37 protein-coding genes, 1 tRNA gene, 1 pseudogene and 1 other annotated feature (1 of these 40 only partly in view) are annotated in these 43,436 nt (G+C 65.4%); of the genes and pseudogenes, 18 read left to right on the top strand and 21 right to left on the bottom strand.

The genetic code is table 11. The features are described from left to right. Positions 1 to 940: pseudogene (locus AC13CR_RS09350) on the bottom strand (IS3 family transposase); the annotation flags it as partial. After that, positions 543 to 659, bottom strand: a sequence feature (AL1L pseudoknot). (Overlaps the previous pseudogene by 117 nt.) A 17-nt stretch (positions 941 to 957) precedes the next feature. Between AC13CR_RS09350 and AC13CR_RS09345 the strand changes: the two are divergent. Genes AC13CR_RS09345 through AC13CR_RS09335 form a run of 3 tightly spaced genes read left to right on the top strand, consistent with a single transcriptional unit; the run spans position 958 to position 1,811 of the window. Next, positions 958 to 1,263 carry a phage major capsid protein gene (locus AC13CR_RS09345; protein WP_446232057.1) on the top strand — a complete coding sequence of 102 codons (306 nt, stop codon included), beginning with the start codon at positions 958 to 960 and terminating at the stop codon, positions 1,261 to 1,263. Further along, positions 1,263 to 1,478 carry a phage head-tail joining protein gene (locus tag AC13CR_RS09340; protein ID WP_446232056.1) on the top strand — a complete coding sequence of 72 codons (216 nt, stop codon included), beginning with the start codon at positions 1,263 to 1,265 and terminating at the stop codon, positions 1,476 to 1,478. Before AC13CR_RS09345 ends, AC13CR_RS09340 begins: the two co-directional genes overlap by 1 nt. Before the next feature lie 3 nt (positions 1,479 to 1,481). Beyond that, positions 1,482 to 1,811, top strand: a complete 330-nt coding sequence (locus AC13CR_RS09335; protein WP_446232055.1) for a DUF2190 family protein — start codon at positions 1,482 to 1,484, stop codon at positions 1,809 to 1,811. Between the two features lie 337 nt (positions 1,812 to 2,148). Here AC13CR_RS09335 and AC13CR_RS09330 read toward each other — a convergent pair whose 3' ends face one another. After that, positions 2,149 to 2,796: a TetR/AcrR family transcriptional regulator gene (locus tag AC13CR_RS09330; protein ID WP_335661905.1), complete on the bottom strand. Its 648-nt coding sequence runs from the start codon at positions 2,794 to 2,796 to the stop codon at positions 2,149 to 2,151. A 148-nt stretch (positions 2,797 to 2,944) separates the two neighbouring features. Between AC13CR_RS09330 and hpbA the strand changes: the two genes are divergently transcribed. Continuing rightward, on the top strand, positions 2,945 to 4,981 hold the full coding sequence (gene hpbA, locus AC13CR_RS09325) for an N-methyl-L-proline N-demethylase HpbA (protein ID WP_292958671.1): 2,037 nt from the start codon (positions 2,945 to 2,947) through the stop codon (positions 4,979 to 4,981). Between the two features lie 40 nt (positions 4,982 to 5,021). Here hpbA and AC13CR_RS09320 read toward each other — a convergent pair whose 3' ends face one another. Genes AC13CR_RS09320 through AC13CR_RS09305 form a run of 4 tightly spaced genes read right to left on the bottom strand, consistent with a single transcriptional unit; the run spans position 5,022 to position 10,212 of the window. Continuing rightward, entirely contained in the window at positions 5,022 to 6,095 is a 1,074-nt protein-coding gene (locus AC13CR_RS09320; protein ID WP_292958673.1) for a tartrate dehydrogenase, read from the bottom strand. 19 nt (positions 6,096 to 6,114) lie between these two features. Next, positions 6,115 to 7,185 (bottom strand): tartrate dehydrogenase, encoded by a 1,071-nt coding sequence (locus AC13CR_RS09315; RefSeq protein ID WP_292978297.1) that lies wholly within the window; start codon positions 7,183 to 7,185, stop codon positions 6,115 to 6,117. Between the two features lie 30 nt (positions 7,186 to 7,215). Next, positions 7,216 to 9,237, bottom strand: a complete 2,022-nt coding sequence (locus AC13CR_RS09310; protein ID WP_446232053.1) for a tripartite tricarboxylate transporter permease — start codon at positions 9,235 to 9,237, stop codon at positions 7,216 to 7,218. Positions 9,238 to 9,249: 12 nt separating this feature from the next. Continuing rightward, positions 9,250 to 10,212 (bottom strand): tripartite tricarboxylate transporter substrate binding protein, encoded by a 963-nt coding sequence (locus tag AC13CR_RS09305; protein WP_292958679.1) that lies wholly within the window; start codon positions 10,210 to 10,212, stop codon positions 9,250 to 9,252. Between the two features lie 205 nt (positions 10,213 to 10,417). Here AC13CR_RS09305 and AC13CR_RS09300 point away from each other — a divergent pair, with 205 nt between their 5' ends. Further along, positions 10,418 to 11,323 carry a LysR family transcriptional regulator gene (locus tag AC13CR_RS09300; RefSeq protein WP_292958681.1) on the top strand — a complete coding sequence of 302 codons (906 nt, stop codon included), beginning with the start codon at positions 10,418 to 10,420 and terminating at the stop codon, positions 11,321 to 11,323. A gap of 132 nt (positions 11,324 to 11,455) precedes the next feature. Beyond that, positions 11,456 to 12,619 carry a mandelate racemase/muconate lactonizing enzyme family protein gene (locus AC13CR_RS09295; protein ID WP_293013758.1) on the top strand — a complete coding sequence of 388 codons (1,164 nt, stop codon included), beginning with the start codon at positions 11,456 to 11,458 and terminating at the stop codon, positions 12,617 to 12,619. Between the two features lie 131 nt (positions 12,620 to 12,750). Here the strand turns inward: AC13CR_RS09295 and AC13CR_RS09290 are convergent, their stop codons facing one another. The 5 genes from AC13CR_RS09290 to AC13CR_RS09270 all read right to left on the bottom strand — a co-directional run bounded on the left by AC13CR_RS09290 (position 12,751) and on the right by AC13CR_RS09270 (position 18,706). Next, a complete protein-coding gene (locus AC13CR_RS09290) occupies positions 12,751 to 14,991 on the bottom strand; it encodes a xanthine dehydrogenase family protein molybdopterin-binding subunit (RefSeq protein ID WP_482900789.1) in 2,241 nt (746 codons plus the stop codon). Next, entirely contained in the window at positions 14,984 to 16,033 is a 1,050-nt protein-coding gene (locus AC13CR_RS09285) for an FAD binding domain-containing protein (RefSeq protein WP_335661911.1), read from the bottom strand. The genes AC13CR_RS09290 and AC13CR_RS09285 overlap by 8 nt, the downstream gene beginning before the upstream one ends. Continuing rightward, complete coding sequence (locus tag AC13CR_RS09280; RefSeq protein WP_292958689.1) at positions 16,030 to 16,527, bottom strand: (2Fe-2S)-binding protein; 498 nt, start codon at positions 16,525 to 16,527, stop codon at positions 16,030 to 16,032. The genes AC13CR_RS09285 and AC13CR_RS09280 overlap by 4 nt, the downstream gene beginning before the upstream one ends. A gap of 347 nt (positions 16,528 to 16,874) precedes the next feature. Continuing rightward, positions 16,875 to 17,456 (bottom strand): c-type cytochrome, encoded by a 582-nt coding sequence (locus AC13CR_RS09275; RefSeq protein WP_292958691.1) that lies wholly within the window; start codon positions 17,454 to 17,456, stop codon positions 16,875 to 16,877. Further along, a complete protein-coding gene (locus AC13CR_RS09270) occupies positions 17,453 to 18,706 on the bottom strand; it encodes a PQQ-dependent sugar dehydrogenase (RefSeq protein WP_414692191.1) in 1,254 nt (417 codons plus the stop codon). Before AC13CR_RS09270 ends, AC13CR_RS09275 begins: the two co-directional genes overlap by 4 nt. A gap of 229 nt (positions 18,707 to 18,935) precedes the next feature. On the opposite strand from AC13CR_RS09270, the gene AC13CR_RS09265 reads away from it, so the two are divergent. From AC13CR_RS09265 to AC13CR_RS09245, 5 genes are read left to right on the top strand one after another with little or no spacing between them, the layout of a single operon-like run. Further along, entirely contained in the window at positions 18,936 to 20,078 is a 1,143-nt protein-coding gene (locus AC13CR_RS09265) for a TRAP transporter substrate-binding protein (protein WP_292958693.1), read from the top strand. A gap of 59 nt (positions 20,079 to 20,137) precedes the next feature. Continuing rightward, positions 20,138 to 20,722: a TRAP transporter small permease subunit gene (locus tag AC13CR_RS09260; RefSeq protein ID WP_292958695.1), complete on the top strand. Its 585-nt coding sequence runs from the start codon at positions 20,138 to 20,140 to the stop codon at positions 20,720 to 20,722. A 39-nt stretch (positions 20,723 to 20,761) separates the two neighbouring features. Continuing rightward, a complete protein-coding gene (locus AC13CR_RS09255) occupies positions 20,762 to 22,180 on the top strand; it encodes a TRAP transporter large permease (protein WP_292958697.1) in 1,419 nt (472 codons plus the stop codon). Continuing rightward, positions 22,170 to 23,525, top strand: coding sequence for an amidase (locus AC13CR_RS09250; protein WP_335661913.1), 1,356 nt, complete (start codon positions 22,170 to 22,172; stop codon positions 23,523 to 23,525). The genes AC13CR_RS09255 and AC13CR_RS09250 overlap by 11 nt, the downstream gene beginning before the upstream one ends. Next, a complete protein-coding gene (locus AC13CR_RS09245; RefSeq protein ID WP_292958701.1) occupies positions 23,522 to 23,731 on the top strand; it encodes a hypothetical protein in 210 nt (69 codons plus the stop codon). The genes AC13CR_RS09250 and AC13CR_RS09245 overlap by 4 nt, the downstream gene beginning before the upstream one ends. A 72-nt stretch (positions 23,732 to 23,803) precedes the next feature. Here AC13CR_RS09245 and AC13CR_RS09240 read toward each other — a convergent pair. The 4 genes from AC13CR_RS09240 to AC13CR_RS09225 all read right to left on the bottom strand — a co-directional run bounded on the left by AC13CR_RS09240 (position 23,804) and on the right by AC13CR_RS09225 (position 28,448). Continuing rightward, positions 23,804 to 23,878 (bottom strand) — tRNA-Val (locus tag AC13CR_RS09240). A 66-nt stretch (positions 23,879 to 23,944) separates the two neighbouring features. Beyond that, entirely contained in the window at positions 23,945 to 24,220 is a 276-nt protein-coding gene (locus AC13CR_RS09235; RefSeq protein WP_292958703.1) for an HU family DNA-binding protein, read from the bottom strand. 163 nt (positions 24,221 to 24,383) lie between these two features. Continuing rightward, the gene (lon, locus tag AC13CR_RS09230) at positions 24,384 to 26,801 is read right to left on the bottom strand and encodes an endopeptidase La (RefSeq protein WP_446233375.1); all 2,418 of its coding nucleotides are present in this window, start codon (positions 26,799 to 26,801) and stop codon (positions 24,384 to 24,386) included. A 294-nt stretch (positions 26,802 to 27,095) separates the two neighbouring features. Then, a complete protein-coding gene (locus tag AC13CR_RS09225) occupies positions 27,096 to 28,448 on the bottom strand; it encodes an ATP-binding protein (RefSeq protein WP_292958707.1) in 1,353 nt (450 codons plus the stop codon). A gap of 37 nt (positions 28,449 to 28,485) precedes the next feature. On the opposite strand from AC13CR_RS09225, the gene AC13CR_RS09220 reads away from it, so the two are divergent. Beyond that, on the top strand, positions 28,486 to 29,352 hold the full coding sequence (locus tag AC13CR_RS09220; protein WP_446236638.1) for an MBL fold metallo-hydrolase: 867 nt from the start codon (positions 28,486 to 28,488) through the stop codon (positions 29,350 to 29,352). Between the two features lie 172 nt (positions 29,353 to 29,524). Here AC13CR_RS09220 and AC13CR_RS09215 read toward each other — a convergent pair whose 3' ends face one another. From AC13CR_RS09215 to mprF, 4 genes are all read right to left on the bottom strand, one after another. Continuing rightward, complete coding sequence (locus AC13CR_RS09215) at positions 29,525 to 30,316, bottom strand: COG4705 family protein (RefSeq protein WP_292958711.1); 792 nt, start codon at positions 30,314 to 30,316, stop codon at positions 29,525 to 29,527. A 5-nt stretch (positions 30,317 to 30,321) separates the two neighbouring features. After that, positions 30,322 to 30,969, bottom strand: coding sequence for a hypothetical protein (locus tag AC13CR_RS09210; RefSeq protein WP_292958713.1), 648 nt, complete (start codon positions 30,967 to 30,969; stop codon positions 30,322 to 30,324). A gap of 133 nt (positions 30,970 to 31,102) precedes the next feature. Continuing rightward, entirely contained in the window at positions 31,103 to 33,175 is a 2,073-nt protein-coding gene (locus AC13CR_RS09205; protein ID WP_292958715.1) for a bifunctional DedA family/phosphatase PAP2 family protein, read from the bottom strand. 4 nt (positions 33,176 to 33,179) lie between these two features. Then, entirely contained in the window at positions 33,180 to 35,765 is a 2,586-nt protein-coding gene (gene mprF, locus AC13CR_RS09200) for a bifunctional lysylphosphatidylglycerol flippase/synthetase MprF (RefSeq protein ID WP_292958717.1), read from the bottom strand. Between the two features lie 394 nt (positions 35,766 to 36,159). On the opposite strand from mprF, the gene AC13CR_RS09195 reads away from it, so the two are divergent. From AC13CR_RS09195 to AC13CR_RS09185, 3 genes are all read left to right on the top strand, one after another. Further along, complete coding sequence (locus tag AC13CR_RS09195; RefSeq protein WP_292958719.1) at positions 36,160 to 36,831, top strand: response regulator transcription factor; 672 nt, start codon at positions 36,160 to 36,162, stop codon at positions 36,829 to 36,831. After that, positions 36,828 to 38,204 carry a sensor histidine kinase gene (locus AC13CR_RS09190; protein ID WP_446238270.1) on the top strand — a complete coding sequence of 459 codons (1,377 nt, stop codon included), beginning with the start codon at positions 36,828 to 36,830 and terminating at the stop codon, positions 38,202 to 38,204. The genes AC13CR_RS09195 and AC13CR_RS09190 overlap by 4 nt, the downstream gene beginning before the upstream one ends. Positions 38,205 to 38,284: 80 nt before the next feature. After that, positions 38,285 to 38,851, top strand: a complete 567-nt coding sequence (locus AC13CR_RS09185; RefSeq protein WP_482900788.1) for a fused DSP-PTPase phosphatase/NAD kinase-like protein — start codon at positions 38,285 to 38,287, stop codon at positions 38,849 to 38,851. A 68-nt stretch (positions 38,852 to 38,919) separates the two neighbouring features. On the opposite strand, the gene AC13CR_RS09180 is transcribed toward AC13CR_RS09185, so the two are convergent. After that, positions 38,920 to 39,240: an NINE protein gene (locus AC13CR_RS09180; RefSeq protein ID WP_446233068.1), complete on the bottom strand. Its 321-nt coding sequence runs from the start codon at positions 39,238 to 39,240 to the stop codon at positions 38,920 to 38,922. 88 nt (positions 39,241 to 39,328) lie between these two features. Continuing rightward, the gene (locus tag AC13CR_RS09175) at positions 39,329 to 40,456 is read right to left on the bottom strand and encodes an aminotransferase class V-fold PLP-dependent enzyme (protein WP_482900787.1); all 1,128 of its coding nucleotides are present in this window, start codon (positions 40,454 to 40,456) and stop codon (positions 39,329 to 39,331) included. A 147-nt stretch (positions 40,457 to 40,603) separates the two neighbouring features. On the opposite strand from AC13CR_RS09175, the gene AC13CR_RS09170 reads away from it, so the two are divergent. The 3 genes in view from AC13CR_RS09170 to AC13CR_RS09160 are tightly spaced (each overlapping or abutting the next) and all read left to right on the top strand, a layout consistent with a single transcriptional unit that may run on beyond the window. Next, positions 40,604 to 41,314: a type 1 glutamine amidotransferase gene (locus AC13CR_RS09170; protein ID WP_292958729.1), complete on the top strand. Its 711-nt coding sequence runs from the start codon at positions 40,604 to 40,606 to the stop codon at positions 41,312 to 41,314. Then, positions 41,311 to 42,666: a glutamine synthetase family protein gene (locus AC13CR_RS09165; RefSeq protein ID WP_292958731.1), complete on the top strand. Its 1,356-nt coding sequence runs from the start codon at positions 41,311 to 41,313 to the stop codon at positions 42,664 to 42,666. Before AC13CR_RS09170 ends, AC13CR_RS09165 begins: the two co-directional genes overlap by 4 nt. Beyond that, on the top strand, positions 42,663 to 43,436 hold the 5' portion of the coding sequence (locus tag AC13CR_RS09160) for an NAD(P)/FAD-dependent oxidoreductase (protein ID WP_446232224.1). It continues 537 nt past the right edge of the window; only the first 774 of its 1,311 coding nucleotides appear in the window; the start codon lies at positions 42,663 to 42,665; its stop codon lies beyond the right edge, outside the window. Before AC13CR_RS09165 ends, AC13CR_RS09160 begins: the two co-directional genes overlap by 4 nt.

Here is a 43,436-nt window from a genome sequence, read left to right as displayed (position 1 = left end):
ATCGACAGATATTGCGATCCGCGGTCCGAGTGGTGCACCAGTTGGTCCTGCGCTGGCCTGCGTTGGTGGATGGCTTGTTCCAAAGCATCCAGAACAAAGCCGGCGTTGGCAGTGCGGCTCACTCGCCAACCGACGATGCGCCTTGCAAAGACATCAATGACGAAGGCTACATACACAAACCCCTGCCAAGTCGCGACATAGGTAAAATCGCTCACCCACAGCACATTTGGTGCGGGCGCGTGGAACTGCCGGTTGACCTTGTCCAGTGGACACGGCAGCGCCTTGTTGGGGATCGTTGTTCTGGGCTTCTTGCCGCGAATGACACCTTCGATGCCAATGTCCTTCATCAATCTGGCAACGGTGCAGCGCGCAATGTCAAAGCCTTCCCTGCGCATCTGATGCCAGACTTTGCGCACGCCATAGACCTTCAGGTTCTCCTCAAAGACTCGTTCAATCCCGGGCTTCAGTTCTTCGTCACGCTTGGCGCGATCCGACAGGCGCGACGGATCGGCCAGCTTGGCCTTGTTGTCGTAGAACGTCGCTGGGGCAATCGGCAGGACGCGGCAGATTGGCTCGACCCCATGATCAGCGCGGTGATCGTCAATGAAGCAGATCATTTCTTGAATGGGCGGTCGAGCTCCGCCTGGGCAAAATATGCGGACGCTTTGCGAAGGATCTCGTTGGCCTGTTTCAGCTCGCGCACCTCGCGTTCCAGCGCCTTCATCTTCTCGGCTTGCTCGGTTGTGATCCCGCCGCGCTGGCCAGTGTCGACCTCGACCTTCTTCACCCATTCGTTCAGCGTTTGCGGCGCACAGCCGATCTTCGCAGAAATCGACACAATCGCCGCCCAGCGGCTTTCATGCTGCCTTGCGCCATCCAAAACCATCCGCACAGCGCGTTCGCGCACTTCCGGTGAATACTTGTTTGTTGTCTTTGTCATGATGCTCCATCCTGCTCATGAGTTGGAGCCTCCGGAAAACCCGGCGCGGTTCAATCTACGCCGCGACAACTGGCGATGTGAATCCCTTCGCGGGCAAGCTGTCGCTTCTGGTCGAGCCGCGCATCACGGGCGATCAATGGTGGATCTTCGGCGATCCCTCGGCGGCGCCCGTGCTGGAGTATGCATATCTCAGCAGCGCGCAGGGCCCGCAAATTTCCAGCCGCGACGGCTGGGAAGTGCTGGGCCGCGAATTCCGCGTCGTGCTGGACTTCGGGGCGGGCGCGGTCGATCACCGCGGCGCCTATCATTCGGCGGGCGGCTGATGGCCAGCCCGGCGCAACTGACCGAGTGGCGGGACCGGCTACAGTCGGCCCGCTTCAGCGGCACCCGCGCGGTGCAGGACGCCAACGGCGATCGGATCGAATACAAGAGCGACTCCGAGATGGCCCGCGCCCTGGCTGCGATCGATGCCGAAATCACCCGACTTCAACAGCGCCGCTTGTCGATCGTGCGCGCGCAGACATCAAAAGGACTCTGATCCATGGCGACGAATTACATTCAACCCGGCCGCATCCTGACCATTCCCGCACCTGAGGCGGTGGCTTCCGGCGGTGTCGTCATCGCTGGCGAGATTGTCGGCATCGCCCAAGGCGACGCGCTGGCGGCCGCGCCGGTCGACGTAGAGGTTGAGGGCGTGTGGGAACTGCCCAAGGTCGCAGCCGATGCGTTCGAGCTGGGCGCGGCGGTCTATTGGGATGAGGCCGAGGAACTGGCCACGGCCACTGCGACGGACAACACGCGGCTGGGCGTCGCGGTCGAAGCCGCAGCGGTCGACGGTGCCACGGTCAAGGTGCGGCTCAGCGGCTTCTGATCCTCTTCCGAGGTCATGAGGGGCGGTGGCGGTTAGGCGCTGCCGCCCTTCTGTGTTTCGGACGCGCTTACATTGAACTGCTGTAAAAGTGTTGTAAGGACCTACCTTCGATGTTGATTGCACTTGCAAAAAATATCCCTCACCGCCCACCAGATTTTACCCGCTGCTTGCCGGAGAGTTCCCGCGATTCCGGGCTTGCCGGCAAGAACGCGATCCCGAAAACGGGCAGCGCCGCTTGTTGACCGATCCCGGGATCGGTTGGTGCGACCATGGCGCCGGAATGAACGACCAAGGTGCCGTCTTCCGAAAATGGCGAAAAAGACCGATTCCGGATGGCCTAGCCTGGTGCCGGATTGCCATCGGCCGATGCCAGCACGCGGGCGTTGAAGCGCGCGATCTCGCGCGGTGTCGGCGTCTGGCCGGTAAAGATCCGGACATAGGTCGGAATGCGCGCCAGCCGCGTATCCAGGTCCTCGCGCGCCTGCATCGAGATATAGCCGATCTGTGTCAGATAGATCGTTCGCGCCCGGACATCGGCACCCTGTTCGGCATGACCCCACCGGATCAGCATGTCGCGCAGCGCGGCAAGGCGGTCCGTATCGGCCGCCTGCGTGCGCGCGCCGATATCCGCCTCCTGCAACGCCCAGCTTCTCACGGCGAATTCCAGTGGTGCGTCGAACATGCCGGTCAGGAAGCAGGCCAGCACGTTCAGCATCGCCTCGGATTGCGTTTCGGCATATTCGGTGCTGGCCCCGACCAGCGGCGCGGTGGTCCGCGCCTCCCACTCGGCGATCAGCGCGGACATCAATGCCTCGCGGTCACCGAAGAACCAGTAAAAGCTGGTTCGCGACAGGCCCAGCCGTCTGGCGAGGGGCTGGATCTTGACGGCATCGATGCCGCCCTCGATCAGCGCCTCATAGGCCGCATCCAGCCAGCCCTGGCGAGAGCCGCGCCATCCTTTGTCGGGGGGGGCAGCCTGTTTCATGGCATCAAGCTGTAAGCGTTATCGCGGCGGGCATCAAGAAATTGTTCTTTCATGTTGTCGCAATGTCCATAAGTGAATTCAAAATTGACACTCATGAACAATTTTGCGAACCTGCACCCGAATTTTCCATCCGGAGGAAGGCAGGACGATGTCGAACGATCCCCTCTTGCGGCCCTATCAGCTGAAGCACCTGACGCTTCGCAACCGGATCATGATCACCAGCCACGAACCGGCCTATCCCGAGGACGGAATGCCCAAGGCCCGCTACCGCGCCTATCATGTCGAGCGCGCGAAGGCGGGGGTGGCGCTGACGATGACGGCGGGTTCTGCCTCGGTCTCGCGCGACAGCCCGCCGGCCTTCAACAATATCCTCGTCTGGAAGGACGAGGTCGTCGGCTGGATGAAGCAGTTGGTCGATGAATGTCACGATCACGGTGCGGCGGTGATGATCCAGCTGACCCATCTGGGCCGTCGCACCCGCTGGGACACGGGCGACTGGTTGCCCGTCCTGGCACCCAGCCATGAACGTGAAGCCGCCCATCGCGCCTTTCCGAAGCGGTTGGAAGACTGGGACATGGCCCGTGTGATCGGCGATTTTGCGGATGCGGCCGAACGCATGAAGGCGGCGGGCGTCGATGGCGTCGAACTGGAGGCCTATGGCCACCTGCTGGAACAATTCTGGTCGCCGCTGACCAACGATCTGGAAGCGCCTTTTGGCGGCAATCTGGACAACCGGCTGCGCTTTGCCTTCGATGTGATCCGGGCGGTCCGCGATCGCTGCGGGACGGATTTCATCGTCGGGCTGCGCTATACCGGCGACCAGGATTTGCCGGGCGGCATGGGCAAGGCCGAGGGGCTGGAGGTTTCGCGCAAGCTGAAGGACAGCGGTCTGGTCGATTTCCTGAACGTCATCCGCGGCCATATCGACACCGATCCCGGCCTGACCGACGTGATCCCGATCCAGGGGATGCGCAGCGCGCCGCATCTGGATTTCGCCGGCGAGATCCGGGCCGCGACGCAGTTTCCCACCTTCCACGCCGCCAGGATCCCCGATGTGGCGACGGCGCGCCATGCGATCGCGTCGGGCAAGCTGGACATGGTCGGCATGACCCGGGCGCACATGGCCGACCCGCATCTGGTCCGCAAGGTGATCGAGGGGCGCGAGGACGACATCCGTCCCTGTGTCGGCGCCAATTACTGTCTTGACCGGATCTATCAGGGCGGCATGGCCTTCTGCATTCACAACCCGGCCACCGGCCGTGAACTGACCATGCCGCATGTGGTCCCCCGGGCGAAAGACAAGCGCCGGATCACCATCGTCGGCGCCGGACCCGCCGGCATGGAGGCTGCCCGCGTCGCCGCCGCGCGCGGCCACGCGGTCGCGGTCTTCGAGGCGGCCGACCGGCCGGGCGGGCAGATCCGGCTGACCGCCCGGCAAGAGCGGCGGCGCGAGATGATCTCGATCATCGACTGGCGGATGGCGCAATGCGAGAAGGCCGGCGTGCGGTTCCACTTCAACACCCTGGCCGATGACCAGGCGGTCATGGCAACCGACCCGGAGGCCGTGATCATCGCCACCGGCGGCCTGCCCCATAGCGAGGTTCTGTCCGCCGGCAATGATCTGGTCTGTTCTGCCTGGGACATCCTGTCGGGCGATGTGAAACCCGGCAGCAATGTGCTGGTCTATGACGATGCGGGCGATCATCCCGGCTTGCAGGCGGCCGATCTGATCGCGGCGACCGGTGCATCTGTCGAGATCGTCACCCCCGACCGCAGCTTCGCACCCGAGGTGATGGCGATGAACCTGGTTCCCTATATGCGCAGCCTCCAGCGGCGCGATGCGACCTTTACGGTCACCTGGCGGCTGACCTCGGTTGTGCGCGTGGGGAACATGCTGCGCGCCATCCTGGGCAGCGATTACGGCGACATGACGCGCGACCGGATGGTCGATCAGGTCGTCGTCAATCACGGAACCCGCCCGCTGGACGATCTCTATTTCGCGCTGAAGCCGCTGTCCTGCAATCTCGGAGAGGTGGATTACGAGGCGCTGAGCACCGGCGCGCCGCAAGACCTGGCCCCGAACCCCGCAGGCCGGTTCCGGCTGTTCCGCATCGGCGATGCGGTGGCCTCGCGCAACACTCACGCCGCGATCTACGACGCCTTGCGGCTGGTCAAGGATCTTTAGCCGTGCGGTCACGGCGGCAGGCCGTCGCCGCCGTTTCCGGCTAGATGTTGTCGCCGCGGATGGCGTCGCAGAGGGCGTCGGTCACCTGCTGCGTCGTTGCGCTGCCGCCGACATCGGGGGTCATCACCCCGTCAGCGCAAACCTTTTCCACCGCGCGCATCAGCCGCGCGGCGGCCCCGGCCTCGCCCAGATGTTCCAGCATTTGCGCGGCCGTCCAGAAGGTCGCGACCGGATTGGCGATGCCCTTGCCGGCGATGTCGAAGGCCGAGCCGTGGATGGGTTCGAACATCGAGGGAAAGCGCCGCTCGGGGTTGATATTGGCAGTCGGTGCCACGCCCAGACTGCCGGCAAGCGCCCCGGCCAGATCGGACAGGATGTCGGCGTGAAGATTGGTCGCCACGATCGTGTCCAGGCTGCGCGGGTTCCTGACCATGCGCACGGTCATCGCATCGACCAGCATCCGGTCCCAGCCTACATCGGGAAATTCGACGGCGATCTCGGCCGCGATCTCGTCCCACATCACCATGCCGAAACGCTGCGCATTCGATTTCGTCACCACCGTCAGCAGCTTGCGCGGCCGCGAGCGGGCCAGCGCAAAGGCATAGCGCATGATCCGGGTGACCGCCGCGCGTGTAAAGATCGCAACCTCGGTGCCAACCTCCTCGGGCATTCCCCTGTGGGCACGGCCGCCATGGCCGGAATATTCGCCCTCGGAATTCTCGCGCACGATCACCCAGTCCAGATCGTCCGCCGTCACGCCGGCCAGGGGCGTCTGGATGCCCGGCAGGATCCTGGTCGGCCGGACATTGGCATATTGGTCAAAGCCCTGACAGATCGGCAGGCGCAACCCCCACAGCGTGATATGATCGGGCACGTCGGGCGCACCGACCGCACCGAAGAAGATCGCATCGAAAGCCTTCAGCTGTTCGGGGCCATCCTCGGGCATCAGCGCGCCGGTTTCCTTGTAGCGCGCCGAACTCCAGTCGAATTCGGTCACGTCCAGATCGAACCCGCCGTCGCGCCGGGCCAGCGTCTCCAGCGCCTGAAGGCCGGCGGCGATCACTTCGGGGCCGATCCCGTCGGCGGGTATGGATGCGATCCTGTAGGTCTTCATCTTCCGCTCCGTCATCCCGTCAGGCCAGTGCGTCGGCGATCGCCGCGCCGCAGGTCTTGGTATCGGCGGTCCCGCCCAGGTCGCGCGTGCGCAGCGCCGGTTCGGCCAGCACACGCTCGATCGCGGCGACGATCTGCGCGGCGGCTTCGGCCTGGCCCAGGTGGTCCAGCATCATCGCGCCGGCCCAGATCTGACCGACCGGATTGGCGATACCCTGTCCGGCGATATCGGGCGCCGATCCGTGGACCGGTTCGAACAGCGACGGGAACCTGCGTTCGGGGTTGATGTTGGCCGAGGGCGCGATGCCGATGGTGCCGGTGCAGGCCGGACCCAGATCGGACAGGATGTCGCCGAACAGGTTCGACGCCACCACGACGTCGAAACGGTCGGGATGCAGCACGAACATCGCGGTCAGGATATCGATGTGATACTTGTCCACGCTGACTGCGGGATAGGACTTTGCCATTTCGGCCACCCGTTCGTCCCAATAGGGCATGGTGATCGCGATGCCGTTCGATTTGGTGGCCGAGGTCAGCCGCCCGCCGCGCCTTTCGGCCAGATCGAAGGCAAAGCGCAGGATGCGATCCACGCCGGTGCGCGTCATCACCGTCTCCTGCATCACGATTTCCCGGTCGGTGCCCGGAAACATCCTGCCGCCGACGGCCGAATATTCGCCCTCGGTGTTCTCGCGCACGACCATCATGTCGATTTCGCCCGCCTTCCGTCCCGCCAGCGGCGAGGTGACGCCGGGCATCAGACGTGCCGGGCGAAGGCTGACATACTGGTCGAATTCGCGTCGGAACTGGATCAGCGACCCCCACAGCGAAACGTGGTCGGGCACCCTATCCGGCATCCCCACCGCGCCGAAGAACAGCGCGTCATGTCCGCCGATCCGGTCCTTCCAGTCATCGGGCATCATCTGGCCGTGCTTGTCGTAGTAGTCGCAGGACGAGAAGTCGAAATCCTCGAACTGGAAGCTGAGACCATAGCGGGCCGCCGCGGCCTGCAGCACACGGACACCTTCGGGCATGACCTCCTTGCCGATGCCATCTCCGGGGATCACCGCTATTCGCGCATGATTCGTGTTCATCTAAGCCTCATGGTTCGTGTTTCGGACGAATCAGAAATACAGTCCCGCCGGCATCCGAAGCAGCAGCACCCGCGCCATCAGCAGCCAGAACAGGCCGACCACGCCAAGGGCGATCAGCACGCGGCGCAGCCACACCAGGCGGCTTGTGCTGTCATGTTCGGCAATCACCATCATTCCCAGAAAGGCGGCCAGCCCGGTGACGGCGAAACCCAGATACGGCATGACGAAGACCCAAAGCCCGAAGACCGCGCCCAGCAACAATCTTCGCCGCGATGTCTCGGCCGCCTCGGGCGGCGAGGCGCGCACGCCCCGGCCGGTCACGGACAGGACCATCAACCCCGCCGACAGAAGAATCAGCAGGATCGAGATGGCGCGCGGAAAGACCGACCCCATCGGGCTGAGCCCGGTCGTGTTGGCCAGCGCCACCGCGCCCAGGGCCACGAAGGCCGCGCCCGCGATCAACGCGCCCCGGTCGGTCGTGCGCGGGCCATCCTGCGGCGCCCTGTCCGTGCGAACCGGATGGCTTTCGGCCTGCATCGCGATCTCGGTCAGCGGCTGGCGGGGCTTTTTCTTCATCCGCCATTCGGCATAGAACGGATAGCCCAGCGACAGCAGCGCGGCGAGGATGATGCCGATGCTGATGGGACGGCCGAAATACATGCCCAACAGATTTCCGGTGGCGTTGCCGATCAGGTAGGTCTGCACGAAGCCCTGTTCCGCGATCTGGCCCAGAACCAGACCCAGCACGATGGGCGAGGGCTGGAAACCGTAGCGGTTCAGCACCCAGCCGACGATTCCCAGCACGAACATCATCTGGACATCGAGAACGTTCGAGTTGATCGCGAACGAGCCGACGACCGTCAGGAAGGCGATGGTCGGCACCAGCAGCGACTTCGGAAAGGCGATGATCGAACGATAGGCATAGCGACCGATCAGCAGGCCCGCCGGCAGCATCAGGATCGTCGCGATCAGCAGGCCGTAGATGAAGGTATAGACGATATTGGCTTCGCTGGTGAAAAGCTGCGGGCCGATCTTGATCCCCTGGACCAGCAGCGCGCCAAGGATGATCGCATCGGGCGGGGTGCCCGGAATTCCCAGCACCAGGGTCGGGATGAAACCGCCTCCGACGGTGGCGTTGTTGGCCGCCTCGGTCGCGATCACGCCATCGGGTTCGCCCTTGCCGAAATTGGCCGATCGGGTCGAGGCGCGCCGGGCCTCGGTATAGCTGACCAGCCCCGCAATGGATCCGCCCGCGCCCGGAAGAATGCCCACGACCGTGCCGATCACCGAAGACCGCGCCACGTTGAATTTCGACGCCCAGGCGATGCCGAAAGCCTCGCGCAGCCGGTAGCCGCGATTATCCAGTTCCACCTTCAGATGCGCGGCGCGGGTGGCGACCAGATCCAGGATCACCGGAACGCAATACAACCCGATCAGGGCCGAGACGACATCGATTCCGCCCAGAAAGGCCGGCAGCCCGCCGGTCAGCCGCACATCCCCGCCGACCACGGCGACGCCGACCATCGACAGAAGCAGACCCAGACAGGCGCCGATCAGACCCTTCAGCGTGTTGCCGACCGACAGCGCCGCGATCAGTGTCAGACCGAAGATCGCCAGCCAGAAATATTCCGGCGGCCCGAAGGCCAGCGCGACGCGCGCCAGCGGCGGCGCCAGAAACAGCAGCGCCAGCGCCCCGACGATCCCGCCGCAGACCGAGGCCAGCGTCGCCAGCGTCACCGCCAGCCCGCCATCGCCGCGCCGCGCCATCGGATAGCCGTCAAAGGTGGTCGCGATCGACGAGGGCGTGCCGGGCGTATTGACCAGGATCGCGGCGAAGGCCCCGCCATAGATGGCGCCGGTATAGATCGCGCCAAGCGCGATCAGACCGGACGCGGGATCCATCGAGAAGGTGAACGGAACCAGGACCGCGACCGCCATCGTGGCCGACAGGCCCGGCAGCGCACCGATGACGGTTCCCAGCACGACGCCCACCAGCGCCAGTGCCAGGTTCAGCGGCGTCAGCGCGTCCAGAAAATAGCCAAGCAGTTCCATTCACCGGGCCTCTTACTGGCCGATGCCCAGAGCCTTGGCGCTGGTTGCGTATTCCTCTTTCATCCGGGCAATGAATTCGGGCATCTTGTCATAGGTGAAGTCGGTCAGCACGAAACCGCCATCCTCCATCTTCTTGACGAAGTCCGGATCGGCATTGATCTCGGACACGATGTCGGAGATGCGCTGACGGAGATCCTCGGGCGTCGAGGCCGGAACCGCGACACCGCGATAGGCGCCTCCGACAAGGTCGAGCCCCAGTTCCTTGAAGGTCGGAACATCGGGGAAGGCGGGCATCCGTTCTTCCGCCGCGACCGCCAGGATCCGCAGCGCGTCGCCCTGCGCGATCGCAGAAGTGGCATAATTGAAGCCCGCCGTCGTCTGCTTGCCCAGAACCGCCGTGATCGACGGACCGGTGCCCGAGAACGGCACATAGGTCGTCGTCGTGCCCGCCGCCGCGTCGAATTGCGCCTGCGCCAGATTGTTGGCCGATTTCGAGCCCGAGCCCGCGAATGTCACCATCCCCGGATTGCTCTTGGCATAGTCGATCAGATCCTGAAGCGTCTTGAATTCGCTGTCTGCCGGCACCAGGATGGCGTTCGGCGTATAGTGGAAATAATTCACCGGCGTCAGGTCGTCGGTGGTATATCCGACATTGCCTTCCATGGGTTGCAGGATCGTGTGGGGCAGGTTGATGCCCATGATCGTATAGCCGTCGCCGGCGATGTCGTTGAGCTGCGACCAGGCCTGCGCGCCGCCGGCACCGGGCTGATACTGGATGATCACGTCCTGACCGGTATATTTCTTCCACACCGATTGCTGGAAGCGCGCCGAGATATCGGATTCTCCGCCGGCATCGAAGGGGATGATATAGGTCATCGCCTTGGTCGGAAAATCGGCCGTCGATTGCGACGCGACAGGCCATGCCGCCAGTGCGGCCAAGGTGGCGGTCGCGGCGAATAGCGTTCTGATCTTCATGGTTTCCTCCCTGACAGATTGACCCGAAGACGATCCAACGCCTTCGGGCGGCCGGAATCCCGCCGTGGTTCGTGGGACTTTCCCCGATCGGGTCCCGGATTCGTCGGGCCTGTCCTCTCAGACCCTACGGAAACTGTAGTCGATGAAACGGGGGCTGGGAAATTCCGGTTATTCACATCATTATTGATTTGAGGGAACAGATGGGATGACCATGCCGGCCGTGACGGACATGCATTTCTTCGCCGTCGTGGCGCAGCGCAGCACCTTGTCCGAGGCGGCGCTGGATCTGGGGCTGACGGCATCCGCGGTCAGCCGCAGGCTGGCCCGTCTGGAGAACCGGCTGGGCGTGCGGCTGGTCAATCGCACCACGCGGCGTCTTGGCCTGACCTCGGAGGGCGAAGCCTATCTGCGCGCCTCGCGGGACATCCTGGGCCGGATCGCCTTGGCCGAAGACGCGATATCGGCCACGCGGGCCGCGCCGCAGGGGCCGCTGCGGGTCAACGCCACGTTCCAGTTCGGCCGCGAACATGTCGCGCCCGCGCTTGCGGTCTTTGCGGCGCGCTTTCCCGATGTCCAGGCGCAACTGGTGCTGACCGATGCGCCTGCAAATCTTGTCGAGGACGGATTCGACCTGCAGATCAAGTTCGGCGAGCCAACCGCGACGCGCAATGTGATGGCGCTGCTGCTGCGCAACCGCCGTGTCCTGATCGCCTCGCCGGAATACCTGCGTGCGCATGGCAGGCCGAAACGGCTGTCCGATCTGGAAGATCACGCCTGCATCGCTCTGCGGCAGGAACACGCGGCCTATGACGTGTGGCGCTTCGGCGACGATGACAGCGTGCGCATAAGAAGCGGGCTTTCGACCAATGACGGAGAAATCGCCGTCTCCTGGGTTCTGGGCGGGCATGGCATCATGCTGCGCTCCGAATGGGACATCGCGCGCCATGTCAGGGCAGGGCGGCTGGAGGTGGTGTTGCCGCGCCACGCGATGCGGGCGGATATCTTCGCCGTCTATCCCGAACGGCTGAACCTTTCGGCAAAGGTGCGCATGTTCATCGACATCCTGCGCGACCGCATCCGCGAGCAATCGTCCCGCCTCCAGCTTCCATAGGCGCCGGGGCGATGCCGCGCTTGGCGGTTCAAAATCCCGCGGTCCGGGATCCGGGGCCGCGATTGGCCGTGGCCAGGATCGCCGCGACATCGTAAGGCGGTGCAATGCCGGCAGAAGCAGGGAGGTTCAGCCATGCGCATCATCGACATTCGCGAAACGACCAGGCCGATCGCATCACCGATCCGCAACGCCTATATCGATTTCAGCAAGATGACGATCAGTCTGGTCGCCGTCGTGACAGATGTGGTCCGCGACGGCCGCCGGGTCGTGGGATACGGGTTCAATTCGAACGGCCGATACGGTCAGGGCGGGCTTATCCGGGAACGTTTCCGCGACCGGATCCTGGAGGCCGCGCCCGAAAGCCTGATGAACGAGGCCGGCGACAACCTGGATCCGCATCGGATCTGGGCGGCGATGATGGGCAATGAAAAGCCGGGCGGGCATGGCGAAAGATCGGTCGCGGTGGGCACGATCGACATGGCGGTCTGGGACGCGGTGGCCAAGATCGCCGGCAAGCCGCTGTTCCGCCTGCTGGCCCGGATGCATGACCGCAAGGCCGATCCGCGGGTCTTCGTCTATGCCGCCGGTGGCTACTATTATCCCGGCAAGGACAACGGCGCCTTGCGGGCCGAGATGCGCAGCTACCTGGATCGGGGCTATACCGTCGTGAAGATGAAGATCGGCGGTGCCCCGATCGACGAGGACCGTGCCCGGATCGAGGCCGTCCTGGACGAGATCGGCTCGCAGGCGCAACTGGCGGTCGATGCCAATGGCCGTTTCGATCTGGAAACCGGCATTGCCTATGCGAAGATGCTGCGTGATTACCCGCTGTTCTGGTACGAGGAAATCGGCGATCCGCTGGATTTCGCGCTTCAGGCCGCGATGTCGGAATTCTACGATCCGCCGATGGCCACGGGCGAGAACCTGTTCTCGCATCAGGATGCCCGCAACCTCTTGCGCTATGGCGGGATGCGCCCGGACCGCGACTTTTTGCAATTCGACTGCGCTCTGTCCTACGGGCTTGTCGAATATCTGCGGACGCTTGATGTGCTGCGCCAGTTCGGCTGGTCGCCCAGACGCTGCATTCCGCATGGCGGCCATCAGATGTCGCTGAACATCGCGGCGGGCCTTGGTCTGGGCGGCAATGAAAGCTATCCCGACCTGTTTCAGCCCTATGGCGGCTTTCCCGACGGCGTCGCCGTCGAGGAGGGCCACATCACCATGCCGGACCTTCCGGGTATCGGGTTCGAGGGCAAGGCCGATCTTGCCGCCGAGATGAGGTCGCTGGCCGAATAGCGATTCGTTGGCCCGGGCCGCCGGACCGATCCGCGTATTGACCAGAAGGGGCGCGCGCAGCGGGATCGAACGGGCGATGAGGGACGGCGGCGGGGCGCCCGACAGGGCCCGGGCATGGGCATGGGCATGGTTCAGAGAAGATCCTCGATCCGGATCGGGAAATGCCTGATCCGCCGTCCTGTCGCGTGCCAGATGGCATTGGCGATGGCGCCGACGGTTCCGGTGATGCCGATCTCGCCCACGCCCTTGATGCCAAGCGCGTTCACATAGGGATCATCCTCGTGGATGGTGATCACCTCCAGATCGCGGATATCGGCGTTGACCGGTATGTGATAGCCGGCGAAATCGGCGTTCATGATCCGTCCGGTGCGGGGATCGTGCTGCGCCTTTTCGTGCAGCGCGAACGAGACGCCCCAGATCATGCCGCCCATCAGCTGGCTTTCGGCGAGACGCGGATTGATGATCCGTCCCGCCGCGAAGGCGCCGACCAGACGGGTCACGCGCATCTGGCACAGGTCGGGATCGATCTTCACCTCGGCGAAGACGGCGCCATGTGCGTTCATGGCACGGTTTTCGGCATCTTCCGGCTTGCGAAAGGCGCTGCCCTGGCCTTCCAGTTGCTCAAGTCCCGCTCGGTGCAGGATGGCGGCCAGATCCTCGCCGCGCGCGGGGTCGCCCTCGACCTCGATCCGGCCGTCGCGGGCCTGGAAGGTCGCGTTGTCCGCGCCGTGCAGCGGCGAGGCGGGATCGGCCGCCGCCATGCTGCCAAGCTGGCGGATCACGTCGCGCCCCGATGCATCCAGGGCGCTGCCCGCTGTCGCCGTATGCCCCGAACCGCCCGCGATACCGCCATCGGGCAGGGTCGAATTGCCGGACCGGAACTCGATCTTCTCGATCGGCAGGCCAAGACTGTCGGCGGCGATCTGGGCCAGCGCCGTCCATGCGCCCTGTCCCATGTCGGCGGCCGATGTCTCGAACAGGGCGGTGCCGTCGGCGCGCAGGGTGGCACGGGCATCGGCGGCAAACATGGGGCAGGGAAACAGCGCCGTGCCCATGCCCCAGCCGACCAGCATCCCGTCCGCGTCCTGCATCTGGCGCGGTGCAAGCGGTCGCCGGGACCAGCCGAAACGACGCGCCCCCTCGGCATAGCATTCACGCAGCGCCTTGGACGAATAGGGTTTGCCCGTTCCGGGCTCGGTCTTGGCGTAATTGCGCAGCCGGAACTCCAGCGGATCGAGGCCCGTCGCCTCGGCCATTTCGTCCATCGCGCATTCCAGCGCGGCCGAACCGGACGCCTCGCCGGGGGCCCGCATCGGGCTGGGCGTGCCGACATCCAGCCGTACGCCGCGATGGGTCGAACGCAGCGCCTGCGCCGCGTAGAGCCCCTGCGAGGCATTCGCGGCCGGTTCCAGAAAGTCGTCGAAACTGGAGGTTTCCGACACCCCCTCGTGATCGATGAAGCTCAGCGCCGCCGCGTCATCGGTGCCCAGCCGCAGCCGCTGCCGTGTGGCGCCGCGATGGCCGACGGGGCCGAACATCTGCTGGCGCGTCAGCATCAGCTTGACCGGGCGGCCGGTCATCCTTGCGGCCAGGATCGCCAGAACCTGCGGCCCCGTCGGGATCGCCTTGGACCCGAATCCGCCGCCCAGAAAGGGGCTGCGCAGGGTGACGTTGCCGGCCGGAATGCCGAAGAAATGTGCGTATCTCGCACAGGACAGCACAAGCGCCTGACTGGGCATGTCCAGAATCAGCCGGTCGCCGTCCCATTGCGCCACGACCGCGTGCGTTTCCATCGCGTTGTGATATTGCGGCGCGGTCTCGTAGGTCACGTCGATGCCTTGCGCGGCGGAATTCCTGGCGGTCTGCATGTCGCCATGCTCGACATCGGCGGGTCTGCCAAGGGCGCCGGGCTCCAGCGCCTCCGGCTCGTTCTGGTCCAGGGCGATGCGGGGCGTCATCGTCTCGTAGCGCGGGTTCAGAAGGCGCGCGCCCTCGGTCGCGGCTTCGATGGTCTCGCCCAGAACCATGGCGATCGGCTGACCGGCATAGCGGACCGTGTCGTCCTGAAGCACCTCGATGCGGAACGAGAACATCGTCGGCTTTTCGGACGGATCGCCCTGAAGCGGCGGGCGGTTCTGCGGCGTCATCACATGGCTCACGCCGGGATGCGCCTCGGCCGCCGCGACATCCAGATGCGCGACCCGGCCGCGGGCGATCGTGGCCGGCAGACAGACCGCGTAAAGCAGGTTCCGGGGGTGGTTGTCGGCGGCGAAGGTCGCGGTGCCGGTTACCTTGGCAAGACCGTCGCGCCGCGTCAGCGGCTGGCCGGAATTCGATCCGAAGCGCATCGGGCGGGACATGGTATCAGACATGGGCAGGCTCCTCGCCGGCGAAGACAGAGGCGGGGAGCGCCGGCATCCGCGCCGGCGTGCCCCGTGCGGCAAGCGCCAGCGCGCGGGCGGCGACGCGCCGGGCGATCGGGATCTTCCAGGCATTGTCATGCGCCGGCACGGCATCCGACAGGGCCGCCTCGGCGGCGCGGTCGAACAGGGCCGCGTCGGGCGCGTGACCGGTCAGCAGTGCCTCGGCCTCGGCGGCCCTCCAGGGTTTCGCGGCGACCGCGCCCAGGGCCAGGCGCGCGCCCGTGATGATCCCGCCCTCGATTTTCAGCGCCGCGGCAGCCGAGACCGTGGCGAAGGCGAAAGAGGTCCGGTCTCGCAGTTTCAGATAGCGCGCGTGACCTGCGAATTCCGCCGCGGCGGCGGGCAGGCGCAGGGCCAGGATCAGTTCGCCCGGTTCCAGCGCCGTTTCGCGATCAGGCGTCGTGCCGGGCAGATGGTGAAAATCGGCGAAAGCGATTTCGCGCGCGCCGTTCGGGCCGATTACCTCGACCACCGCGTCCAGCGCCGCCAGCGGAACGCAGAAATCCGACGGATGGGTGGCGATGCAATCATCGCTCCAGCCCAGCACCGCGTAATTGTCGCCGACGCCGCCGCGCGCATCGCAACCGGTGCCGGGCCGACGCTTGTTGCAGGCGGTCTCGGGGTTCTGGAAATAGGGGCAGCGCGTGCGCTGCATCAGGTTGCCGGCCACGGTCGCGGCATTGCGCAACTGGCCCGAGGCCCCCGACAGCAGCGCCTCGGCCACCATCGGAAAGCGGCGGGCGAAATCGGCGTCGCGGGCCAGATCGGCATTGCCGACCCGCGCGCCGATCCGGGTGGCGCCCTCCGCCCCGGTCTCGATCCGGTCGAGGCCGGGCAGCCGGCCAAGATCGATCAGCCGATCCGGCTGCGCCGCCCCGGTCTTCATCAGATCGACCAGATTGGTGCCCCCGCCCAGCCAGGCCGCGCCCGGACGCCAGGCGGCGATGGCCTCGTCGATGCTGGCGGGCCGGATGAAATCGAACATCTTCATGCCGTGCCCTCCTGTTCGGCTTCGGCCATGCGGCGGGTTGCCTGCTGCACGGCGCGGGTGATGCCGTGATAGGCGGCGCAGCGGCACAGATTGCCGCTCATTCCCTCGCGGATGCGTTCGAGGTCCTCGCCCGCGCTCGCCTCGGCAATCAGGCCGACCGCGCTCATGATCTGGCCGGGGGTGCAATAGCCGCATTGGAACCCGTCATTTTCGATGAAGGCGGTCTGCACCGGATGCAGCGCATCGCCCTGGGCCAGCCCCTCGATCGTGGTGATCCGGGCGCCGTCCAGCGTTGCCGCCAGCGTCAGGCAGGAATTGATCCGCCGGCCGTTCACAAGAACCGTGCAGGCGCCGCACTGGCCGCGATCGCAACCCTTCTTGGTGCCGGGCAGGCCCAGCCTTTCGCGCAGAAGATCCAGCAGCGTGACGCGGGGATCGTCGATCGTCAAATCGCGCCGCGTGCCATTGACGGTGAAAGAGATGGAGAGTGACATGCGTCCTCCCTTGATGTGGCGGTGGGGGTGAAACCGGCATCTCGCCCAGGGGCGATCAGGCCCCGTGGCGAGGTGCTGGACAGTTCGGCCTGCCTGCTGCGCGTATCGTGAGGAATGCCTCCGTTCTGGCGGCCGGGAATGGACCTTGCCCGAAACGCGCAAGACCGGACCGCGTTCCCTGCGGTCGGGGCCTGTTTCGAATGAAGGATGCCGTTTGCGATGCCGGCATCGAACGCCGCCGTCAGGCAAAGGTCAAGGCCCGGCGCGAATTTCGCGGCCTTCCGCGCCTGCGCGGAGCCGTGAAAACGGGCGCCGGCTGCATCAGGCAACCGGCGCGGCAGGACCGGTCATTCCGGCTTGGCGATCTCCAGCTTGACCGAGGCATACCATTCCGCCGCTGCCCGCATCTGATCGTCGTCGAGACTTTCGGCGATGGGCTGCATGATCTCGCTGGGGCGGCTGCCCTGACGGAACGCCTTCAACTGGCTCAGCAGATAGATGCTGTTTTCGCCCGCCAGATCGGGTGTGTCATCATCCATCCCCATTCCGTCCACCCCGTGACAAGAGACACAGGATTCGGGTGCGCCCGAGGGATCGGCGGTCAGCGTCGCCACCGCCGTCTGCGAGGAATACCAGGCCGCCAGATCGGCGATCTGCTGGTCCGACAGGGCGGCGGCGACGACCGACATCATCTCGTTCTGCCGGGTGCCGCTGCGAAAAGCAGTCAACTGGCTGGCGAGAAAGCTGGCGGGTTCGCCGCCGATGCTGGGCGCGGCGGGCATTTTCGCCGCGCCCTCGATTCCGTGACAGGTGCGGCATTGCCCGGCCAGCTTGCGGCCCGAGGCGGGATCGCCCGCGACCTCTTGCGACAGGGCGGCACCGGCGAGCCACAGCCCGCCCAGTGCCATCGAAAGGATCGCGACCCTCATTCGCCGTAGCTGATTCGGTAGACCGCGCCGGCGAGATCGTCCGAAACCAGGAGCGATCCGTCGCGCAGTTGCGCCACATCGACGGGCCGGCCCAGATATTCGTCATTCTCGTCGATCCAGCCCTCGGCAAAGGGTTCGGTCGTGGCGCTGCCGTCCTCGGCGACATAGGTGACCATGACCCGCGCGCCGACCGGAGTGGTGCGGTTCCATGATCCGTGCTGGGCCGAGAAGATCGCGCCGCGATATTTTTCCGGGAACATGCTGCCGGTGTAGAAGGTCATGCCCAGATCGGCTGCATGGGCGGTCATCTCGACGGCGGGCATCACGACATCGGCCGGCGGATCCTGATCCTTGTATTCGACGGTGCGCACATCGCCGCCGCCATACCACGGAAAGCCGAAATTCTGGCCGGCTTCGGTGACATGGTTGATCTCTCCGGGTGGAATGTCGTCGCCCATTCCGTCCACCTGGTTGTCGGTGAACCACAGATCGCCCGTATCGGGATCGAAATCCATCCCGACCGAGTTGCGGATGCCGCGGGCGAAGACCTCGCGTCCGGTTCCGTCGGTATTGATGCGGATGATGCCGCCCAACCCGTATTTGTCATACTTCTCCATCTTTTCCGGTGGGGGGACATTGAAGGGCTGACCAAGCGCGATGTAGAGCTTGCCGTCGGGTCCGATGTCGCAGACCCGCGCGGTGTGGTTGAAGCTTTCCTCGTCCGGGGGAATCAGATCGCCCTGTTTCAGGACGCTGAATGCCGCCACATCCGGGCTTTCATAGAAGAACTCGGCCGCGGGGAACAGCAGCACGCGGTTCTGTTCGGCGATATAAAGAAAGCCGTCCTTGGAAAAGCACGGCCCGTTGGGGATGGTGAAGGCCAGCGAGGGCGCGAAATCCTTCACCTCGTCGGCGACGCGGTCCTTGTTGCGGTCGGTGATGGACCAGACCTTGTCCTTGCGGGTGCCGACAAAGGTGACGATGCCCTGTGGACCCACGGCCATGTTGCGGGCGTCGGGAACCACCGCATAGAGCGCGATCTTGAAGCCCTGCGGCAGCTTGATCTTTTCCAGCGTCTTCTTGATTCCGTCGGCATAATCGCCGGTCTGATCGATATAGGTGAACTCCGTCGTTCCTGTGGATTTGAAGTTCGACAGCTTGTCCAGATTGTCGGGCACATCCGTATTCTGTGCGACGGCAGCCGTCGCCATCAATGCGGCCGCGGCCGCCCCCAGCATGAGCGTGTTCATTCCATCCCTCCCTGTGTCATCTTGTGACCATGACAGGATGAGGGTCGCTTGCCGTTGCGTCAATGATTCCGTGATCGCGCGCCGGTTGTCGCTGATAAGGCCCGATCAATCTTTAATGCTTCAAGGGCCACCTAAAGGCTTGCCAGATCGGTGTTTTAGCGGGCAGTCTTGCGATCACGGTCGCAAGAGGGTCACGAGGAAGGCCCGGATCGAACAGGGAGGTAAGACGATGACCAAGACGAATGAAACTGCGGGGCCGGTGTCGCGGCGCTCGTTCCTGCGCCGTGGCGGCGCTGTCGCCGGCGGTGCCGCCGCCAGCACGCTGCTGGCCGCGCCGGCGGTTCTGGCGCAATCGCCGATGGTGCTGAAGATGCAGACCAGCTGGCCCGCGTCCGACATCTGGCAGACCATGGCGCAGCAATACGTGGACCGGGTCGAGGCGATGTCGGGCGGGCGGCTGAAGATCGACCTGCTGCCGGCAGGCGCGGTCGTGGGCGCCTTTCAGGTCATGGACGGGGTCAGCGACGGGGTGATCGACATCGCCCATTCGGTCGCGGCCTATTGGTATGGCAAGAACAAGGCGGCGTCGCTGTTCGGCACCGGCCCGGTCTTCGGCGGCGATCCCACCAACATGCTGTCGTGGTTCTACCAGGGCGGCGGCCAGGATCTGTATCGCGAACTGACGCAGGATTCGATGGGGCTGAACGTGATCGGCATGTTCGGCTTTCCGATGCCCGCCCAGCCCTTCGGCTGGTTCAAGAACCCGATCAACGGGGTCGACGACATCAAGGGGATCAAGTACCGCACCGTCGGGCTTGCGGCGGATCTGCTGCAATCCATGGGCATGTCGGTGGCCCAGCTTCCTGGCGGCGAGATCGTGCCTGCGATGGAACGCGGCGTCATCGACGCGTTCGAGTTCAACAACCCGTCCTCGGACATGCGATTCGGCGCTCAGGACGTGGCCAAGAACTATTATCTGGGCAGCTATCACCAGGCCTCCGAGGCGTTCGAGTTTCTCTTCAACCGCGACCTGATGGAGACGCTGGACCCCGATCTGCGCGCAATCCTGGAACATGGGGTCGAGGCGGTTTCGACCTATAACACCGCCTTCGCGCTGGACAATTATTCGTCCGACCTGCAGAAGCTGCGCGACGGCGGCGTGACGGTGCGCAAGACCCCGCAGGACATCCTGTCGGCCCAGCTTGACGCCTGGTCCGAGATGATCACCACGCTTGAACAGGATCCCTTCATCAAGAAGGTGCTGGACAGCCAGCGCGACTGGGTCAAGCGCACGGTGTTCTACGAACTGATGGACAAGCCCGACTACACGCTGGCCTACGAACATTTCTTCCCCGGCGAGCTGAAGCTTTAAATCAGACAGGGCCCGTTCCGCCACACAGCGCGGGTCGGGCCTGACCGAAAGGGTTTCCCATGCTGTCCTTCATCCGCTTCGCCGACAACCTGTCGGGATGGTTCGGCAAGTCGTTCGGCTGGCTCATTCTGCTGATGACCTTCGGCGTCAGCTACGAGGTCTTCGTGCGCTACGTGCTGAACAGCCCGACAAGCTGGTCGCTGGATGTGTCCTTCATCATGTATGGAACGCTGTTCATGATGGGCGGAGCCTATACCCTGTCGCGCGGCGGCCATGTCAGGGGCGATTTCCTCTATCGGCTCTGGCCTGTCAGGGTGCAGGGCGCGGTGGATTTCGTCCTGTACCTGCTGTTCTTTTTTCCCGGTGTCACCGCCCTGATCCTGTCGGGCTGGAAATATGCCAGCAGGTCCTGGCAATACGGCGAGGTCAGCGTGAACAGCCCCGCCGGCATCCCGATCTATCAATTCAAGTCGGTCATCGTGGCGGCGGGGATCCTGCTGTTCATCCAGGGTCTGGCGCAGCTGATGCGCAGCATCATCGCCATGCGCGACGGCGTCTGGATCAAGGCCGACGAGGATGTCGAGGAAACCGAAGAACTTCTGCTGCGCGATCAGGCGCCGCGGGCCGGTGTGCATGTCGACTGACCTGCCTGATCCCACTGATCCCAGCACGGAGACGCGCGCGTGACAGATCCGCAGATTGCCCTGTTCATGCTGGGCATATTCATCTTCCTGGTCTTTCTGGGCTTTCCCATCGCCTTCACGCTGATGGCCCTGGGGATCGGCTTTGGCTATTACGCCTATTTCGATGCCGCGCGCATGTGGCGTGCGCTGGACCGGCTGCCCGAGGATGCGGCCTGGCTGACGCAGAAATGGACCTGGCTCGAAGGATTCTACAACAACCGCATCTTCGATCTGTTCATCAACCAGACCTATACCGTCATGTCCAACGAGGTGCTGACGGCGGTGCCGCTGTTCCTGTTCATGGGCTATGTGGTCGAGCGGGCCAATATCGTCGATCGGCTGTTCTCGACGCTGGCGATCGCCTCGCGCCGGATGCCCGGTTCGATGGGTGTGGCCGCGCTGATCACCTGCGCGCTGTTCGCCACCGCGACCGGCATCGTCGGTGCCGTGGTCACGCTGATGGGATTGCTGGCGCTGCCGGCAATGCTGAAGGCGCGCTATGACCCGCGCTTTGCCAGCGGCATCATCTGCGCCGGCGGCACGCTGGGCATCCTGATTCCGCCCTCGATCATGCTGATCGTCTATGCCGCGGCCTCGGGCGTGTCGATCGTGCGCCTTTATGCGGGTGCGATGCTGCCCGGACTGGTGCTGGTGGGCCTCTATCTGACCTATGTCGTCGGCCGGTCGATCCTGCAACCTTCGGTCGCGCCGCGCCCGACCGAGGACGAGGTGCCCACCGTGCCCACGGGCCGGCTGATCGTGATGCTGATCACCTCGTTCTTTCCGCTGGCCTTCCTGATCCTGGCCGTCCTGGGCTCGATCCTGTTCGGTCTGGCCACACCGACCGAGGCGGCGGCGATCGGCGCGCTTGGCGGCATGGTTCTGGCGGTGATCTATCGCGCGATGACGTTCCAGCGGTTGCGCGAATCCGTCTATCTGACCGTGCGCACCACGGCGATGGTCTGCTGGCTGTTCGTCGGATCCTACACCTTCTCGTCGGTCTTCTCCTATCTGGGGGGCGAACAGGTGATCGCGGAATTCGTCGGCGGGCTGGACCTGACGCCGCTGCAATTCCTGCTGCTGGCGCAACTGATCATCTTCCTGCTGGGCTGGCCGCTGGAATGGTCCGAGATCATCATCATCTTCGTGCCGATCTTCCTGCCGCTGTTGCCGCTGTTCGACATCGATCCGTTGTTCTTCGGCATCCTCGTGGCGCTGAACCTGCAAACCTCGTTCCTGACCCCGCCGATGGCGATGTCGGCCTATTACCTAAAGGGGATAGCCCCGCCCGAGGTCAAGCTGACCGACATCTTCTCGGGTGTGATGCCGTTCCTGCTGATGGTCTTCATGGCCATGGCGCTCATGTATATCTGGCCCGATATCGTCTTCGTGCTGCCCAGGATGATCTATGGCTCATGATCCGGTCTCCCTGGGCGCGCGCGCCCTTCGCGACCTGATCGCCTCGGGCGCGCTGTCGGCCGAGGCGGCCACCGCCGCCTGTCTGAAACGCATCGCCGAGACCGAGCCGCAATTGCGGGCCTGGGCCTTCGTCGATGGCCAGGACGCCGTGGCACAGGCACGGGCGCTTGACGCCCGACGCAAGGCCGGCGCGGCGATCGGTCCGCTGCATGGCGTGCCGGTGGGAATCAAGGACGTGATCGACACGGCAGGGATGCCGACGGAACGCGGAACCCCGGTCGAAAAGGGCCGCGTCCCGCCCGAGGATGCCCATCTGGTCGCAAGGCTGCGCGCGGCGGGCGCGGTCGTCATCGGCAAGACGGCGACGACCGAACTGGCGTATCTGGCGCCCTCGCAGGCGCGCAATCCGCACGACCCGCAGCGGACGCCCGGCGGTTCCTCATCGGGATCGGCGGTGGCGGTCGCCTCGGGGCAGGTGCCTTTGGCGGTGGGGACCCAGACCGGCGGCTCGGTAATTCGCCCGGCTTCCTATTGCGGCACGGTCGGCTTCAAGCCCAGCTTCGGCCTGATCGGCCGGACCGGAGTTCTGACGCAATCGCCGTTTCTGGATACGGTGGGCGGCTTCGCGCGTTCGCTCGAGGATGTCGCGCTGCTGGTCGAGGCGATGGCAGGCCACGACCCGCAGGATCAGGCGACCGCGATGCAGCCGGTCCCGCGCCTTTCTGACGCTGCCATGCAGCAGCCGCCGCTGCCGCCGCTGCTGGCGGTGGTCAGCCTGCCGGGGGCCGAATCGCCGATGCAGCAGGCAATGGCCGAACTGACCGCCGAGTTGGGCGACCGCGCCCACGGCGTCGATCTGCCCCCCGCCTTCGCCGAGGCCGAATCGATCCGCCGCCGCATCAATCTGGCCGAGATGGCGCGATGCTATTATCCGCTGGAACGGCGCGGCGCCGCGGCGCTGTCGCCGCAGATGCGCGCCGCCCTGACCGAAGGACAGGGGATCCTGGCGCGTGATTACCTTGCGGCGCTTGATTGGCGTCAGGTGCTGAATGCGGGGCTGGACGACCTGCTCAGCCGCTGCGACGCGATCCTGTGCCCGGCTGCGACCGGACCCGCCCCGGCCATCGGCGAGGGCAGCACCGGCTCGGCCGCCATGAACGGGCCCTGGACCCTGTGCGGTGTGCCGGCGATCAGCCTGCCCCTGCTGGCGGATGAAAACGGCCTGCCGATGGGTGTCCAGCTGATCGGACGGCGCGGCGAGGATGCGCGGCTTCTGCGCGTCGCGGCATGGCTGACTGCACGCCTCGACGCGTCCGAAGAAAGCGAATCGAGGAGGTTCGGATGACGGACAGGATCTTGGCCCTGCTGGCCTTCGTCGTTCTTGCGGCGTTTCTGATCATTCTGGTCTGGCATGTGCCACGGCTGGATCTTGGCGGTGTCGTCCTGCTGACGCTGATCTTCGCGGGAATCGACATGGCGGCGGTCATGCGCAGTCACGACCGCAAAGATCACACCGGCCAGGATGACACGGAAAACGGTGCCGGAGGCTGATCTTCTCCGCCAGAATGAACGGGGCCGCTTTCGCCTTGCGGCCCCAGCCGAGTCTTGGGTCGGAATGTTTGATGGTGGGTGATGACGGATTTGAACCGCCGACATCTTCGATGTGAACGAAGCGCTCTACCGCTGAGCTAATCACCCGGTGGACGGGCTTTTAGCCGCAGGGTGCTGACGATGCAAGACCGGATCGGCGCGAAATGCCGCGTGTCAGGATGCGGGCTTGCGGCGCAGGCGCAGCGTGATCACGTCGCCGCCGCGCAGATCCTTTTCCAGATTCACCCGGCCCCGGCCCAGAGGCGGCACCGCCAGCGTCTGTCCGGCCGACAGGGCCTCGCCAAGCTGTGCCAGTGTCGCGTCGATGATCGGCCGCGCCTCGGACCTCTTCGCGCCGGTCGCTGCCAGAACCCGCTCGACGAAATCCTTTTTCTGGACAACCCGTGCAGGCTGCGGATTTTTCGGTGCCGCCCCGTCGCTTTTCACCATTTCCCAACCCCTCAATCACAAAACCGGAACATTCGGTTTAGCGTGGCGCATCAATTAACCATTGGTCAATTATGAATCGCCCAAGTTCCGTGAAAAGAAAGCGCCGGGCCAGGAAAACCCTGACCCGGCGGCTGCCAAGTTCACCAACTGCAAGTTGCGGCGATCAATGCGCGACCGTGGCCCCGCCCTTTTCGCCCCCCTGGCCCGAGGCGATTCGCGCCGCCTCGGCGGCCTCTTCGGCGGCCTCGTCCCACTCGACCGGGTCGGGCATCCGAACCAGGGCGCGTTTCAGGACCTCGCGGACATTGCCGACCGGGATGATCGTCAGTCCGGTCTTCACGTTGTCGGGGATTTCGGCCAGATCCTTTTCGTTGTCGGCCGGTATCAGCACCGTCTTGATACCCCCGCGCAGCGCCGCCAGCAGTTTTTCCTTCAACCCGCCGATGGCCAGGACGTTGCCGCGCAAGGTGACCTCACCGGTCATCGCGACGTCCTTGCGGACCGGAATGCCGGTCATCACCGACACGACAGAGGTCACCATCGCCACCCCGGCCGAGGGCCCGTCCTTGGGCGTGGCGCCTTCGGGAACGTGGACATGGATGTCGCGCTTGTCGAATTCCGGCGGCCTCACCCCGATTTCGGGCGAGATCGAGCGCACGAAGCTGGAGGCCGCGTCGATCGATTCCTTCATCACGTCGCCCAGTTTGCCGGTCGTCTTCATCCGACCCTTGCCGGGCAGGCGCAGCGCCTCGATCTGCAACAGATCGCCGCCGACCGATGTCCAGGCCAGCCCGGTGACGACGCCGACCTGATCCTCTTTCTCGGCCAGGCCGTAGCGATGCCGCCGCACGCCCAGATATTCCTCGGCCTTCTCGGGCGTCACCTCGACGGACTTGACCTTGCCCTTCAGGATCTCGGTCACGGATTTGCGCGCCAGCTTGGCAATCTCGCGTTCCAGCGACCGCACCCCCGCCTCGCGGGTGTAATAGCGGATCACATGGGTCAGGGCCGCGTCGCTGACGCTGAATTCGCCCTTGCGCAGGCCGTTGGCCTTGATCTGCTTGGGCAGCAGGTGCTGCTTGGCGATCTCGCGCTTTTCGTCCTCGGTATAGCCGGCCAGCGGGATGATCTCCATCCGGTCCAGCAGCGGTCCGGGCATGTTGTAGCTGTTGGCGGTGGTCACGAACATCACGTTCGACAGGTCGTATTCGACCTCGAGATAGTGATCGACGAAGGTCGCGTTCTGTTCGGGATCCAGCACCTCCAGCATCGCGCTGGCCGGGTCGCCACGGAAATCCTGCCCCATCTTGTCGATTTCATCCAGCAGGATCAGCGGGTTGGTCGTCTTGGCCTTTTTCAGCGCCTGGATGATCTTGCCGGGCATCGAGCCGATATAGGTGCGGCGGTGGCCCCGGATCTCGGATTCGTCACGGACGCCGCCCAGGCTGATGCGGATGAATTCCCGCCCCGTCGCCCGCGCGACCGACCGGCCCAGCGAGGTCTTGCCGACACCCGGAGGCCCGACAAGGCACAGGATCGGCCCCTTCAGCTTGGTCGACCGGTTCTGCACCGCCAGATATTCGACAATCCGTTCCTTGACCTTTTCCAACCCATAGTGATCCGCGTCCAGCACCTGTTCCGCCTTGGACAGATCCTTTCTGGTGCGCGACTTCACGCCCCAGGGCAGCGCCAGCAGCCAATCCAGGTAATTGCGGCTGACCGTGGCCTCGGCCGACATCGGCGACATCGACTTCAGCTTCTTCAGCTCGGATTCCGCCTTTTCGCGGGCTTCCTTGCTGAACTTGGTCGCGGCGATCTTTTCTTCCAGCTCGGCCAGCTCGTTCTGGCCGTCCTCGCCATCGCCCAGTTCCTTCTGAATGGCCTTCATCTGCTCATTCAGGTAGTATTCGCGCTGCGTCTTCTCCATCTGGGTCTTGACGCGCGACTTGATCTTCTTTTCGACCTGCAGCACGGACATTTCGCCCTGCATCATCGAATAGACCTTTTCCAGCCGTGCGGCCACGTCCAGCGTGTCCAGCAATTCCTGTTTCTTGTCCAGGTCGATGCCCATGTGGCCGGCGGCCAGATCGGCCAGCTTGCCGGGTTCCTTCGCCTCGGCGACGGCGGTGACGACCTCTTCGGGAATGTTCTTGCGCACCTTGACGTAACGCTCGAATTCCTCGGCGACGGTGCGCACCAGGGCGGTCAGCGTGGCTTCGTCGCCCCGGCTTTCGGCAAGGACGATGGCCGAGGCTTCGAAATGATCCTCGTTCGGCACGAAATCGGTGATCTGCACGCGCTCCTGCCCCTCGACCAGCACCTTGACGGTGCCGTCGGGCAATTTCAGCAATTGCAGCACGTTGGCCAGAACGCCGGTGCGATAGATACCGTCTTCGTCGGGTTCGTCGACCGAGGCGTCCTTCTGCGCGGTCAGCAGAATCGGGCTGTCCGATTCCATCACCGCCTCCAGCGCGCGGACCGATTTCTCGCGGCCCACGAACAGCGGCACGATCATGTGAGGAAACACCACGATGTCGCGCAAAGGCAGCACCGGATAGGTCTGAGAAGCGAATTCGTTCATTGCTTTGCGTTCCTTTCCTGCCCGAAGCCGTGGCCCCGTCATGGCGACGCACGGCCCCTGCATCGCGACAATCTAGGCGCGGCACGGGCCGCGTTCAATATGACGGAGAGAATACCACATATTATGTGACACCGCCGGCGGGACGCAAATGGATGTAAGTCCGGCGGGCGCGCAATCGGAAATCCGGGATGGCGTCTGCCGGATTGCGGGCCCGGCCGACGCCCTGCCAGGCAGGTCCCGCACCGGATCCCGCAGGACGCCCCGCACCTGCATCGCGAAGCGCGGCCAGCGCCGTCAGCGGGGGATCACGATCTCGGCCCGCAATCCGCCCAGCCGCGCGCCGCGGCCCAGCCGCAACTGACCGCCATGCCCGCGCGCGACATCGGCCGCGATTGCCAGCCCCAGCCCCGCGCCTTGCCCGCTGTTGCGGTTGCGCGACGGATCCAGCCGGGTAAAGGGGCGCATCGCGGCCTCCAGGCTGTCGTCGGGTATTCCCGGCCCGTCATCCTCGACCCCGATCCGCAGGCTGCGCGGGCCCAGGGTCGCGTCGATCTCGGCCCGGCTGCCATAGCGGACGGCATTGCCGATCAGGTTTTCAAGCGCGCGCCGCAGCATGTCGCGGCGAAAGGTCGCCTGGCCCTGCGGATCGCCGCTGACCCCCAGCAGCAGGACATCATGGCCCGCCCGTTGCCCATCGCTGGCGATTGCGCCGAGGAAATCGGCCACGTTGATCGCCTCGGCCGGGCTTTCCCGGGCATCGTCGCGGGCATAGTCCAGAAATGCGTCGATCATGCGGTTCATCTCGGCCAGATCGGCCTGCATCGCGGCGATGTCATCGGCATCGGGCGGAATGTCGGTCGAGATCATCGACAGCCCAAGCTGCATCCGCGTCAACGGCGTCCGCAGATCGTGGCTGATCCCCGACATCATCATCTTGCGCTGTTCGTTCTGCCGTTCCAGCCGGTTGCGCATGTCCAGAAACGCGGTGCCGGCGCTGCGGACCTCGGTCGCGCCGGCAGTCCTGTAGGCGACCACGCGTCCCTTTCCGTATTCCTCGGCCGCCCGTGCCAGCCTGCGGATCGGCCGCAACTGGTTGCGCAGAAAGACCACGGCGATCCCGCTCATCAGCAGCGAGGTGAAGATCATCAGGACGAATAACTGGTGCGGATTGGTGGCGGTCACGCGGGTGCGGTCGAAGGTGACCGAGAAGGGGCCGTAGCGGCCCGTCAGGGTGACCGCCACGACGCTGTCGTCGCCGACCAGGTCGATGGCGGTGATGCCGGGCACATTGTTGCGCAATTCGCGGATCAGCACCCGACCCGAGAAATCGTAGAAGACCCGGCTGTCGCCCTGCCGCTCCGGCGCCGGAAGCTGCAGCCGCAAGCCCAGCGGCGCGGCGATGGATTGTCCCGCCAGCTTCGCGGTGGCCAAGTTTTCGGCGCGGTCCATGCGTCGCAGCACGAAGTCCAGTTCGCGCGCCATGCTGGCTGTCATCTGCCGGGTGACACCCTCGAAATGGCGCTGAAGGATCATCACGCTGACGACCAGGGTGATCACGACCACCGGCAGGATCAGGATCAGCGCCGCCCGTCCATAAAGCCCGCGCGGAAACAGCCCTTTCAGCCAACTGGTCTCTGTGTGGTTCAACGTGGCAACCCCTTTCGCGCCACGCTAGGCTATGACGATGAGCGCCGATCCGAAAGAGCCGCTGCGCATCCTTGCGCCGAACCCCTCGCCGTTGACCGGGCCGGGAACCAACAGCTTCCTGATCGGCCGCGATCATGTCGCGGTCATCGATCCCGGCCCCGACGATCCCGGCCATCTGCATGCGATCCTGGACGCGGCACCCGGACCGATCACCCATATCCTGGTGACCCATGCCCATCGCGACCATTCCGCGGGCGCCCTGGCGCTGTCGCGCCGGACGCAGGCGCCGGTGCTGGCCTTTGGTGCCGCCGAATCGGGCCGCTCGGCGGTGATGCGCCGGCTCGCGGCGGCGGGGATGGAGGGCGGCGGCGAGGGGCTGGACCGCCATTTCGCGCCCGATCGGGTGCTTCGCGACGGCGACTGGATCGAAAGTCCGGACTGGCGCCTGCAGGCCCTGCACATGCCCGGCCATGCCGCCAGCCATCTGTGCTTTCTGTGGGGCGATCAGGTCTTTTGCGGCGATCTCGTGATGGGCTGGGCCTCGACCATCATCTCACCGCCGGACGGGGATCTGATCGATTACCTGCGCTCGCTTGCGCGGCTTGACGCGCTTGCGCCGCGCCGGATGCTGCCTGCCCACGGCGACGCGATCGAAAACCCCGCCGTCAGGCTGGCCGAACTGGTTGTCCACCGGCGGGAACGCAGCGCCCAGATCCTGGCCGCGCTTTGCCGGCGATCCGATACCGCAGACGGCCTCGCGCAGCGTCTCTACCAGGACATTGCGCCGGGATTGTTGCCCGCGGCGGCGCGCAACTGCCTGGCCCACCTGATTGCGCTGGCCGAGATCGGCGCGGTCGCGACCGATACTGCGATCGGTCCGGGCAGCGTCTTTCGCATCGCTTGATGCGGGTCGCCCGGTGCCTGCCGGACGTCGGGCGAGGATATCCGCGCACAGGGCAAGCCTGTCCGCGGATCACGCACCTTGCGGCCGGTAGCGCCGGACCGCCGCCCCCCATGACAGGCGGGGCGGCGGCAAGGTGGTGTCAGGCCGGCACGAAGCTTGCCGGATTAGTGGCTCATTCGGCCAGTTCGGGCGCGGCCTTCGTGGTCATCACGAAGACGGTCGAGGCGATCACGATCAGGAAGACGAAGCTGGTGATCACGGTGCCGAGGCCCAGGCCGCCGAACTCGGTCGGCTGTGCCAGAAAGTCGCCGATAGAGGCACCAAGCGGCCGGGTGAAGATGTAGCACAGCCAGAAGGCCCACATCCCGTCCAGACCCAAGGCGAAATAGCCAAGCGCCAGCGACGCGATGATCAGCCCGAACAGCACGCCGGTTCCGGCAAAGCCGACCCCGAAGGCCTCGGAGATCAGGTCGCCCACCGCCGTGCCAAGCGCGAAGGTGAACAGGATCGCCAGCCAGTAGAAGGCCTCGCGTCGGAAGGTGAAGACCTCGTGGATCGACAGCGTCCGTTCGACCGCGTACCAGACCGCAAAGGTCGCGGCCAGCGCCAGCGTGAAACCGATGGTCGAATCGATCAGCGGGATACCGAAGGCGTCGGTCATGTTGTCGGTGATCAGCGTGCCGACCACCGAGATCAGCACCACGGCGATCCAGTAGACGGCGGGCACATAGGCCCTTTGACGGAACTGCCAGATCATCGCCGCGATCAGGATGGCGGTCATCAGAAGTGTCGTCTTTCCCAGTCCGAGGCCCAGATTGACGGCCAGCAGATCGGCGGCGGTCTCGCCCATGGTCACGGCAGTCAGCTTGATCAGCCAGAAGCCGGGGGTGACTTCGGGAACCCGGTTGATCCGGGCGGATTGCGCAAGCGGGCGGTCGATATCGGTGAAAGTTGCGTCGCTCATGGTCTTCATCCCTTGATTTGGGCCAGTGCCTGCGCCGAATAGGCGTCGGCTCGGGCATCATCGTCGGCATTGCAGCGTTCCAGCGCCTTGGCTTGCAGACCGCTGACAGCGGTGGTCGGCGTGGTCGTGCCGATCGCGTCGCGCAATTGCCCGATCAGTTCTTCGCAGGGCAGGGCGCGTCCGCTCTGGTCGGTGACGGCAATGCCCGAGACATACTGAACCGGGCCCGAGGCCGCGGCCGTGGTTGCGGCGGGGGCGTCCAGCGTCGTGGCCAGCCTGGCCAGCGCCACATCGACCGTCGCCTTGTCCGGCGCATCGGCGCGCAGCGCCTTGAAGGCGCCGTCCGCGGCCGCGTCGACGTTGTTCCAAGCGCCACGATCGCCCTGGCGGAGGGCGGCGGCGTTCTTGTCCCACAGGGTTTCGAGATCGGTGATCCGGCGCTCGGCCGCGGTGTAATCGCCGGTGGCGGCGATGGCCTGCGTGTCGGTCACGATGGTCTTGTAGGCGGACAGATCGCCAAGACCGGCCGAGGCCTGCGTGGCAGAAGCGTCCTGCGCTGTCGGCGAGATATACATCTCGGCCAGGGTGAACCCGCCGGCCGGAACGGCGATCAGCACCGCCGACAAGAGCAGGTTTCGAAAGGTGGCGTTCATGAAAAGCATCCTGTCTTGTTCAAGGCGGCCTCGATCCGAGGTCCGCAGCGCAAGAGATGACAGAATCTTTCCCGCAAGGTCTGACGCGGTTCTTACGGTTTGGTAAGCCCGCGCCGCCTTGGTGCGTGGCCGGTCAGGGCAGGGCCAAAACGACCGCGTCAGCCTGTTCTGCCGTCGCGGCGGCATCGCGCGGCCGTGGCAGCGCGATGCGGGTCACACGGGTCGCCTGCAGGGCAAGAAGCTGTTGTTCCAGCCGGTCGCGAATGGCGGGGTCGGACGCGAAGGGCCGCCCGGATCCTGGCTCCGCGGCCTCGTCCTGCCCGACGGTCCCGAAAAAGGCGCGAAATCCCTGGGCGGTGACATATTCGCTGCGCCAGAACCGTGCCTTCGGAGCGGCGATCGACCGTGTTGCACCATCCGGCCGCCGCTGGACGAAAGCCAGATCGTTCGGCTGGCCGCGCCAGAAATGCGACACGGTCTCGATGGTCGGGTCTTCCTCGCCGGCGAGGGCGGCATAGAGGGCGTCGAAGACAAGGCCGGCCGAGGGCAACCGGGATGCGTCCCAACCCGCTGCCCGCATGGCCTCGGACAGGGCGGCTTCGTCCCGCGCAAGGACGATCAGCGAGATGGGATGAACCGGCGATCCCATCAGCGATTCCGTCGAGGCGGGAAGCCCCGCGATCCCGGCCAGGCCCCCGGCATCCGGCAGGATCCGATCGGCCGTCTGGGTCGGGGTATTGCGCGGATGGTCATAGCGCCAGACATTCGCGGCGGCCAGGCCGATCAGTCCCAGGATCAGCGCAACGCCCACGATCCTCGCGGATCCGCGGGCGCCCCGGTGCGGCTCGGGCCGTTCCGACAGCCGCCATTCGGCGATGGCCACGCCCATGGTGACCCACAGCGCGCCGACCAGCCAGCCGTTCAGGACATCGCTGAGGTAATGCTCGATCAGATAGATCCGGCTTCCGCCAATGGCGAAGGCCAGAAAACCCGCCAGCAGAAGCGCCGTCTCGGCGCGCAGCCTTCCGGCCCGCCAGATGACATAGAGAATCATCCCGTAGGCCGCGACCGACGCGGCCGCATGACCCGACGGAAAGCTGCCCGAGGTTTCGGCGAAGACGCCCAGCGGGGAACGCGGTCGCGCGAAGGCAAGCTTCAGCAAGGCCACCGAGATCGTGTTCCCGATCACCGATACGGCCAGCCCCGCGGCAAGCGCGCGCCGACCGGACAGCAGCAGCCACAGCATCGCCGCGCCGAAGACCGGCACCACGACATGCCATCCCCCCAATGCAGTGATCAGCGAGGCGATCCGGATCGGCCCCGGCGACTGGAAGTGGTGGATCAGCTGGGCCAGCCGCATGTCGAGTTGAAGCATCGGGTTGCCAGCCAGGAAATCGACGGCGGAATCCAGCCAGACCGCGCCGATATAAAAGAAGATCACCATCAGAAGACTCAGCGGCAATCCGGTGAAGGAGGTGCCGTCGAAACGGGCCAGAACCCAACGCGCCGCTTGCGGGTGGGCTGCGATGCGTCTCCCGATCGCGGGGCTGTCGGCCAGATTGCCGAGGGCGGCAGAAATGACCGCCCATGCCAGGGGAACCAGCCGCAGCGCCGCATAAAGCATGACCCAAAGCACGATCAGCAACAGGCCGACACCGCCGCCCAGGACGGCGAGGCGCGTCAGCGATCCGCCGATCCTGCCCATGACGTCGCCCAGAAAATAGCCTATGGCGACATGGCTCAGCGCATAGGGAAGGCTGCCCGCCAGGTTCCAGATCAGAAACTGGCGTCGCTTCATTCCCGCCATGCCGGCGGCCAGCGGTACGAGACCTGCGACCGGCCCCAGAAAGCGGCCGATGATCAGCGCCATTCCGCCGCGTCTTTCAAACAGGCGGGTAGCCCGTGCAAAGGCGGCCGAATCGCCGATCCGACGCCGGCCGGGCAGCCGGTTCATGGCCAGCCTGCCGATCCAGTAGCCCAGTTCCGAACCGAGGACAGAGCCGATCGCGACGAACCAGACCAGATCGAAGAAATCCAGAAGACCCCGCTGCACCAGAACGCCGCCGGCATCCACGATCAGGGTTCCGGGAACCACGACCCCGGTCAGGAAGAACGCCTCGAGCATCGATGCAAGACCGATGAGCCAGTAGCCAAGAACGCCAAGCGCCTGGAGCGAGGGAAGAATTTGATCAAGTGAAAGGTTCATCGGCCTATCTTGAAATCAGTCCGCGCGCCGAACCCGCAATCAGCAGCGCGACATCGCCCATTGCAAGCATGGGTGACACATTGGGTGGCAGCGCCAGATAGCGCGGGCGCCATTCGGGCTGAAATTTCTGCTTGAAGGCGCGCAGGCCCTCGAAGTTGTAGAAGGCGCGCGCATGACGATAGATCAGCCCGCCAAAGCGATTCCAGGATCGCGCGACCGAACGTTCGGACAGGCCCGACAACGGCGCTGTGCCAAGGCTGAATTCTTCGGCGCCGCGCGCCTTGTAGTGCTGGATCAGGCAGAGGAACATGTATTCCATCAGGCCCGAAGCCTCTCCGGGCAGGTATCGCATCAGATCGACGCTGACCCGCCGCCCGCCACAGGATTCCATGATATTCGCAAAGGCTGCGATGCGGCCATCCTTGCGCACCACGGCGATGTCGAACAGCGCCAGATAGTCCGGGTCGAACCGGCCGACCGAAAAGCCCTTCTCGTGACCGGCCTTGCCGCCAAGCCAGGCCTCCGAGATCTGGCGCAGTTCGGCCATCAGCGCGGGGTCGTGCGGCGCGGACAGAAGCGCGCATTCATAACCGTCCCGCTGGCGCTTGTTCATCGCGGCGCGCATGGTCTTGAACCGGCCGCCCGAGAGGCTGAAATCGGACAGGCGGATGATCGCTTCCTCGCCCGTCTTGTGCAGCGTCAGCCCCATTTCGACCCACAGCGCGAGGTTGCGTCCGCTGATCTCGTAGAAGACGGGCCGCCCGTTTGACTGGGCGGCGTATTCGAGAAAGGACCAGACGAGCGCCTCGAATTCGTCCGGATCGCCAACCGGATCGCCGAGCACGATCCAGGATCGTCCGCGAACCCCATACATGACGAAGGCATTGCCGGATTCGGAAAACAGGAACCGCTTGTCGCCGGTCTGGCCAAGCCAGCATTGCGGATCCTGGGCCTCGCCGCACAATCGGGCCGCGCGCGACAGGGTTTCGGCATCGGCATCGCGCGGTGGTGTATGGCCGACGGGCCGGGTCAGCAGATAGATCCCGAAGAAGAACATCAGCGCCGTCGCCACCAGCCCGGCCCGCAGCGCCCGCGGCGTGTTCGAGCTTCGCGAGAACTCGGACCAGAGGTCATTGGAATAGGGAACCGCCTTGTGCACGAAAAAGAAGAAAGTTGCCGCCGCAAGGCCGACGCCGACGACCGTCGCGAACCAGCGCGGCTCGAACACGCCCGCTGTCAGCCGGCCGGGGCGATCGAAGGCCTTGCGGAACGGCAACAGCAAAAGCGCGCCGAAGGCCAGGAAGGCCGCATTCTCGTAACCGAAATCGTTGAGCAGCGAGGCAACGGACCCAGCCAGCAGGGCACCGATGGCGAACCACCAGGCCGACGATACCCGGCGGGCCAGGCCATGCGACACGATGATCAGCGCGATCCCGGCCACGGCAGAGGCGATGGTTCCCCCTTCCAGCAGCACGGCTCCGACCAGGTCGCCCTCGGCGATGGCGTTGGCGCGGACCGACGGCAGCATCGTGACCAGAAGCAGGTAGGCCCCGAAACCGAATGCGACCACCGCGACCAGACCGGGCGAAAATCCACGCAGCGTGGCAAGCGCGGGTTGCATTCCCGGAGCCCGCCCCACCAGCCGCGAGCCAAGTCCGCTTGCCAGCCGGGCCTCGTTCAGCCCGACCAGGACGAATGCCAGTGCGAAGGGCACCAGGTAATAGATCAGCCGGAACAGCAGCAGCGCCGCAGCGGCGTCACCGACCGGCACCGAGGCGGGCAGCGTTCCGATCACCACCGTCTCGAAGACGCCGATCCCGCCCGGAACATGGCTGAGCACGCCGAGCATGGTCGCGGCGGCATAGACCGCGACGAAGCTGGCATAGTCGGGCTTGCCCGCCGGCAGCAGGATCCACAGCGCAAAGGATGCCGCCGCGACGTCGATGAGGGTGACGACAAGCTGTCCGGCAAGATCGGCGGGCGGGGGCAGTCGCAACCGGTGGCCGCGGATGGCAAGGCTGCGCTGGGTCGCGGACATCCAGCCGATCATCAGCACGGAAACCGCCGCGATGGTCCCTGCGACCATCTGGATGGTTCCCGGCGCATAGGGCAGATAGGCGCCGATCGCGCCGGGATTGATGGCCAGCGCGACCACCCCGAGCAGCGTCAGGCCGGTCCCCAGGGCCAGCGCGATATAGCCCGAGACGGCCGCGACCTCGAACGCGTTCAGGCCGACGGCCGAATAGATGCGGTATCTTACCGCGCCGCCGGACACGACGCTGACACCGATCGTGTTGCCGAAGGCATAGCCCAGAAAGCCACCAAGCGCGACGATCCCGCGATCAAGGCGCTTGCCGATGAAGCGCAGCCCGAACCAGTCATAGAAGATCAGCGCGACATAACCTGTCGCCGTCGCGCCCAGGGCGGCGCCAAGGCTCGCCACCGGTGTGGACCTGATCTGCGCCGCCACATCGGCCAGGCTGACGGGCTTCAGCAAGGTATAGAGCGCGTAGAGACCCAGTGCGAATAACGCCGCCCCGATCAGGACGGGCGCCGCGCTTCGCAGGGACTGAAGGCTCGGTCGGACCATGCGCGGACACCAGTTTGTTCGAAACGTTCACGGATCGCTGCGGGCTTACCCAAAGCGGGGCGGACTTGCCAAGCGTCAATGCGGCCTGGGCCCGCTTCTTACAAAAAAGTAAGCCCGTTGAAAGGGGTTTCGCCCTGGCGAGCCGCTGCCATTGCCACCGGATAACCGAAAATTGCCCCGCCGCAGCGGAAAGCAGGGGATGCGGGCCGGCAACAGGACCGCGGTTCCCGCGCCCCGCCGGCCGCGATCATGTCTTCGCCCGGGCGCCGTCTTGCGATAGGCAGAAGGCGGGGGAAGACGCGGGCTGCGCCGCCCGAATCCACCGGCTCGGCGCGTTTTCCGATCCGGTTTCGGCCGTCGAACCGGGGAACGACAACAGAGGGGATTCTTCACGATGCGCATCCTGCTTGCAGAAGACGACGCCGAAACAGCCGCCTATGTGGTCCGGGGGCTGTCCGGCGAAGGACATGTCGTCGATCATCTGACCGATGGCAGGGAGGCGCTGTCGCAGGCGATGTCGGCCGGATACGACCTTCTGATCCTGGACCGGATGATGCCGGGACTTGACGGGCTTTCGGTGCTGAAATCGCTGCGCGCGGCCAGGATCGACGCCCCTGCGATCCTGCTGACGGCGATGGGCGCGGTCGATGACAAGGTGGCCGGGCTTCGCAGCGGCGCGGATGACTACATGGTCAAGCCCTTTGCCTTCGTCGAATTGCTTGCCCGGATCGACACGATCTGCCGCCGCCCGGCGACGCGGGACGAGGTCGTGGAACTGGTGATCGGAGAACTTCGGCTGGACCTGCTGACGCGCGAGGCGGCACGGGACGGCCAGCGCGTCGACCTTCAGCCCAGGGAATTCCTGCTGTTGAAACATTTCATGGAACGGCCGGGCCGCGTGCAGACCCGTACCGTCTTGCTGGAATCGGTCTGGGGGCTGCAATTCGATCCCAAGACAAGCGTCGTCGAAACCCATATCAGCCGCCTGCGCAACAAGATCGACAAGCCCTTCGACAAGCATTATCTGGTCACGCTGCACGGCGTCGGCTACGTCTTGCAGCCATGAAACGGCCGCTGTCCTGGTCGATGCGGTTTGCGCTGGCATTGTCGGCGGTCTTCGCCATCGGCACCTTGTCGGCCGGTGGTTTGTCCTATCTTTTCCTGTCGCGGGAAATGAGCCAGCGCCTTCTGGCCGATGTGCGATCCAGCGCAGAAAGCCTGGCGCGGATCGCGTCCACCGGCGACCGGACCGATCTTGACGAGGAAATCCGCGCCCAGGTCCGCTCCAGCAGGAACGGCGCCAGCCTGTTCGCCTTTGTCGATGCCGCCTCGGGGCAGACCACCGGCTCGCTGCGGCTGTCGGCCCCCTTCGAGGGCGCGCGCCGTCTGCTTGTCGGCCGCGACATCCCGGCAGGCGCGCCCAAGCAGGCCGACAGCGCCGAGGCCTATCTTGCCTTCGGGATCCGGACCGAACCCGGCTGGGTCATCGCCGCACGCGACGAGGCCTGGGTCAGCGAGAATGGCGAGATCCTGGTGCAGACGACGGCATCGTCGCTGGCTCTTGCGATGGTGTTGTCCATCGGGCTTGCGCTGATCATCGCGCGCAGGAACGAACGCCGCATCGACCGCATGGACCGGGTTCTCGACGAAGTCGGCGCCGGGCGCATGCATCGGCGGATCGGCGACGGCGGCAACGACGACATCGCCGACCTCGCCGCCCGCGTGGATCAGATGCTCGACCGGCTCGAAACCGGGGTCGAGGCCATCCGGCAGGTGTCGACCGATGTTGCCCATGATCTGCGCGCGCCCCTGGCGCGGCTGAGGATGCGGCTGGAACCACAGGCCCTTTCCGGCACGCTGCCGGCGGATGCCCGGCGCGAGATCGGCTCGGCCCTGATGGACATCGACGCCATCTCGGCGACGTTCGACGCGATCCTGCGTCTTGCACGATTGCAGTCGGGCACCGTGGGGCGGCGTCACGATCCCGTCGATCTGGTGCGGCTGGCTGCCTCGATCGGCGAAATCCTGCAGCCATCGGCCGAAGAGGCCGGCCATACACTCGACATCGACCTTCCGGCCGCGCCCGTCCGCGTCCCGGGCGACGAGGATCTGCTGGCCCAGGCGCTGACCAATCTGGTGGTGAACGCGGTCGAACATTGCCCGCCGCCGGCCTCGGTGAGAATCGAGGTCGGTCTGCGGGCAAACCGGCCCGTGCTGACCGTTTCCGACAATGGCCCCGGCATCCCCGAGGCCGATCGCGGGCCGGTCCTGGAACGGTTCGTGCGCCTCGATGCCAGCCGGTCGGTGCCCGGAACGGGGCTGGGCCTCAGCCTGGTCTCGGCGATCGCCGAGCTTCATCAGGCGACGCTGGTGCTTCAGGACAACGCGCCCGGACTGAGGGTTTCGATCCTTTTCCCGGCCGCCCTTACAAATCCGTAAGGATGCGGCAAGGCCCGTCGCGGGCCGGCGGTTCACAAGGCGTCATCGGCCGCTGCGCCCCTGTCCCGGATGGATCGCTCATGTCCTTATACACCCGTCTCAAATATGCGCTTGGCGCCTTCGTCCTGCTGCTTCTCGGACTGGGGCTGTATCTCGGGGCCATTCAGCTCAGCGGAAATTTTGCCCCGGTCGTGGCTGGTGAGGTCTATCGTTCGAACCAGGTCACGGCCGCGCGCCTGGCCCGATATCGCGACAGCTATGGCATCCGGACCGTGCTGAACCTGCGCGGCGCCAGCCCCGGTTCCGACTGGTACGACGAGGAAGTCAGGGCAGCGGCGGCGCTTGGCATGACGCTGATCGATTTTCCGCTGTCGGCGAGTCGGGAATTGACCGAAACGCAAATCCGCGACCTCACGCGGATCCTGCGCGATGCGCCGAAACCCCTGCTGATCCATTGCCGGTCGGGCGCCGACCGCACCGGTCTTGCCTCGGTGATCTATCAGGCCGTGATCAAGGGCATGGACGAGCACCGCGCCGAAAGCCAGCTTTCCCTGCGCTTCGGCCATTTTTCGGTCCCGGTGCTGTCGCAGGCTTGGCCCATGGATCAGACCTGGGAACGGATCGAGGCGAAGACCGCGCTGGAATGAGGGCTCCACGATCACCAGCCCGGCGTGCCGATCCCGATGGCCAATGGTCAGGGGCTCGTCCGCGGGCTCTAGCGACCCGCGATGGCCTCGGCGGTCAGGCGCTGGCGCAGGATCGCCTTGTCCTCGCGGATCATGGCGGGAATCAGGAACAGGTCGATCACCATCCAGATGCTGACAAGGGCCAAGGGCACCCAACCGATCAGGATCGGCGCGGTAAGCAGGCCGAAACCCCACAGGACCAGCATCAGGAATCCGCTGACATAGCGGCCCAGATAAAAGCGGTGCGCGCCAAATCCCCACAAGACCAGCGCCAGCAGATAGGCGACCAAGGGTGACTTCGCCTCGTTCGCGATGCGCTGTTCGATCAGCAATTGCCCTGTGCTGTCCATCGGTCGGCGTTTCCTTTCCCAAGATCGGGCGGCTAGGTCGCCCGGTCATCGAGATAGGATTTTCCCGGCACTGCGCAAGATCCGCCGCCTAGAACACCCTGTCGAAGACCGCTTTCAGCCGCGTCAGGGTGCCATCGACATCGGCCAGCTTGTCCAGACCGAAAAGACCCAGCCGGAAGGTCGAGAACCCGTCGCCCTCGCCCACCGCCAGCGGCACGCCGGCCGCGATCTGCATCCCTTCTTCCGCGAATTTGCGGCCTGACCGGATCTGGGGATCGTCGGTATAGCTGACCACCACGCCGGGCGCGCCAAAGCCCGGCGCGGCGACCGAACGGACACCCCTCTCGGCCAGCATCGTCCGCACGCCGTCCCCCAGCCGCCACTGCGCCGCGCGCGCGGTTTCGAACCCCATGGCGCGGGTTTCCGCCATCGCGTCGCGCAGCGCCAGCAGCGAATCGGTCGGCATGGTCGCGTGATAGGCGTGGCCGCCATCCTCATAGGCCGCCATGATCGCGCGCCATTTCTTCAGGTCCATCGCGAAACTGTCGCTTTCGGTCTTCTCCAGCCTGCCTGCGGCGCGCTGCGACAGCATCACCAGCCCGGCGGCGGGTGTCGAGGACCAGCCCTTCTGCGGGGCCGAGATCAGCACATCGACGCCGGTCGCGGCCATATCGACCCAGACCGCGCCCGATGCGATGCAGTCCAGCACCATCAGCGCGCCCACCTCGTGCGCGGCCTCGGACAGCGCGCGGATGTAGTCGTCCGGCAGGATCAATCCCGCCGAGGTCTCGACATGCGGGGCAAAGACCGCATCGGGCCGGGTTTCGCGGATCGTCGCGGCGACATCCTCGATGGGCGGGGGTGCATAGGCGGGCTGGGGCGCGTTCCCGGCGGGCCGGGCCATCGCCACGGTGGTATCGCGCGCGAAACCGCCCGCCTCGAATATCTGGCTCCAGCGATAGCTGAACCAGCCGTTGCGGAGGATCAGCGCATGAGCATCGCGGCCGAACTGACGGGCGACCGATTCCATCGCATAGGTGCCGCCGCCGGGCACGATGGCGATTTGGTCCGCGCCATAGACCTGGCGCAGCGTCGCGGACAGGTCGCGCATCACCTGCTGGAACCTTTGCGACATGTGGTTCAGCGAGCGGTCGGTGAAAACGACCGAGAATTCCTCGAGCCCGTCGGGGTCGATCTCGGGGCGCAGATGAGGCATGGCGGTTCTCCCTGTGGTGCGGCGCCACACTAGATCCGGCCGGCGCGCTGCGGAAGACCGTCAAAGGGCTGGCGACCGCCGCGCCCCCTTGCGGTTCCCCCTGCGCCGAGACTAGGCTTCCGCCATAGGCAACATCGCAGGATTTTCATGCGTATCGGCATACTTCAATGCGGCCAGTCGCCCGCGCAGTTGAAGGACGAACTGGGCGATTATCCCGACATGTTCGTCCGTCTGCTGGACGGGCGCGGCTTTACCTTCCGGACCTGGCATGTCGAGGGGATGGAGTTTCCCGCGGACGTTCACGAGGCCGAAGGCTGGCTTCTGACCGGCTCGCGCCACGGGGCCTACGAGGATCACGACTTCATTCCACCGCTGGAGGATTTCATCCGGCAGGCCCATTCGGCGGGCGTGCCGATGGTCGGCATCTGTTTCGGCCACCAGATCATCGCGCAGGCCCTGGGCGGCAAGGTCGTCAAACATCCCGACGGCTGGGCCGTGGGCGCGCAGGATTACGATTTCGGCGGCAAGCCCGTGACACTGAACGCCTGGCATCAGGATCAGGTGGTCAGCCGGCCCGAGGGGGCCGAGGTCGCCGGCCGCAGCGATTTCTGCCGGAACGCGGCGCTGATCTATGGCGACCGCGCCTTCACCGTGCAGGCCCATCCCGAATTCGACGACGCTTTCGTGCAGGGCCTGATGGACACGCGCGCGAGGGGCGTGGTTCCGCAGGATCTGCTGGACCGCGCCGCCGCGCGCATGGGGCAGGCCCGCGATGCATCCGGCATCGCCGACCGGATCGAGGCGTTCTTCAAGCAGCCAAGGGCCCTGGCGCGCGGCGATGAGCGGGGGGTGGCATGAGCGACTGGATCGGCAAGGTGCCGCAGGCCGCGCGCGACTACATGGCGGGTCGGCGGCTGGACGAGGTCGAATGCATCCTGGCCGATATCGCGGGTGTGGCGCGGGGCAAGGCGATGCCCGCCTCGAAATTCGCGCGGCAGGAAAAATTCTATCTGCCCAATTCGATCTTCCTGCAGACCATCACCGGCGAATGGGCCGACAATCCCTCTGGGGCCTTCACCGAACCAGACATGGTTCTGACCCCGGATTTCAGCACGGCAACGGCGGCGCCGTGGACGGCGGACTGGACCATGCAGGTGATCCATGACGCGATGGACCAGCAGGGAAAGCCGGTGCCGATCGCGCCGCGAAACGTGCTGAAGCGGATCGTGGGTCTGTATCAGGACAAGGGCTGGAAACCGGTCGTCGCGCCCGAGATGGAGTTCTTTCTTGTCGCCCGCAACATCGACCCGAACCAGCCGATCATCCCGCCGATGGGCCGCACCGGCAGGCGCGCCGCCGCCAAACAGGCCTATTCCATGTCGGCCGTGGACGAATACGGCAAGGTGATCGACGACATCTATGATTTCGCCGAAGCCCAGGGGTTCGAGATCGACGGCATCCTGCAGGAAGGCGGCGCGGGCCAGGTCGAGATCAACCTCAACCACGGCGATCCCGTCGCGCTGGCCGACGAGATCTTCTATTTCAAGCGGCTGATCCGCGAGGCGGCGCTGCGCCACGACTGCTTTGCCACCTTCATGGCCAAGCCCATCGAAGGCGAGCCGGGCAGCGCGATGCACATGCATCATTCGATCATCGATGTCGCCACCGGTCGCAACATCTTCTCGGACGAGAAGGGCCGCGAAACCGAATCCTTCCTGCATTTCATCGGCGGAATGCAGCGGCATCTGCCGGCGGCGATCGCGCTGCTGGCGCCCTATGTCAACAGCTATCGCCGCTATGTCCCGGATTTCGCCGCACCGATCAATCTGGAATGGGGCCGCGACAACCGAACGACCGGATTGCGGGTGCCGATCTCGGGCCCCGAGGCCCGGCGGATCGAGAACCGGCTGGCGGGGATGGACTGCAACCCCTATCTGGGCATCGCGGCATCCCTTGCCTGCGGCTATCTGGGGCTGATCGAGGCCGAAAACCCGCGCGCCGAATATCTGGGCGACGCCTACATGTCGCATGACGAACTGCCCTATAACCTGGGCGACGCGCTGGATCTGATGGCTGACAGCGCACCCATGCGCGAGGTGCTGGGCGAGGAATTCTGTGACGTCTACGAATCCGTGAAACGCAATGAATACAAGGAATTCCTGCAGGTCATCAGCCCCTGGGAACGCGAACATCTGTTGCTGAACGTATGAGCCTGCTGTTTCTGAACGACCGCCGCGGCGAATATCCGCCCAGCCTCTATGCCGATACGCGGCGCGTGCTGAACCCTTTCGGGCGCATCAGCGGCGGGTTGCGGGCCGATGTGGCGGTGGTCGGCGGTGGTTATTGCGGTCTGTCGGCGGCGCTGCACCTGGCCCGGCAGGGCCATGACGTCGTTCTGCTGGAGGCGCATCGGGTGGGCTTTGGCGCCTCGGGGCGCAATGGCGGACAGATCGGATCGGGACAGCGGCAAGAGGTCGACTGGCTGGAGGATCGCCTGGGGCGCGAGGCCGCGCGTCGCCTGTGGGATCTGTCGCAAGAGGCGAAGTCGCTGGTTCGCGCCCTGGCCGCCGAGGCGGATCTGCCGATCCGCGACGGCATTGCCCATGCCTGCCGCAGCAACGAAGAGGTCGATCACGCCGCGCGCATGGCCGAACGCCTGGCCCGCGATTACGGCTATGACCAGGTGCAGCCGCTGAACCGTGCCGCGCTTGCCGCGCTGATCGGCAGCAGCGCCTATCGGGGCGGCGATCTGGACCGCGGTGCGGGCCATCTTCATCCGCTGAACCTGTCGCTTGGCATGGCGCGGCTGGCCGCCGAGGCCGGCGCGCGCATCTTCGAGGACAGCCATGTCCACCGCATCACCCATGCCCGCAGCGCGACCGACAAGAGTGTCGTTCACTGCGACACCGGCAAGATCCGTTGCGATCACGTCATCCTGGCCGGGAACGGCTATATCGGCAATCTTGCGCCGAAGGTCGCG

Source organism: Paracoccus sp. L-17 (assembly GCF_056857655.1).
This window is presented reverse-complemented; position numbering and strand designations above follow the sequence as displayed.

Bases quoted from the DNA above. Each gene is read 5' to 3' on its own strand.
- AC13CR_RS09345 (WP_446232057.1), top strand. From the start codon at position 958: ATGAGTTGGAGCCTCCGGAAAACCCGGCGCGGTTCAATCTACGCCGCG.
- AC13CR_RS09340 (WP_446232056.1), top strand. From the start codon at position 1,263: ATGGCCAGCCCGGCGCAACTGACCGAGTGGCGGGACCGGCTACAGTCG.
- AC13CR_RS09335 (WP_446232055.1), top strand. From the start codon at position 1,482: ATGGCGACGAATTACATTCAACCCGGCCGCATCCTGACCATTCCCGCA.
- AC13CR_RS09330 (WP_335661905.1), bottom strand. From the start codon at position 2,796: ATGAAACAGGCTGCCCCCCCCGACAAAGGATGGCGCGGCTCTCGCCAG.
- hpbA (WP_292958671.1), top strand. From the start codon at position 2,945: ATGTCGAACGATCCCCTCTTGCGGCCCTATCAGCTGAAGCACCTGACG.
- AC13CR_RS09320 (WP_292958673.1), bottom strand. From the start codon at position 6,095: ATGAAGACCTACAGGATCGCATCCATACCCGCCGACGGGATCGGCCCC.
- AC13CR_RS09315 (WP_292978297.1), bottom strand. From the start codon at position 7,185: ATGAACACGAATCATGCGCGAATAGCGGTGATCCCCGGAGATGGCATC.
- AC13CR_RS09310 (WP_446232053.1), bottom strand. From the start codon at position 9,237: ATGGAACTGCTTGGCTATTTTCTGGACGCGCTGACGCCGCTGAACCTG.
- AC13CR_RS09305 (WP_292958679.1), bottom strand. From the start codon at position 10,212: ATGAAGATCAGAACGCTATTCGCCGCGACCGCCACCTTGGCCGCACTG.
- AC13CR_RS09300 (WP_292958681.1), top strand. From the start codon at position 10,418: ATGACCATGCCGGCCGTGACGGACATGCATTTCTTCGCCGTCGTGGCG.
- AC13CR_RS09295 (WP_293013758.1), top strand. From the start codon at position 11,456: ATGCGCATCATCGACATTCGCGAAACGACCAGGCCGATCGCATCACCG.
- AC13CR_RS09290 (WP_482900789.1), bottom strand. From the start codon at position 14,991: ATGTCTGATACCATGTCCCGCCCGATGCGCTTCGGATCGAATTCCGGC.
- AC13CR_RS09285 (WP_335661911.1), bottom strand. From the start codon at position 16,033: ATGAAGATGTTCGATTTCATCCGGCCCGCCAGCATCGACGAGGCCATC.
- AC13CR_RS09280 (WP_292958689.1), bottom strand. From the start codon at position 16,527: ATGTCACTCTCCATCTCTTTCACCGTCAATGGCACGCGGCGCGATTTG.
- AC13CR_RS09275 (WP_292958691.1), bottom strand. From the start codon at position 17,456: ATGAGGGTCGCGATCCTTTCGATGGCACTGGGCGGGCTGTGGCTCGCC.
- AC13CR_RS09270 (WP_414692191.1), bottom strand. From the start codon at position 18,706: ATGAACACGCTCATGCTGGGGGCGGCCGCGGCCGCATTGATGGCGACG.
- AC13CR_RS09265 (WP_292958693.1), top strand. From the start codon at position 18,936: ATGACCAAGACGAATGAAACTGCGGGGCCGGTGTCGCGGCGCTCGTTC.
- AC13CR_RS09260 (WP_292958695.1), top strand. From the start codon at position 20,138: ATGCTGTCCTTCATCCGCTTCGCCGACAACCTGTCGGGATGGTTCGGC.
- AC13CR_RS09250 (WP_335661913.1), top strand. From the start codon at position 22,170: ATGGCTCATGATCCGGTCTCCCTGGGCGCGCGCGCCCTTCGCGACCTG.
- AC13CR_RS09245 (WP_292958701.1), top strand. From the start codon at position 23,522: ATGACGGACAGGATCTTGGCCCTGCTGGCCTTCGTCGTTCTTGCGGCG.
- AC13CR_RS09235 (WP_292958703.1), bottom strand. From the start codon at position 24,220: ATGGTGAAAAGCGACGGGGCGGCACCGAAAAATCCGCAGCCTGCACGG.
- lon (WP_446233375.1), bottom strand. From the start codon at position 26,801: ATGAACGAATTCGCTTCTCAGACCTATCCGGTGCTGCCTTTGCGCGAC.
- AC13CR_RS09220 (WP_446236638.1), top strand. From the start codon at position 28,486: ATGAGCGCCGATCCGAAAGAGCCGCTGCGCATCCTTGCGCCGAACCCC.
- AC13CR_RS09215 (WP_292958711.1), bottom strand. From the start codon at position 30,316: ATGAGCGACGCAACTTTCACCGATATCGACCGCCCGCTTGCGCAATCC.
- AC13CR_RS09210 (WP_292958713.1), bottom strand. From the start codon at position 30,969: ATGAACGCCACCTTTCGAAACCTGCTCTTGTCGGCGGTGCTGATCGCC.
- AC13CR_RS09205 (WP_292958715.1), bottom strand. From the start codon at position 33,175: ATGAACCTTTCACTTGATCAAATTCTTCCCTCGCTCCAGGCGCTTGGC.
- mprF (WP_292958717.1), bottom strand. From the start codon at position 35,765: ATGGTCCGACCGAGCCTTCAGTCCCTGCGAAGCGCGGCGCCCGTCCTG.
- AC13CR_RS09195 (WP_292958719.1), top strand. From the start codon at position 36,160: ATGCGCATCCTGCTTGCAGAAGACGACGCCGAAACAGCCGCCTATGTG.
- AC13CR_RS09190 (WP_446238270.1), top strand. From the start codon at position 36,828: ATGAAACGGCCGCTGTCCTGGTCGATGCGGTTTGCGCTGGCATTGTCG.
- AC13CR_RS09185 (WP_482900788.1), top strand. From the start codon at position 38,285: ATGTCCTTATACACCCGTCTCAAATATGCGCTTGGCGCCTTCGTCCTG.
- AC13CR_RS09180 (WP_446233068.1), bottom strand. From the start codon at position 39,240: ATGGACAGCACAGGGCAATTGCTGATCGAACAGCGCATCGCGAACGAG.
- AC13CR_RS09175 (WP_482900787.1), bottom strand. From the start codon at position 40,456: ATGCCTCATCTGCGCCCCGAGATCGACCCCGACGGGCTCGAGGAATTC.
- AC13CR_RS09170 (WP_292958729.1), top strand. From the start codon at position 40,604: ATGCGTATCGGCATACTTCAATGCGGCCAGTCGCCCGCGCAGTTGAAG.
- AC13CR_RS09165 (WP_292958731.1), top strand. From the start codon at position 41,311: ATGAGCGACTGGATCGGCAAGGTGCCGCAGGCCGCGCGCGACTACATG.